The sequence below is a fragment of the Rhodovulum sp. BSW8 genome (assembly GCF_003314725.1).
In the GTDB taxonomy this organism is placed as follows: Bacteria; Pseudomonadota; Alphaproteobacteria; order Rhodobacterales; family Rhodobacteraceae; genus Rhodovulum; species Rhodovulum visakhapatnamense.
In genome coordinates this window covers 1-54,735 of sequence record NZ_QNVX01000050.1, presented here as the reverse complement: position 1 = coordinate 54,735, position 54,735 = coordinate 1, and the positions used below count along the sequence as shown (strand labels likewise).

55 protein-coding genes, 2 pseudogenes and 1 other annotated feature (1 of these 58 only partly in view) are annotated in these 54,735 nt (G+C 67.0%); of the genes and pseudogenes, 23 read left to right on the top strand and 34 right to left on the bottom strand.

Features of this window, described 5'->3' with window-relative positions:
* The 4 genes from bhcD to bhcA form a co-directional block, all read right to left on the bottom strand.
* Positions 1–803 carry the 5' portion of an iminosuccinate reductase BhcD gene (gene bhcD, locus DSD19_RS18080; RefSeq protein WP_113670621.1) on the bottom strand. Its footprint begins 163 nt before the window's first position, so only the first 803 of its 966 coding nucleotides appear in the window; it begins with the start codon at positions 801–803; the stop codon falls past the left edge of the window.
* Between the two features lie 58 nt (positions 804–861).
* Positions 862–2,025 (bottom strand): 3-hydroxy-D-aspartate aldolase BhcC, encoded by a 1,164-nt coding sequence (gene bhcC, locus DSD19_RS18075; RefSeq protein WP_113670620.1) that lies wholly within the window; start codon positions 2,023–2,025, stop codon positions 862–864.
* Between the two features lie 93 nt (positions 2,026–2,118).
* The gene (gene bhcB / locus DSD19_RS18070) at positions 2,119–3,087 is read right to left on the bottom strand and encodes a beta-hydroxyaspartate dehydratase BhcB (RefSeq protein WP_113670619.1); all 969 of its coding nucleotides are present in this window, start codon (positions 3,085–3,087) and stop codon (positions 2,119–2,121) included.
* Between the two features lie 7 nt (positions 3,088–3,094).
* The gene (gene bhcA, locus DSD19_RS18065; RefSeq protein WP_113670618.1) at positions 3,095–4,273 is read right to left on the bottom strand and encodes an L-aspartate--glyoxylate aminotransferase BhcA; all 1,179 of its coding nucleotides are present in this window, start codon (positions 4,271–4,273) and stop codon (positions 3,095–3,097) included.
* Between the two features lie 178 nt (positions 4,274–4,451).
* On the opposite strand from bhcA, the gene bhcR reads away from it, so the two are divergent.
* Positions 4,452–5,291, top strand: coding sequence for an HTH-type transcriptional regulator BhcR (gene bhcR / locus DSD19_RS18060; protein WP_113670617.1), 840 nt, complete (start codon positions 4,452–4,454; stop codon positions 5,289–5,291).
* 57 nt (positions 5,292–5,348) lie between these two features.
* Here bhcR and DSD19_RS18055 read toward each other — a convergent pair whose 3' ends face one another.
* Positions 5,349–8,933 (bottom strand): hydantoinase B/oxoprolinase family protein, encoded by a 3,585-nt coding sequence (locus tag DSD19_RS18055; protein ID WP_113670684.1) that lies wholly within the window; start codon positions 8,931–8,933, stop codon positions 5,349–5,351.
* A 181-nt stretch (positions 8,934–9,114) separates the two neighbouring features.
* Here DSD19_RS18055 and DSD19_RS18050 point away from each other — a divergent pair, with 181 nt between their 5' ends.
* Positions 9,115–9,591: an Lrp/AsnC family transcriptional regulator gene (locus tag DSD19_RS18050; protein ID WP_113670616.1), complete on the top strand. Its 477-nt coding sequence runs from the start codon at positions 9,115–9,117 to the stop codon at positions 9,589–9,591.
* 16 nt (positions 9,592–9,607) lie between these two features.
* On the opposite strand, the gene ugpC is transcribed toward DSD19_RS18050, so the two are convergent.
* The 4 genes from ugpC to ugpB all read right to left on the bottom strand — a co-directional run bounded on the left by ugpC (position 9,608) and on the right by ugpB (position 13,784).
* Positions 9,608–10,651: a sn-glycerol-3-phosphate ABC transporter ATP-binding protein UgpC gene (ugpC, locus tag DSD19_RS18045; protein ID WP_113670615.1), complete on the bottom strand. Its 1,044-nt coding sequence runs from the start codon at positions 10,649–10,651 to the stop codon at positions 9,608–9,610.
* Positions 10,652–10,654: 3 nt separating this feature from the next.
* Positions 10,655–11,503 (bottom strand): sn-glycerol-3-phosphate ABC transporter permease UgpE, encoded by an 849-nt coding sequence (gene ugpE / locus DSD19_RS18040; protein ID WP_113670614.1) that lies wholly within the window; start codon positions 11,501–11,503, stop codon positions 10,655–10,657.
* A 10-nt stretch (positions 11,504–11,513) separates the two neighbouring features.
* The gene (gene ugpA, locus DSD19_RS18035) at positions 11,514–12,398 is read right to left on the bottom strand and encodes a sn-glycerol-3-phosphate ABC transporter permease UgpA (protein ID WP_113670613.1); all 885 of its coding nucleotides are present in this window, start codon (positions 12,396–12,398) and stop codon (positions 11,514–11,516) included.
* A gap of 69 nt (positions 12,399–12,467) precedes the next feature.
* Positions 12,468–13,784: a sn-glycerol-3-phosphate ABC transporter substrate-binding protein UgpB gene (ugpB, locus tag DSD19_RS18030; protein WP_113670612.1), complete on the bottom strand. Its 1,317-nt coding sequence runs from the start codon at positions 13,782–13,784 to the stop codon at positions 12,468–12,470.
* 350 nt (positions 13,785–14,134) lie between these two features.
* On the opposite strand from ugpB, the gene DSD19_RS18025 reads away from it, so the two are divergent.
* On the top strand, positions 14,135–16,282 hold the full coding sequence (locus tag DSD19_RS18025; RefSeq protein WP_113670611.1) for a methyl-accepting chemotaxis protein: 2,148 nt from the start codon (positions 14,135–14,137) through the stop codon (positions 16,280–16,282).
* A 478-nt stretch (positions 16,283–16,760) separates the two neighbouring features.
* On the opposite strand, the gene DSD19_RS18020 is transcribed toward DSD19_RS18025, so the two are convergent.
* Entirely contained in the window at positions 16,761–17,024 is a 264-nt protein-coding gene (locus DSD19_RS18020; RefSeq protein ID WP_133260467.1) for a hypothetical protein, read from the bottom strand.
* Positions 17,025–17,132: 108 nt separating this feature from the next.
* Here DSD19_RS18020 and DSD19_RS18015 point away from each other — a divergent pair, with 108 nt between their 5' ends.
* The 3 genes from DSD19_RS18015 (at position 17,133) to pheS (ending at position 19,390) form a co-directional block, all read left to right on the top strand.
* Entirely contained in the window at positions 17,133–17,459 is a 327-nt protein-coding gene (locus DSD19_RS18015) for a DUF1491 family protein (protein WP_075787210.1), read from the top strand.
* 62 nt (positions 17,460–17,521) lie between these two features.
* Positions 17,522–18,247 carry a DNA repair protein RecO gene (gene recO / locus DSD19_RS18010; protein ID WP_075787692.1) on the top strand — a complete coding sequence of 242 codons (726 nt, stop codon included), beginning with the start codon at positions 17,522–17,524 and terminating at the stop codon, positions 18,245–18,247.
* Positions 18,248–18,316: 69 nt separating this feature from the next.
* Entirely contained in the window at positions 18,317–19,390 is a 1,074-nt protein-coding gene (gene pheS, locus DSD19_RS18005; protein ID WP_113670609.1) for a phenylalanine--tRNA ligase subunit alpha, read from the top strand.
* Positions 19,391–19,406: 16 nt separating this feature from the next.
* Here the strand turns inward: pheS and DSD19_RS18000 are convergent, their stop codons facing one another.
* The 3 genes from DSD19_RS18000 to DSD19_RS17990 form a co-directional block, all read right to left on the bottom strand.
* Positions 19,407–20,051 (bottom strand): phosphoribosyltransferase, encoded by a 645-nt coding sequence (locus DSD19_RS18000; RefSeq protein ID WP_113670608.1) that lies wholly within the window; start codon positions 20,049–20,051, stop codon positions 19,407–19,409.
* A 24-nt stretch (positions 20,052–20,075) separates the two neighbouring features.
* A complete protein-coding gene (gene pheT, locus DSD19_RS17995) occupies positions 20,076–22,475 on the bottom strand; it encodes a phenylalanine--tRNA ligase subunit beta (RefSeq protein ID WP_113670607.1) in 2,400 nt (799 codons plus the stop codon).
* Between the two features lie 116 nt (positions 22,476–22,591).
* Positions 22,592–22,885, bottom strand: coding sequence for a hypothetical protein (locus DSD19_RS17990; protein WP_113670606.1), 294 nt, complete (start codon positions 22,883–22,885; stop codon positions 22,592–22,594).
* Between the two features lie 159 nt (positions 22,886–23,044).
* Between DSD19_RS17990 and DSD19_RS17985 the strand changes: the two genes are divergently transcribed.
* A complete protein-coding gene (locus tag DSD19_RS17985) occupies positions 23,045–23,737 on the top strand; it encodes an aspartate/glutamate racemase family protein (protein ID WP_113670605.1) in 693 nt (230 codons plus the stop codon).
* 4 nt (positions 23,738–23,741) lie between these two features.
* Here DSD19_RS17985 and DSD19_RS17980 read toward each other — a convergent pair whose 3' ends face one another.
* Positions 23,742–25,412: a thiamine pyrophosphate-binding protein gene (locus DSD19_RS17980; RefSeq protein WP_113670604.1), complete on the bottom strand. Its 1,671-nt coding sequence runs from the start codon at positions 25,410–25,412 to the stop codon at positions 23,742–23,744.
* A 101-nt stretch (positions 25,413–25,513) separates the two neighbouring features.
* Here DSD19_RS17980 and DSD19_RS17975 point away from each other — a divergent pair, with 101 nt between their 5' ends.
* Together DSD19_RS17975 and DSD19_RS17970 are read left to right on the top strand one after the other, a co-directional pair.
* The gene (locus tag DSD19_RS17975) at positions 25,514–26,068 is read left to right on the top strand and encodes an NADPH-dependent FMN reductase (protein ID WP_075787217.1); all 555 of its coding nucleotides are present in this window, start codon (positions 25,514–25,516) and stop codon (positions 26,066–26,068) included.
* Positions 26,069–26,123: 55 nt separating this feature from the next.
* Positions 26,124–26,948 carry an acyl dehydratase gene (locus DSD19_RS17970; protein ID WP_113670603.1) on the top strand — a complete coding sequence of 275 codons (825 nt, stop codon included), beginning with the start codon at positions 26,124–26,126 and terminating at the stop codon, positions 26,946–26,948.
* 20 nt (positions 26,949–26,968) lie between these two features.
* Here DSD19_RS17970 and DSD19_RS17965 read toward each other — a convergent pair.
* The 8 genes and pseudogenes from DSD19_RS17965 to DSD19_RS17930 form a co-directional block, all read right to left on the bottom strand.
* Positions 26,969–27,781, bottom strand: a pseudogene (locus DSD19_RS17965) (IS5 family transposase).
* A gap of 77 nt (positions 27,782–27,858) precedes the next feature.
* A complete protein-coding gene (rnhA, locus tag DSD19_RS17960) occupies positions 27,859–28,311 on the bottom strand; it encodes a ribonuclease HI (protein WP_075787220.1) in 453 nt (150 codons plus the stop codon).
* Positions 28,312–28,388: 77 nt separating this feature from the next.
* The gene (locus DSD19_RS17955) at positions 28,389–28,985 is read right to left on the bottom strand and encodes a bifunctional 2-polyprenyl-6-hydroxyphenol methylase/3-demethylubiquinol 3-O-methyltransferase UbiG (RefSeq protein WP_113670602.1); all 597 of its coding nucleotides are present in this window, start codon (positions 28,983–28,985) and stop codon (positions 28,389–28,391) included.
* A complete protein-coding gene (locus DSD19_RS17950; protein WP_113670601.1) occupies positions 28,982–29,434 on the bottom strand; it encodes a DUF3429 domain-containing protein in 453 nt (150 codons plus the stop codon). Before DSD19_RS17950 ends, DSD19_RS17955 begins: the two co-directional genes overlap by 4 nt.
* A complete protein-coding gene (locus DSD19_RS17945; RefSeq protein ID WP_075787223.1) occupies positions 29,431–30,045 on the bottom strand; it encodes a LysE family translocator in 615 nt (204 codons plus the stop codon). Before DSD19_RS17945 ends, DSD19_RS17950 begins: the two co-directional genes overlap by 4 nt.
* On the bottom strand, positions 30,045–30,995 hold the full coding sequence (gene ispH, locus DSD19_RS17940) for a 4-hydroxy-3-methylbut-2-enyl diphosphate reductase (protein WP_113670600.1): 951 nt from the start codon (positions 30,993–30,995) through the stop codon (positions 30,045–30,047). The genes DSD19_RS17945 and ispH overlap by 1 nt, the downstream gene beginning before the upstream one ends.
* Positions 30,996–31,059: 64 nt before the next feature.
* A complete protein-coding gene (locus DSD19_RS17935; protein ID WP_113670599.1) occupies positions 31,060–31,506 on the bottom strand; it encodes a YqaA family protein in 447 nt (148 codons plus the stop codon).
* 104 nt (positions 31,507–31,610) lie between these two features.
* The gene (locus tag DSD19_RS17930) at positions 31,611–32,183 is read right to left on the bottom strand and encodes an NYN domain-containing protein (protein ID WP_113670598.1); all 573 of its coding nucleotides are present in this window, start codon (positions 32,181–32,183) and stop codon (positions 31,611–31,613) included.
* A 117-nt stretch (positions 32,184–32,300) separates the two neighbouring features.
* On the opposite strand from DSD19_RS17930, the gene folK reads away from it, so the two are divergent.
* From folK to DSD19_RS17905, 5 genes are all read left to right on the top strand, one after another.
* The gene (gene folK / locus DSD19_RS17925) at positions 32,301–32,939 is read left to right on the top strand and encodes a 2-amino-4-hydroxy-6-hydroxymethyldihydropteridine diphosphokinase (RefSeq protein WP_113670597.1); all 639 of its coding nucleotides are present in this window, start codon (positions 32,301–32,303) and stop codon (positions 32,937–32,939) included.
* Between the two features lie 37 nt (positions 32,940–32,976).
* Entirely contained in the window at positions 32,977–33,342 is a 366-nt protein-coding gene (rpoZ, locus tag DSD19_RS17920; RefSeq protein ID WP_075787228.1) for a DNA-directed RNA polymerase subunit omega, read from the top strand.
* A 61-nt stretch (positions 33,343–33,403) separates the two neighbouring features.
* Entirely contained in the window at positions 33,404–35,521 is a 2,118-nt protein-coding gene (locus DSD19_RS17915; protein WP_075787693.1) for a bifunctional (p)ppGpp synthetase/guanosine-3',5'-bis(diphosphate) 3'-pyrophosphohydrolase, read from the top strand.
* A gap of 29 nt (positions 35,522–35,550) precedes the next feature.
* On the top strand, positions 35,551–36,198 hold the full coding sequence (locus tag DSD19_RS17910) for a DUF2062 domain-containing protein (protein ID WP_075787229.1): 648 nt from the start codon (positions 35,551–35,553) through the stop codon (positions 36,196–36,198).
* Positions 36,199–36,251: 53 nt separating this feature from the next.
* On the top strand, positions 36,252–37,004 hold the full coding sequence (locus tag DSD19_RS17905) for a pyridoxine 5'-phosphate synthase (RefSeq protein WP_113670596.1): 753 nt from the start codon (positions 36,252–36,254) through the stop codon (positions 37,002–37,004).
* Positions 37,005–37,082: 78 nt separating this feature from the next.
* Here the strand turns inward: DSD19_RS17905 and rnc are convergent, their stop codons facing one another.
* The 3 genes from rnc to acpS all read right to left on the bottom strand — a co-directional run bounded on the left by rnc (position 37,083) and on the right by acpS (position 39,098).
* Positions 37,083–37,763 carry a ribonuclease III gene (gene rnc, locus DSD19_RS17900; protein WP_075787231.1) on the bottom strand — a complete coding sequence of 227 codons (681 nt, stop codon included), beginning with the start codon at positions 37,761–37,763 and terminating at the stop codon, positions 37,083–37,085.
* Positions 37,764–37,765: 2 nt separating this feature from the next.
* The gene (lepB, locus tag DSD19_RS17895; protein ID WP_113670595.1) at positions 37,766–38,557 is read right to left on the bottom strand and encodes a signal peptidase I; all 792 of its coding nucleotides are present in this window, start codon (positions 38,555–38,557) and stop codon (positions 37,766–37,768) included.
* A gap of 139 nt (positions 38,558–38,696) precedes the next feature.
* Positions 38,697–39,098 (bottom strand): holo-ACP synthase, encoded by a 402-nt coding sequence (gene acpS, locus DSD19_RS17890; RefSeq protein WP_113670594.1) that lies wholly within the window; start codon positions 39,096–39,098, stop codon positions 38,697–38,699.
* Between the two features lie 287 nt (positions 39,099–39,385).
* Between acpS and DSD19_RS17885 the strand changes: the two genes are divergently transcribed.
* From DSD19_RS17885 to rpsO, 5 genes are all read left to right on the top strand, one after another.
* Entirely contained in the window at positions 39,386–39,910 is a 525-nt protein-coding gene (locus tag DSD19_RS17885) for a hypothetical protein (RefSeq protein ID WP_113670593.1), read from the top strand.
* 88 nt (positions 39,911–39,998) lie between these two features.
* Positions 39,999–40,484, top strand: coding sequence for a bacterioferritin (locus DSD19_RS17880; protein WP_113670592.1), 486 nt, complete (start codon positions 39,999–40,001; stop codon positions 40,482–40,484).
* A 77-nt stretch (positions 40,485–40,561) separates the two neighbouring features.
* Positions 40,562–41,470, top strand: a complete 909-nt coding sequence (gene era, locus DSD19_RS17875; protein ID WP_113670591.1) for a GTPase Era — start codon at positions 40,562–40,564, stop codon at positions 41,468–41,470.
* A 258-nt stretch (positions 41,471–41,728) separates the two neighbouring features.
* A complete protein-coding gene (locus DSD19_RS17870) occupies positions 41,729–42,463 on the top strand; it encodes a hypothetical protein (RefSeq protein ID WP_113670590.1) in 735 nt (244 codons plus the stop codon).
* A 248-nt stretch (positions 42,464–42,711) separates the two neighbouring features.
* Positions 42,712–42,981: a 30S ribosomal protein S15 gene (gene rpsO, locus DSD19_RS17865; RefSeq protein ID WP_113670589.1), complete on the top strand. Its 270-nt coding sequence runs from the start codon at positions 42,712–42,714 to the stop codon at positions 42,979–42,981.
* A 120-nt stretch (positions 42,982–43,101) separates the two neighbouring features.
* Here rpsO and DSD19_RS17860 read toward each other — a convergent pair whose 3' ends face one another.
* On the bottom strand, positions 43,102–43,563 hold the full coding sequence (locus tag DSD19_RS17860; protein ID WP_113670588.1) for a hypothetical protein: 462 nt from the start codon (positions 43,561–43,563) through the stop codon (positions 43,102–43,104).
* Between the two features lie 334 nt (positions 43,564–43,897).
* On the opposite strand from DSD19_RS17860, the gene pnp reads away from it, so the two are divergent.
* Positions 43,898–46,039, top strand: a complete 2,142-nt coding sequence (pnp, locus tag DSD19_RS17855) for a polyribonucleotide nucleotidyltransferase (protein WP_075787240.1) — start codon at positions 43,898–43,900, stop codon at positions 46,037–46,039.
* 81 nt (positions 46,040–46,120) lie between these two features.
* Here pnp and DSD19_RS17850 read toward each other — a convergent pair whose 3' ends face one another.
* The 5 genes from DSD19_RS17850 to DSD19_RS17830 all read right to left on the bottom strand — a co-directional run bounded on the left by DSD19_RS17850 (position 46,121) and on the right by DSD19_RS17830 (position 49,533).
* The gene (locus DSD19_RS17850) at positions 46,121–46,942 is read right to left on the bottom strand and encodes a glycosyltransferase (RefSeq protein ID WP_113670587.1); all 822 of its coding nucleotides are present in this window, start codon (positions 46,940–46,942) and stop codon (positions 46,121–46,123) included.
* A 76-nt stretch (positions 46,943–47,018) separates the two neighbouring features.
* Positions 47,019–47,672 (bottom strand): peroxiredoxin, encoded by a 654-nt coding sequence (locus DSD19_RS17845; RefSeq protein ID WP_113670586.1) that lies wholly within the window; start codon positions 47,670–47,672, stop codon positions 47,019–47,021.
* 120 nt (positions 47,673–47,792) lie between these two features.
* Positions 47,793–48,437 (bottom strand): pseudouridine synthase, encoded by a 645-nt coding sequence (locus DSD19_RS17840; RefSeq protein ID WP_113670585.1) that lies wholly within the window; start codon positions 48,435–48,437, stop codon positions 47,793–47,795.
* Positions 48,438–48,475: 38 nt separating this feature from the next.
* On the bottom strand, positions 48,476–49,084 hold the full coding sequence (locus DSD19_RS17835) for a LysE family translocator (protein ID WP_075787244.1): 609 nt from the start codon (positions 49,082–49,084) through the stop codon (positions 48,476–48,478).
* A complete protein-coding gene (locus DSD19_RS17830; RefSeq protein ID WP_075787245.1) occupies positions 49,081–49,533 on the bottom strand; it encodes a GAF domain-containing protein in 453 nt (150 codons plus the stop codon). Before DSD19_RS17830 ends, DSD19_RS17835 begins: the two co-directional genes overlap by 4 nt.
* A gap of 198 nt (positions 49,534–49,731) precedes the next feature.
* On the opposite strand from DSD19_RS17830, the gene DSD19_RS17825 reads away from it, so the two are divergent.
* The gene (locus DSD19_RS17825; protein ID WP_113670584.1) at positions 49,732–50,661 is read left to right on the top strand and encodes an HNH endonuclease; all 930 of its coding nucleotides are present in this window, start codon (positions 49,732–49,734) and stop codon (positions 50,659–50,661) included.
* Between the two features lie 241 nt (positions 50,662–50,902).
* Here DSD19_RS17825 and DSD19_RS17820 read toward each other — a convergent pair whose 3' ends face one another.
* The 3 genes and pseudogenes from DSD19_RS17820 to DSD19_RS17810 all read right to left on the bottom strand — a co-directional run bounded on the left by DSD19_RS17820 (position 50,903) and on the right by DSD19_RS17810 (position 53,719).
* The gene (locus DSD19_RS17820; protein ID WP_113670583.1) at positions 50,903–51,178 is read right to left on the bottom strand and encodes a hypothetical protein; all 276 of its coding nucleotides are present in this window, start codon (positions 51,176–51,178) and stop codon (positions 50,903–50,905) included.
* A gap of 51 nt (positions 51,179–51,229) precedes the next feature.
* Positions 51,230–52,423, bottom strand: a pseudogene (locus DSD19_RS17815) (IS3 family transposase).
* Positions 52,059–52,175 (bottom strand) — a sequence feature (AL1L pseudoknot). It overlaps the preceding pseudogene by 117 nt.
* A 123-nt stretch (positions 52,424–52,546) precedes the next feature.
* The gene (locus DSD19_RS17810) at positions 52,547–53,719 is read right to left on the bottom strand and encodes an acetyl-CoA C-acyltransferase (RefSeq protein WP_113670582.1); all 1,173 of its coding nucleotides are present in this window, start codon (positions 53,717–53,719) and stop codon (positions 52,547–52,549) included.
* Between the two features lie 92 nt (positions 53,720–53,811).
* Here DSD19_RS17810 and DSD19_RS17805 point away from each other — a divergent pair, with 92 nt between their 5' ends.
* Both DSD19_RS17805 and DSD19_RS17800 read left to right on the top strand, forming a co-directional pair.
* A complete protein-coding gene (locus DSD19_RS17805; protein ID WP_075787248.1) occupies positions 53,812–54,156 on the top strand; it encodes an STAS domain-containing protein in 345 nt (114 codons plus the stop codon).
* Entirely contained in the window at positions 54,153–54,662 is a 510-nt protein-coding gene (locus DSD19_RS17800; protein ID WP_113670581.1) for an ATP-binding protein, read from the top strand. Before DSD19_RS17805 ends, DSD19_RS17800 begins: the two co-directional genes overlap by 4 nt.
* Positions 54,663–54,735 lie beyond the last annotated feature (73 nt).

Here is a 54,735-nt window from a genome sequence, read left to right as displayed (position 1 = left end):
ACGATGTCGCCCGCGCCGATCAGCCCGGCCGCGACTGCGTGCTGGGCCTCGCCGATCTCGACCGACTGCGCCACCTCGTCGGTGAAGACCCTGGCGCGGGCAAAGATCGCCGCATCGATTTCCTGCTTGCCCTTGGTGTCGGTGCCCATGCAGGCCAGATGCGTACCCGGCCGGACATGGGCATCCATGAGCTGGGCCGAGAAGGAAGACGAGATCGTGACGATGACATCGGCCTGCGCGCCGAGGCCTTCCAGCGAGACCGCCTCGAAGGGCAGGCCGAGCCCGGCCGCAGTCTCGGCCAGCCGGGGCAGCATCTCGGGATGATAGTTCCAGCCGACCACCTTCTCGAAGGGACGCTCGGCGACGGCGGCGCGCATCTGGAAGGCCGACTGGTGGCCCGCGCCCAGGAGGCCCAGCACGCGCGAGTCGCTGCGTGCCAGGTGGCGGATCGATACCGCCGAGGCCGCCGCCGTGCGCAGCGCGGTCAACAGGTTGCCGCCCACCAAAGCCGCGGGTCGCCCGGTGTCGGGGTCGAACAGTACCACGGTCGACTGATGGTTGGTCAGCCCCCTTTCAGCGTTGCCGGGCCAGTAGCCGCCCGACTTGAGCCCCAGCACCTTGCCGGCACGATCAAAGCCCGACTTGAAGCCGTAAAGCGCGTCGGCATGGCCGATCGCCTCGCGGATCACCGGGAAATTACAGGCCTCATTGCGGGCCATGGCAGAAAAGACGGCCTCGACCGCCTCGAAGCATTGAGCGGCTGACACGAGCCCCGCAATTTCGCTTTCCGGAACGACAAACATCTTACCCCTGCACGATTTTTCGCAGAAAAATCGGGGCCCGGAGGCCCCGAAACGCCAGTCAGTAGGCCTTGCCGCGCGCGGAAACCGGCCAGAGGCATTCGACCGTGCCGTTGCGCACCCCCACATACCAGTCATGGACATTGCAGGTCGGATCGCAATGGCCCGGCACCAGCCGCAGCTTGTCGCCGACCTTCAGAACGCCCTCGTGATCCGCGATCACCCCATGTTCGTCGGAGCATTTCACATAGCGCACATCCTCGCGCCCGAACACGACCGGCAGGCCGCTATCGACCGATTGCGCCTTGAGCCCGGCATCGCAGATCGCCTTGTCGGCCTTGGCATGGCTCATCACCGAGGTCAGCAGGAACAGCGCGTTCTCCCATTCGCCGCGGTCGATCCGGTTGCCCTCGGCATCGAGGATGCGGCCGTAATCGGCATCCATGAAGGCGTAGGAGCCGCATTGCAGCTCGTTATAGACGCCCGAGCTGCCCTCGAAATAATAGGAGCCGGTGCCGCCGCCACCGACGATGTCGCAGGCAAGTCCCTCGGCCTTCAAGGCCTCGACCGCCTCGCGTACCATGGCCACGGCGATCTCGATCTTGGCCTTCCGGTCCAAATAGGAATCGAGATGCTGCATCGCACCCTGATAGGCTTGCAGCCCGGCAAAGCGCAGGCCCGGCGCGGCGTCGATGGCCTTGGCGATGGCGACGACATCCGCAGTTTCCGTCACCCCGCAACGCCCGGCGCCGCAGTCGATCTCGACCAGGCATTCGATCTCGGTGCCGTGCCGCTCAGCCGCCTCGGACAGCTCGGCCACGTTCGCCGGGTCATCGACGCAGACGAGCGTCCGCGCCCCCAGCTTCGGCAGCCGTGCCAGCCGGTCGATCTTGGCCGGATCGCGCACCTGGTTCGAGACCAGCACGTCCTTGATCCCGCCCCGCGCAAACGCCTCGGCCTCCGACACCTTCTGGCAGCAGACCCCGCAAGCCCCTCCGAGCCGCTCCTGCAGCCTGGCGACGTCTACCGACTTGTGCATCTTGCCATGGACGCGGTGACGCATCCCGTGCGCCCTGGCCCAGTCGCCCATCTTCTGGATGTTACGCTCGAGCGCGTCGAGATCGAGCACCAGACAAGGCGTCTGGATCTCGGCCTCGGCCATGCCCGGCAGGGCCGGAATGTCATAGCCCACCTCGAGCCCGTCGAACTCGGTCACGTCCTTCATCGCATTTCTCCCAGCTTTCGAGACGCGCCGCGCGCGCCGTGTTTCCCGTTCCGCGCCCGAGGCGCGTCGTCACGTCCTGCCTTGCGGCGCGGCTCAGACCGTCCAGGGCAGACGGTCGAGATCGACATTGCCGCCGGTCACGATCACGCCCACGCGTTTGCCCGCGAAAACCTCGCGGTTCTTCAGCACCGCCGCCAAAGGCACCGCCGAGCTCGGCTCCATCACGATCTTCATCCGCTTCCAGATCAGCTTCATCGCCTCGACGATCTCGGCCTCCGAAACGGTCAGGATATCGGTCACGTTCGACGAAACGAAATGCCAGGTCAGATCCTTCAGCGGCACCTTCAGCCCGTCGGCCACCGTTTCGGGCGCGTCGTCGGCGACGATATGGCCCGCCCTGAAGCTGCGATAGGCGTCATCGGCCTGCTCGGGTTCGGCGGCATAGATTTCGATATGCGGCGCGAGGCTCGACAGGGTCAGGCAGGTCCCGGACACCATCCCGCCGCCGCCGATGGGCGCGATCACCGCATCGAGATCGCGGATCTGGTCGTTCAACTCGCGCGCGCAGGTGCCCTGCCCGGCGATCACCCGCCAGTCATTGTAGGGATGGACGAATTCGGCGCCGGTCCGGGCCTCGACCTCGGCAAAGACCGCCTCGCGCGAACTGGTCGAGGGGTCGCATTCGGTGATCTCGCCGCCATAGCCGCGCACCGCGTCCTTCTTGGCCTGCGGCGCCGTGCGCGGCATCACCACATGGCAGGGAATGCCCCGGCGGCCCGCCGCGTAAGACAGCGACAGTGCATGGTTGCCCGAGGAATGGGTGGCAACCCCCTTTGCCGCCCTCTCGTCATCGAGCCCGAAGACCGCGTTGCAGGCACCGCGCACCTTGAAGGCGCCGGCCTTCTGGAAATTCTCGCATTTGAAGAAGAGCGAGGCCCCCGCCATGCCGTCGATGCAGGACGAAGTCAGGACCGGCGTGCGGTGGATGTAGGGGGCGATCCGCTCATGGGCCCGGATCACGTCGTCATAGGTCGGGATATAGAGGGGTCCGTGATCCTTCATGGCATCCTCACGCCGCCGCCCGCACGGGCGCGGTCTTGCTGTTGCGATAATGCTCCTGGGCGGCGGCAACGCCGCTGCCAAGCCGAACGGGCAGGCCAAGATCGGTCATGGCCATTTCGGCGGTGGCGATGCCCGACAGCGCCATCACGTCGCTCATCAGACCCAGATGGCCGATCCGGAACACCTTGCCCGCGACCTCGCCCAAGCCCCCGCCGAAGGCCACGCCATAGGCCTCGGCCGCATGGCGCACGATCCGGCCCGCATCGACCCCGTCAGGCGTGACGATGGCCGTCACCGTGTCCGAGCAAAGCTCGGGCCGGGCCGCGCAGGTCGTCATGCCCCAGGCGGCGACCGCGCGGCGCACGCCCTCGGCGATGCGGTGATGGCGGGCGCGCACGGACTCCATGCCTTCCTCAATCAGCAGGCCGGTCGAGACCGCCAGCCCGTTGATCAGCCCGACCGGCGGCGTATAGGGATAGTTGCCGCCCAGCATGTCGCGGATATCGAAGAAACAGCGCGGCAGTCCGGCGGTTTCCATCGCCGCCAGGGCTTTCGGGCTGATCCCGACGATGGCCAGTCCCGCGGGCAGCATGAAGCCCTTCTGCGAGCCGGTCACCGCCAGATCGACGCCCCAGGCATCCATCCGGAAGTCGATCGACCCGATCGAGCTGACGCCATCGACCATCAATAGCGCAGGGTGCCTGGCCGCGGTCATGACCGCGCGCACGGCCGCGACATCCGAGGTCACGCCGGTCGCGGTCTCGTTATGGGTGACGAGAACGGCGCGGATCTCATGGGACTTGTCGGCCGCCAGTGCCGCGGCGAAAGCCTCGACCGGCACGCCCTCGCCCCAGGGGCGCTCGACGATCTCGACGTCGAGCCCGTGGCGCTGGCAGAGGTCGATCCATTTCCGCGAGAACATGCCATGGCGGGCGGCCAGAACCTTGTCGCCGGGCCGGAGCGTGTTGGTGATGGCGGCTTCCCAGCCTCCGGTCCCGGTCGCGGGAAAGATCGCGACCTCGCCTTCGGACAGGTGCAGCACCTGCTTCACTCCGGCCATGGCGGAGGCGAGGATCGGCCCGAAAGCGGCCGAGCGGTGATCCATCGTGGGAATGTCGCAGGCCCGGCGCAGGGACTCGGGCAGGTTGGTCGGGCCGGGCAGGAAGACGGGGTTCAAGGCGTGCATCGGGCGGTCCTTCATCTGGCTTCCCAACGGATAGCGCCCGGTTGCGCTGCGGCGCAATTTTTTCTGAAAAGCTTTTCCGCAAGGCGAAAAATGCGATAAAGTGTCGAATTATCAATGTGTTTATCGTGCCTCATATTTTGAAAAAACATTTCACTTTCAACGCGAAGGATCGATTCGGATGACCCAGCCCCGCCTGCGCGGCCGCCCGCGCGCCTTTCACGACAAGACCGAGCAGAACACGGTCCGCGCGCTCGACCGGGCGATGGGACTGCTGGCGGCGCTGAGCGAAACGAAGGGGCTGACGCTTTCGGAACTGGCCGCGCTGACCGACCAGAGCCCGGCCACTGTCTACCGGGTGCTGATCACGCTGCAGGGGCACGACATCGTGGAACTGGAAGACGAGGCGCAGCGCTGGCATGTCGGGCCCGGCGCATTCCGGATCGGGTCGGGCTTTCTGCGGCGCACCAATGTCACCGAGCGGTCCCGGGCGGCGATGCAGGCGCTGATGCGGGCCACCGGCGAGACCGCCAATCTGGGGGTCGAGGATCGTGACGAGGTGCTGTTCCTGACCCAGGTCGAAACCCATGAGGCGATCCGGGCCTTCTTTCCGCCGGGGACGCGCGGGCCGATGCATACCTCGGGGATCGGCAAGGCGCTGCTGGCGCATCTGCCGCCCGTCCGGGTCGCGGCGATCCTGAAATCGAAGGGACTGCCGGGCTTCACGCCGCTGTCGATCACCGACGAGGCGGCACTGGGCGAGGATCTGGCCCGGACCCGGGCACGCGGCTATGCCATCGACGATCAGGAACGCGCCGACGGCATGCGCTGCATCGCGGCACCGATCTTCAACGCCCATGGCGAGCCGGTGGCGGGGTTGTCGGTTTCGGGACCCGCGTTCCGGATCCCGCTGGAGGCCGCGGCGCGGATCGGGACCGATGTCCGCGCGGCTGCGGATCAGGTCACGGCCGCAATCGGCGGCACGGTGGGTTTTCCGACTGCGGGGGAAAAATCCGCGTAGCGGATTTTTCGGGCCCGGGAGAAAACGAGTTTTCTGCGAAAACTCGGGGCCGGGCGGTCAGGGACGTCCCCAGCCCCCGCCGCCGGGAGTGCGGATCTCGAAGAGCGTCCCGGCCTCGAGCGCGACCTCGTCATTGCCCGCCCGCCGCTCGCGCCGGCCATCTGCCCATTCGACCCAGTTCTCGCCGACCGCCCCATCGCCGCCCCCGGCCGCGCCAAAGGGCGGAATGCGGCGGTGGGAACAGAGCGTCGTCACCGTCACCGGCTCGAGAAATCTCAACCGCCGGATCGCGCCCTCACCGCCCGCCCAGCGGCCCGCACCGCCCGAGCCCTTGCGGATCGAGAAGGACTCGAGCCTTACCGGAAACCGCCGTTCCAGCACTTCGGGGTCGGTCATCCGGGTGTTCGTCATATGGCTCTGCACCGCATCGCATCCGGCAAAGCCCGGCCCCGCCCCGGTGCCGCCCGCGATGGTTTCATAATTCTGGAACCGGTCATTTCCCCAGACGAAATTGTTCATCGTCGCCTGGCTGCCCGCGACGACGCCCAGCGCACCGTAAAGCGCGTTGCAGGCGGCCTGGCTGACCTCGGTATTGCCCGCGATCACTGCGGCCGGATAGGCCGGGTTGAGCAGGCAGCCCTCGGGCGCGATGATCCGCAGCGGCTTGAGACAGCCTTCGTTCAGCGGGATGTCGGCGCCCACCATCGTCCGGAAGACGTAAAGCACCACCGCGCGGCAGACCGCGAAGGGGGCGTTGTAATTGCCCTCGTGCTGGGGGCTCGTCCCGGTGAAGTCGATCACCGCCTCGCGCGCCCCGCGGTCCACCCGCACCGCGACCTCGATCGCGGCGCCATGGTCCATCGGATAGCGGAACCGCCCGTCCTTCAGCGTGCCGATAACCCGCCGCACGCTTTCCTCGGCATTGTCCTGGACATGGCCCATATAGGCGACCACCACATCCCGGCCGTAGCGGTCGACCACCTCCAGCAGCGCGCGCCGCCCGGTTTCGTTGGCCGCGACCTGGGCCTTCAGATCGGCCATGTTCTGCCTGACGTTCCGGCAGGGCCAGGGTCCCGAACGCAACACCGCCTCGGCCTCGGCCTCCAGGAGCCGCCCGCCATCGACCAGACGCAGGTTGTCGATCAGCACGCCTTCTTCCTCGATCCGCCGCGAGTCGGGCGGCGAAGACCCCGGCGTGCGCCCGCCGATATCGGCATGATGCCCGCGCGACCCCAGCCAGAACAGGATCTCGCCCTCCAGAAAGACCGGCGTCACCACGGTCACGTCGGGCAGGTGGGTGCCGCCGTTATAGGGCGAGTTCAGCATGAACGCATCGCCCGGCCGGATCGCGCCCGCATGGCCGCGCATCACCGTGCGGATCGAGTCGGACATCGAGCCCAGATGCACCGGCACATGCGGCGCATTGGCAACAAGATCGCCCCGCGCATCGAAGATCGCGCAGGAAAAATCGAGCCGCTCCTTGATGTTGACCGACCAGGAGGTGTTGGCAAGCGTGGCCCCCATCTGATCGGCCACCGACATGAAGAGGTTCGACATCACCTCGAGCAGCACCGGATCGGCCTCGGTCCCCATGGCGGGGGCGCGCTGGGCTGTGGCGCTGCGGGTCAGGATCAGGTTGCCCAGGCCATCGACCTCGGCGGCCCAGCCCGGCTCGACCATGTCGGTGCCGGTCGGTTCCGAGATGATGGCTGGCCCCTCGATCCGGGTGCCCGCCCCCAGCGAGGCGCGGGCATAAAGCGGCACCTCGACGGTTTCGCCGCCCAGATGCACCGCCACCCGGTCGGCGATTTCCGCACGGGCCTCGGGCGCCATGGCGGCAGGCGCCGCCCCGGTCTCGCCGATGGCCTCGACATCCAGCATGTCGACGATCAGAGCGCGCTCGGGCGAGGCAAAGCCAAAGCGCGCCCGGTGGACCTCTTCGAAATCGGCCTGCATCGCGGCAGCGGGGCCGAAGGGCACCTCCAGCGTCTGGTGCGAGCCCTCATAGCGCAGATGCGCGCGGACCAGCCTGCGGATCGCCCGCCTGGCCACGCCCTGACATGCGACAGCCTCCTCGGCCCGTGCGGTCAGATCGGCCAGCGCCGCCTCGGCCCCGGCCGTGTCGGACAGCGGCAGGTCGAGCTGGCCTTCCTCCATCGCCCGGATCTCGGCCAGCCCCATGCCATAGGCCGACAGCACCCCGGCGAAGGGATGCAGGAAGACCCGGCGCATGCCCAGCGCATCGGCCACCAGACAGGCATGCTGCCCGCCCGCCCCGCCGAAGCACTGCAGCGTGTAGCCGGTTACGTCATGGCCGCGTTGCACGCTGATCTTGCGGATGGCGTTGGCCATGTTGTCGACGGCGATGCGCAGGAAGCCCTCGGCCATGTCCTCGGGGCTGCGTTCGGGCGTGCCGGTCTCGGCCGCGACCTCGCGGGCAAGGGCCGCGAACTTCTCGCGCACCGCCGCAACGTCGAGCGGCTGATCGCCCCCGGGACCGAAGACGGCCGGAAAATGCGCGGGCGTCAGCTTGCCCAGCATGACGTTGCAATCGGTCACGGTCAGCGGCCCGCCCCGGCGGTAGCAGGCCGGGCCGGGATCGGCACCGGCACTTTCGGGGCCGACCTGGAACCGGCCGTCCTCGAACTTGCAGATCGACCCGCCCCCGGCCGCCACGGTGTGGATGTCCATCATCGGCGCGCGCATCCGCACTCCCGCCACCTCGGTCTCGAAGCTGCGCTCGAAAGCGCCCGCGTAATGGCTGACATCGGTCGAGGTGCCGCCCATGTCGAAGCCGATCAGCCGGTCGAACCCCGCAGCTTCGGCGGTCCTGACCATGCCGACGATGCCGCCCGCGGGCCCCGACAGGATTGCATCCTTGCCCTGAAAGAGCGCGGCATCGGTCAGCCCGCCATTCGACTGCATGAACAAGAGCCGCTCGCAGCCCCCCTGCCCCAGATCGAGCGCCTCCGCCACCCGGTCGACATAGCGGCGCAGGATCGGCGAGAGATAGGCATCGACCACGGTCGTATCGCCCCGCCCCACCAGCTTGATCAGCCGCGAGGCGCGATGGCTGACGGAGACCTGGGTGAACCCGATGTCGCGGGCGATTTCAGCCAGACGATCCTCGTGGACCGGGTTCAGATAGCCGTGCATCAGCGCGATGGCGACGGCGCGGATGCCCTTGCCACGGGCCGCCTCCAGCGCCTTGCGGGCGGCCTCTTCGTCAAGCGGCACCAGCACTTCGCCCTCGGCATCAAGCCGCTCGCGGATTTCGGCCACTTCTTCATAAAGCAGCTCGGGACGGCGGATATCGAGATCGAAAAGCCGGGGCCGCGCCTGATAGCCGATCCTCAGAAGATCGCCGAAACCCTCGGTAATCAGCAGCAGCACCCGTTCGCCCTTGCGTTCCAGAAGCGCGTTTGTGGCGACCGTGGTGCCCATCCGGACCGCCCCGATGGCGCCTCGCGGCAGCGGCTCGTCCGGGCCAAGGCCCAGCAGGTCGCGGATGCCCTGCACCGCGGCATCGGCATAGCGTTCGGGGTTTTCCGATAAGAGCTTGTGGGTCAAGAGCCGCCCATCGGGCCTTTGCGCCACCAGATCGGTGAAGGTGCCGCCCCGGTCGATCCAGAAATCCCACATGCCGCCCGCCATACCGTCCCCCGCCTGCCCCGTTCCCCTGGTCGCGGCACCTTGTCCGGGCCGCCCGGCCGAGGTCAAGGCCACATCCTGCGGCGGACATTTTTCCTCAATAATCGGAAATTTACCTTGCGTTCCGGGGAAGATATTCCGATCCTTGATGTTCAGATCGCAGGAGGCCCCGATGGCGCAGGATCAGACCCGGCACAGGCTCGACGCGCTCGACCGGCGCATCCTGGGCGAGCTGCAAGCCGATTCCGGCCAGTCGCTGGACGAGATCGCCCGCAAGGTCGGGTCATCCAAGACGCCGGTCTGGAACCGCATCCGCAAGATGCGCGAGGCGGGCATCATCCGGCAGCAGACGGTCATCGTCGATCCGAAGGCGCTGGACCGGGGGACCTGCTTCTTCGTGCTGATCCGCACCTCGGAACACGAGGCCGACTGGCAAAGGCGGTTCCTGCAGGCGCTGCTGAAGCGCCCCGAGGTGCTGGAGGCGCACCGGCTGGCGGGCGAGATCGACTATATCCTGAAGGTCCGCGTGGCCGATGCCACCGCCTATGACGTGTTCTATCAGGCGCTGATCTCGGACGTGCGAATCTTCAACGTGACGGCCCTGCTGTCGATGGAAGAGATCAAGGCGACGACGGTGCTGCCGGTCTGAACCTCAGGTCTGAGCCTCAGCCCAGCCTGCGCCCGGAGGCCGGATCGAAGAGATGCAGATCGGCCGGGTCGGCTGCCAGCGCCATGCGGTCTGCGACCGGCGCCTCGACCGCGGTCTGGGCGACCGTCGCCTGCCCACCGATCCGGCCATGCAAGAGCCGCGCGCCCCCCAGTTCCTCGACATAGTCGAGATGGAACGCGCCGCCCGGATCGGGCGACAGCCGCAGCGCCTCGGGGCGAAGCCCCGCCGTCACCGCCCCCCCGGGATGCGCCACCGCAGGGGCCAGCACCGCGTCGCCGACCCGAAGCGCGCCCGCCTCGACCGTCGCGTCGAACAGGTTCATCGCCGGCGCGCCCAGAAACCCCGCCACGAAGGTCGTGGCCGGATGCCGGTACAGATCGAGCGGCGCCCCCTGCTGTTCGATCCGGCCGCCATTGACCACCACCAGCCGGTCGGCGAGCGTCATCGCCTCGAGCTGATCGTGGGTGACATAGACCGAGGTCGTGCCCAGCCGCCGGTGCAGCTGCTTGATCTCGCCGCGCATGTGGATGCGCAGCTTGGCGTCGAGGTTCGACAGCGGCTCGTCGAACAGGAACGCGGCCGGTTCGCGCACGATGGCCCGGCCCATGGCGACCCGCTGGCGCTGACCGCCCGACAGCGCGCGCGGCTTGCGGTCGAGCAGGTCCGACAGTTGCAGGATGCGGGCGGCGATCGCGATCCGGCGGGCGATCTCGGCCTTCGGCATCCGCCGGTTCCGGAGCCCGTAGGCCAGGTTCTGCCGCACGCTCATATGCGGGTAAAGCGCATAGGTCTGGAACACCATGGCGATGTCGCGCTCGGCCGGTTCGCGCTCGTTCACGCGGGCGCCGCCGATGCGGATCTCGCCATGGCTGACCCGCTCGAGCCCCGCGATCATCCGCAGGATCGTCGACTTTCCGCAGCCCGAGGGGCCGACCAGCACCACGAATTCGCCGTCGCCGATCGCCAGATCGACGCCTTTCACCGCCTCGACGCCGCCGGGATAGACCTTGCCGAGGGATTCAAGCTCGATGGCCGCCATGGTCTATTTCTCCTGCTCGATCAGGCCCTTCACGAAGAGCCGCTGCATCGCGACGACGACCAGCACCGGCGGCAGCATCGCCAGCGTCGCGGTCGCCATCACATAGTTCCATTGCGGTTCGGCATCGGCCACGTCGACCATGCGCTTGATGCCCATCACGACGGTGTAAAGGCTTTCATCCGTGGTCACGATCAGCGGCCAGATGTACTGGTTCCAGCCATAGATGAAGAGGATCACGAAAAGCGCCGCCATGTTGGTGCGCGAGAGCGGCAGCAGGATGTCGCGAAAGAACTTCAGCGGCCCCGCGCCGTCGATCCGGGCGGCCTCGACCAGCTCGTCGGGGATCGTCAGGAAGACCTGGCGAAACAGGAACGTGGCCGTCGCCGAGGCGATCAGCGGCACCACAAGCCCGGCATAGCTGTTCAGCATCCCCAGATCGGCCACCACCTTGAAGGTCGGCACGATCCGCACCTCGACCGGCAGCATCAGCGTCACGAAGATCAGCCAGAAGGCCAGATGCCGGAAGGGAAAGCGGAAGAAGACGATGGCGAAGGCCGACAGGATCGAGATCGCGATCTTTCCCAGCGCGATGGACAGCGCCATGATCAGGCTGTTGCCCATCATCAGCCCCAGGGGCGGCGCGCCCGAGGTCGACAGCCCCGCGCCGAACATCTGCCCGTAGGTTTCGCGCCAGTGATCGCCCGGCCAAAGCGGCACCAGCCCCGACAGGAAGGTGGTCGAGGCATGGGTCGAGGCGACGAAGGCCAGCCAGACCGGAAAGGCCACGACCAGCACGCCAAGGATCAGGACGGCATGGGCCAGCGCGGTCAGGACGGGACGGTTTTCGACCATGGCGGGCCTCTCAGTATTGCACGCGCCGCTCGATGAAGCGGAACTGGATGAAGGTCAGGACCATCACGATCCCCATCAGCACCACCGACTGCGCCGCCGAGGACCCGAGGTTCAGCCCGATGAACCCGTCCTGATAAACCTTGTAGACGAGGATATTGGTGGCCTGGGCCGGGCCGCCCCCGGTGGTGGCGTCGATCACCGCGAAGGTCTCGAACATGGTGTAGGTGATGTTCACGACCAGCAGGAAGAAGGTGGTCGGCGACAAGAGCGGAAAGACGATGGTGACGAAGCGCTTGACCGGCCCGGCCCCGTCGATGGCCGCGGCCTCGCGCAGGCTTTGCGGGATCGCCTGCAGGCCTGCGAGGAAGAAGAGGAAATTGTAGCTGATCTGCTTCCAGGCCGAGGCCAGCACCACGAGGATCATCGCGTCGCCGGGCTTCAGGCGGTCGTCCCAGGCATAGCCCAGCCCGCCCAACAGATAGGGCAGGATGCCGATGGTCGGGTTGAACATGAACCACCACAGCACCCCTGCCACGGCGGGCGCGACCGCATAGGGCCAGACCAGAAGCGTGGTATAGCCGCGATGGCCCCGGATCACCCGGTCGGCCGACACCGCCAGCAACAGCGCCAGCCCGATCGACAGCGCGGCGACCGAGACCGAGAAGACCAGCGTGACCTTGAAGGAATTCAGATAGCCCGGGTCGTGAAAGAGCCGGGTGTAATTGTCGAGCCCGACGAAGCGCGTGGAAAGCCCGAACGGGTCCTCGCGCAGGAAGGATTGCCGCACGGCCTGACCGGCGGGCCAGAGGAAGAAGACGAAGGTGATCAGAAGCTGAGGCGCAAGAAGGAGATAGGGCAGCCAGGGGCTGCGGTAGGTCGCGCGTCTGCTTTGCATTTTCCGTCCCTTCCCGGCGAAGGAAACGGGCCCGCGCCATCGAGGTCGCGAGCCCGTGGGTTCGTTTCGTCAGTTCACGGCGTCGGCGAAGTCTTCGATCAGCGCGTTTCCGCGCTCGACCACTGCGTCCAGCGCCTGTTGCGAGCTCTTCTTGCCCGCCAGCAGCGACTGGAATTCCTCGTCGATGACGGTACGGATCTGCACGTAGTTGCCGAAGCGCAGGCCCTTCGAATTCGGGGTCGGCGGATTCAGCGTGATCTCACGGATGCCCATGTCGGCGCCCGGGTTCTGGTCGTAATAGCCCTGCGCCTTGCCCAGATCATAGGCCGCCTGGGTGATCGGCAGATAGCCCGAGAACTGGTGCCAGTCGGCCTGCACCTCGGGCGAGGACAGATAGCTGAAGAAGTCGGCCACGCCCTTGTATTCTTCCTCGGAATGGCCCCGCAGCACCCACAGAGTTGCACCGCCGATGATCGAGTTCTGCGGCGCGCCCTCGACATCGTCGTAATAGGGCATCATGCCGAAGCCGACCGGGAATTGCGAATTGGCCATGACGCCCGCGCGCGAGGCCGACGAGTTCATGTACATCGCGCATTCGCCCGCATAGAAGGCCGGCGCCGCGTCGCTGCCGCCGCCCGGGCCGCCATACTTGAAGACGCCCTCTTTCTGCCAGCGGGCGAGGTTGTCCCAGTGGCGCACCTGCACCGGACCGTCGACGGTCAGCTTGGCCTCGACCGAGCCGAACCCGTTCTCGTCGGTGCCGATCGGCTGGTTGTGCCAGGCCGACAGGTTTTCCAGCTGGACCCAGCTGATCCAGCCGGTGGTAAAGCCGCATCTGGCCGCCCCGCTGGCCAGGATCGTCTTTGACATCGCCTCGACATCGGCCCAGGTCGCGGGCGCGGTTTCGGGGTCGAGCCCGGCGGCGGCGAAGATGTCCTTGTTGTAGTAAAGGATCGGGGTCGACGAGTTGAACGGCATCGACAGCATGTTGCCGTCGGTATCGGTGTAATAGCCCACGACGGCCGGCAGATAGGCCTTGGGATCGAAGCTGGCCCCGGCCTCCTGCATCAGTTGATAGACCGGGTAGATCGCGCCCTTGGCGGCCATCATCGTGCCGGTACCGACCTCGAAGACCTGCACGATATCGGGCTGCTCGCCCGCGCGGAAGGCGGCGATGGCCGCAGTCATGGTCTCGGTATAGTCGCCCTTGTAGACCGGCACGACCTCATAAGTCTCCTGGCTGGCATTGTAGCCCGCGACGATCTGTTCGAGCTTGCTGCCAAGCTCGCCGCCCATGGCGTGCCACCAGGTCACCTGGGTCTTGGCGGCAGCCGCTGTGGCGGTCAGGGCAAGCGCCGCGGCGCCGGTAAGAAGAATGCGCGTCATGGAGTGATCCTCCCGCTGTTCTGGTTGCGACCCGCGCAGCCCTAATCTCCAATTGTAACGGTTTCTCTTCATTCGCGCGCAAAGCTGTGCAAGCGGAGTGCCGCAGGGGTGCGCCGCAACCGCACCGCCTTAAGGACATGATCCCGATGTAAAAATGCCGCGCGCTCGTGACAGAAGGTCGGACAGCTTACGGGGACAGGTCCCGACGGCAACGGCCCGGGACCTGAGGCATTTCTTTTGAATGCAGGGAAAACCTCGCGGCATCGCCGCGAAACCAGCCGCGCCGCGTCACGAACAATTAAAGAACCTTGCCTTAGGTAAGGTGCACCCATGGAGCTTCCGGACCCATCATGCGATTCTCCACCTCGATCCGTACAGCCATACTGGCCATCGTCCTTCTCGCCTCGGCCGTCATGCTGGGCCTGATCGGCCTGGCCTTGCATGTCGACAGCCTGAGGGACGCCGCAGAGGAACAGATCTCGCTGATCGCCAAGGAAGACAGGACCCTTGCCGATGTGGAGATCGGCCTGCTTCAGGCGCGCCGCGCGGAAAAGGACTTTCTGCTGCGTCACGAGGACAGCTTCGTCGACAAGCAGACGGCAGCGCTGGACGGGATCGCCCGCAATACCGAAGCGGCCGAGGCCCTGGGCAAGCGCGTTGGCGGTCTTGAAGCGTCCGAGCGTGACTTCGTGGCCTTGACGTCCGCGATCCGGACCTACGGAGAGGAGTTCGGCCGGTTGGTCGAGATCCGTCGCCGCCTCGGTTACGACGAAGAGAGCGGGCTTCAGGGCCAGTTGCGGAACGCGGTGCATGGCATCGAGGCTCGGCTGGAAGAAATCGGCAACCCTGAGATGCAGGTCAAGATGCTGATGATGCGCCGCCACGAAAAGGATTTCATCCTGCGTGGCGATCCCAAGTATCTGGACCGTCTGAATGCGCGCGTCGACGAATTTCACGCCTTCCCCGACAGCCTTTTCGCCGACGCGGCGCAGCGCCAGGAAATCGACCAGCTTCTCGCGACCTATCAGGGAGCCTTCACCGCCTTTGTCGAGGAAAACCTGGCCGAACAGACGCTGCGCGCGTCCCTTTCTGCCCATTACGCCGAAGCCGAGCCGATCCTTGCGCGGCTGGTTGCTACGGTCCGCGGCCGCGCCGACGAGGTCAACGCAACCGCCGCGATCGCCAAGGCGCGGGCCGAACGGCTGTCAAACTGGATCGGGGCGAGTGGGCTTGTCGTCTTTGTGGTGCTTGCGATCTGGCTTTCGTTCGCCATTTCGCGGCCGCTTCGCCGGATCGATATCGCCCTTCGGCAGATGATGAAGGGCGACTATACCCCGCATATCGGCACGTCGCGCATTTCTGAAACGGCGGCCATCGCCGCGGCCGTCGACAGCTTCCGCCATGAGTTGGCACAGAAGGACCGCCTCGACCGCGACATCTCCGAAGTGATCGATGCCTGCGCCGCCGGCGATTTCTCCAAGCGGCTGCCCGATCCCGGCGAAGACAGCAATTCGGCGGTGCTGGTGCGTGGCGTCAATGCCATCGGCGATGCTGCCCAGAAGGGCCTTGGCGACGTGTTGATCGTGCTCGACACGCTCAGCAAGGGCGATCTCACGGTGCACATGCCGTCCGGACACCATGGCGTGTTCAGCGAAATCTCGGAGTCCATCGACACGCTGGTGTCCAGCCTCTCGAGCATCCTGCGCCAGCTGTCCGCCAGCAGCGATCTTCTGAACAGCACGGCCCGCAGGATTGCCTCGGCCTCGGACGAGGCCTCGCATCGCGGCCAGAACTCTGCCGCGTCGCTGGAAGAAACCGCCGCCGCCCTGCAAACGCTTGCCAACAACGTGCGCGGGGCGGCCGACAGCGCGAAGAGCGCCGAACAATTCGTGGAATCCGCCCGAGACCGCGCCGAAAACACGCGAACCGTGGCCGACAAGACAGTGGGCGCGATCCGCCGGATCGAGGAATCCTCAAGCGCCATCGGCCGGATTACCGGTATGATCGAGGATGTAGCCTTCCAGACCAACCTGCTGGCATTGAACGCGGGCGTCGAGGCGGCCCGGGCGGGCGAAGCCGGCCGCGGCTTCGCCGTGGTGGCCTCGGAGGTCCGCGCCCTGGCCCAGCGCGCGACCGAAGCGGCGCGCGAGATTACCGCGCTGATCCGCAGCAGCGAGACGCATGTGGCCGATGGGGTGAAGCTCGTTTCGGACACGGTGGCCGCGCTGGGGGCAATTCAGGACTCGGTAACCAGCGTTTGCGACAAGGTGGCAGCCATCGCCGCCAATACCATCGAACAGTCGACCAGCATCACCGAAATCAACACCGCGGTCGGCGCGCTCGACCGCGATGTCCAGCAGAACGCGGCGATCCTGGATGAAACGGCGACGGCGGGCCAGATGCTCCGCAGCGAGGCCGACTCTCTGGTCGACCTGGTCAAGCAGTTCCGTCTGCCCGACGAATCGGAGGCGCAGTCACACCGCTTCGCGGCCGAGTGAGCGGGAAACGCGATCCGGGATTCCAGCCTTTGCCTTAAATGGCCAAGACGCGTTCAGGCCGCAACGATCCGGCCCGCCGATGAGACGGATCCTCCGGCCATCCCCGAACGCCAAAGCGAACTTATGACCCAGCCGCAGGGCTTTATCGGCGTGCCTCTGGATATCCACGGGGCGCGCCGGGAACTGCCAACGCGAGTGAAGTCGGTGCCGTTCCAGAGCCGCATCGCCAGCCCCGCTCCGGTCTTCCGGATCGCACGCCCAGAATGACCGGCGGAAGAAAGCGGGTTTCGCTTTCTCGAACAGGGTCCTCACGACCCATGCCCGGTCAGTCGGCTCTGCTGCTCCAGGTTCGCACGACTCGCGGTATCTCCCGGCGCACGGAACCTTGAGACGCGCTCGCCTGCTCCGATCCTGGCCATGCCACCGGTCCGCCGCCTCCGGGGAATCGCCGCCGGTCCGTGCCAAAGGTACTGGAAAGCTAACGGGTCCCGCGCCCACCCAGATCGAGACCGGCCTCGCTCTCCACTTGGGTTTCGGACCCGCCGGAGTGTTTCGCGTCGGTTTCGGCCGCACCGGCGGACGGCGTCGCGCCGATCCGGGTCACGAAATGGCGGATGATCAGCGCGTAAAGCGCCGCACACATGGCCAGCGTCGCGAAAAGCTGCAAGATGACGAGGATGGCCGCATGCGAGAGCCCGGTCAGCACGATGAGGTTCAACAGGATGCCGACCCCGAAGATCATCAGGAAGAATGGCGGAATTTGGCGAAGGGCCTTCATGCGTCGCAAGACTTTTTATTCGGTCGTCTCGAAGTTTAGGGCGAAGGGCCGGGCGGGCCAAGGGGGCGTGGCATGCGCCTGACTGCGGCCTTCTGGGTGCAGGCCTATCTGGCGCGGCTGCGGCTGGAGGGCATTCCGGCCTTTGTTGTGGCGCATGGCGACGACACGGCGGGAGCTGTATTGGTCAAGCTCAACACGCTCGACGGGCACGCCTGCGCCTTCCAGCGCGCTTTCGACCTGACCTCGGGCGATCGGCGGTGGATGGTGCTGGCCGAAGGCGACGAGGCCGCGGTCGATGGCGCGGTCGGGCGGCAGCGCGGATTCGACCCGGATCTCTGGGTGATCGAGGTCGAGGATCGGGGCGGCCGCCACCTGCTGGACGCCCCCGGCCTGGCATGACGGCACCGTTGCGTCATGGGTATTTCTGCCAAGAAGAAGACCGGAGCGGAGGTACGGCGGTGATCGAGTGGCATGACGAGGGTGTGGTTCTGTCGGCGCGACCGCATGGCGAAAGTTCGGCCATTGTCGAGCTTTTCACCCCGGGTCACGGCCGCCATCTGGGAGTGGTGCGGGGCGGTACGGGCCGCAAGCTGGCGCCAGTGCTGCAGCCCGGAGCGCAGCTTTCGGCGGTGTGGAAGGCGCGGCTCGAGGATCATCTGGGCGCCTACACGGTCGAGCCGCTGCGAAGCCGCCTTGGCCATGTGCTGGGCGATGCCGCGGCCCTGGCCGGGCTGGATGCGGTGACCGCATTGCTGGCCTTCGCCTTGCCAGAACGAGCGCCGCATCCGGGGCTTTACGCTCGGTCGGTCGCGCTGCTCGATCTTCTGGGCGCCCCCGGACCCTGGCCTTTGGCTTATCTGCGCTGGGAACTGGCGCTGCTGGAGGAGACGGGGTTCGGGCTTGATCTGAGCCGCTGCGCGGTGACCGGAGATCGCGACGATCTGGTCTATGTCTCGCCCCGGACGGGGCGGGCGGTCAGCACGGCGGGCGCGGGCGACTGGGCCGACCGGCTGTTGCCCCTGCCGCCCTGCCTTTTGGGACAAGCGCCGGTCCGGGACGGGGATATTGCCGACGGCTTGCGGCTGACGGGCCATTTCCTTGGCACCTGGCTGGCGCCTGCGCTGGGTGACCGGCCGCTTCCGGGCGCGCGGGCGCGGCTGGTGCGGCTCATGGCCCGCGTCGGCTGAGCGCTGCATTTGCTTTCCCGAGGGCCTGTGCTATCGACGCCGCCGAACGGATGTGAAGGGGCGGCCCGCATGGACGATCTCAGGCAGAAATATATCGGCGCGATTGCGGATGCGGCGGACGAGTCGGCGCTGGAAGAGCTGCGGCTGCAGGCCGTCGGCAAGAAGGGCGAGGTCAGCCTGATGATGCGCGAGCTGGGCAGGATGACGCCCGACGAGCGTCAGCAGATGGGCCCGAAGCTGAACGCGCTGAAGGACGAAATCAATTCGGCGCTGGCGGCCAAGAAGGCGGCGCTGGCCGATGCCGCGCTGAACGAACGGCTTCAGGCCGAATGGCTGGACGTGACGCTGCCCGGGCGGCCGCGGCGGCAAGGCACGATCCATCCGGTCAGCCAGGTCACCGACGAGATCACCGCGATCTTCGCCGATATGGGCTTTTCGGTCGCCGAGGGGCCGCAGATCGAATCCGACTGGTTCAATTTCGACGCGCTGAACATCCCGCCCGAGCACCCCGCCCGGCAGGAGCATGACACCTTCTTCATGTCCCGCGCCGAAGGCGACAACCGTCCGCCGCATGTGCTGCGGACCCATACCTCGCCGGTGCAGATCCGCGCGATGCAGGAGACCGGCGCCCCGATCCGGGTGATCGCGCCGGGCCGGGTCTATCGCTGCGACTATGACCAGACCCATACGCCGATGTTTCATCAGGTCGAGGGGCTGGCGATCGGCCGCGACATCTCGATGGCCAACCTGAAATGGGTGCTGGAGGAATTCTGCCGCGCCTTCTTCGAGGTCGAGGGGGTCGAGCTGCGGTTCCGCGCCTCGCATTTCCCCTTCACCGAGCCGTCGGCCGAGGTCGATATCCGCTGTTCCTGGGCGGGCGGCAGCCTGAAGATCGGCGAGGGCAACGACTGGCTCGAGATCCTGGGCTCGGGGATGGTGCATCCCAAGGTCCTGAGCGCCGCGGGCGTCGACCCCGATCAGTGGCAGGGTTTTGCCTTCGGCATGGGGATCGACCGGCTGGCGATGCTGAAATACGGCATTCCCGATCTGCGCGCCTTCTTCGACAGCGACCTGCGCTGGCTGCGCCATTACGGCTTTTCGGCGCTCGACGTGCCGACGCTGCAGGGCGGGCTCAGCGTCTGAGCCGGGCGGCGCGGCCCTAGCGCCGCGCCCGGGCCTCCTGCAAAAGCCGGGTGACATCGGTTTCTTCGACCTGACCGAAATCGGCGTAATGGGCGCCCACGGCGACGAAATGGCGGGGGGCTTCCAGAAAGATCAGCCGGTCGGTCAGGCCGCGCATCTTCCAGACCGTCTCCTGCGGGCCGACCGGCACCGCCAGCCAGACCTCGAGCGGGCCGCGATTGTGGAGCGCCCGTAGCGCCGCACGCGCGGTAGCCCCGGTCGCAAGCCCGTCATCGACGACGATGGCCGTCCGGCCCGAGACCTTTTCGGGCGTGCGGCCGCCCAGAATGCGGCGGCGCGCCTCGGCGATGTCGGCAAGCCGGGCCTCGACCTCGGGCGCGACATCGGCCTGGGTGAGCCCCGCGGCGGCCAGAATCTCGGCATTGAAGACGACCTCGCGCGCGGCGCCGTCGACCACCGCGCCCGCAGCCAGTTCCGGATTGCCCGGCATCCCGATCTTGCGCACGAAAGTCAGATCGAGAGGACAGCCCAGCGCCTCGGCCACGGGGGCCGCGACCGGCACGCCGCCGCGCGGCAGGGCCAGCACCACGGGGTTTTCCGGGGCCGCCGCCAGAACCTTTTCTGCCAGCAGCCGTCCGGCCGCATCGCGGGACTGAAACATTGCCTCACCCTCCCCCTGCGCGGCTCAGCGCCGGAGCGTGCCGCCCGTCGCCTTTTCAACCTTGGCCACGATCTTCTGACCGACAGCCTCGATGTCCTTCTCGGTCAGGGTCTGGTCGGTCGGTTGCAGCCGCACCGTGATCGCCAGCGACTTCTTGCCCTCGCCCAGCGCGCCGCCGACGAATTCGTCGAAGACCCGGACCTCCTCGATCAGCGCCTTGTCGGCCCCGGCCGCGGCATTGACCACGTTGATCGCCTCGACGCCCGCATCCAGCACGAAGGCAAAGTCGCGTTCCACCGCCTGCAGGTCCGAAACCGTCAGCGCATCGCGGGTGGCCCCCTTGCGGCGCGGCGTCGGCGGTTCCTCGACGAAGACAGTGAAGGCGACTGCGGGGCCCTTCACGTTCATCTCGGCCAGAACCTTGGGGTGAAGCTCGCCGAACGTGGCCAGCACCTTCTTGGGTCCGAGGCAGATCCGGCCCGAGCGGCCCGGATGCCACCAGCCCGGTGCCTCGCGCAGGATCTGCGCCCTGGCGGGGGCGCCGATGGCGGCCAGCACCGCCTCGCAATCGGCCTTGGCGTCGTAAAGATCGACCGGGCGGCGCGAACCGTAGGGATCGCGCGGGGCCGAGGCGCCGACCAGAAGCCCCGCCGCCTGGATATGCTGTTCGCCCGGTTCGGCGCCCTGGAAGGCGGGACCGACCTCGAACAGCGCCAGATCGGCAAAGCCGCGCGCCTGGTTCCGCGCCGCAGCCTGCAACAGCCCCGGCAGCAGGTCGGGCCGCATATGGCTCATCTCGGAAGAGATCGGGTTTTCCAGCGCCATCGCGTCGCTGCCGCCGCCGAAGAGCGCGGCACTGGCGCGGTCGACGAAGGAATAGGTGACGCATTCGTTATAGCCCAGCGCCGCGCAGGTCCGCCGCGCGGCCGAGGACCGGCGCTGCATGGGCGTCAGGATCGCGGTCGGCACGCCAGGCTGCGGCCGCGCCATCGGCCTGCCCTCGAGCTTCGTCAGCGAGGCGACGCGGGCCACCTCCTCGACCAGATCGGCCTCGCCCAGCACATCCGGGCGCCAGGAGGGCACATGAGCCATGTCGCCCTCCATCCGGAAGCCAAGGGCCGTCAGCGTGGCGCGCTGGGTCTCGGCCGGGATCTCCATGCCGACCAGGCTTTCGACCCGGTCGGTATCCAGCCGGTAGGCCCGCGCCACGTCCGGCACGGCGCCCGCGACCACCAGCTCGGAGGCCTCGCCGCCGCAGAGATCGAGGATCATCCGGGTCGCGGCCTCGATGCCCAGGGGCGTCCAGGCCGGGTCGATGCCGCGTTCGAAGCGGTAGCGCGCATCCGAGTTGATCTTCAGCGCGCGGCCGGTCATGGCGGTGCGGATCGGGTCGAAATAGGCCGCCTCGAGGAAGACATCGACGGTCTCTTCGGTGCAGCCGGTCGCCTCGCCGCCCATCACGCCGCCCAGGCTCTCGACGCCGGTTGCGTCCGAGATCACGGTCATGCCGGGGTCCATGACATAGGTCTTGCCGTCGAGCGCGAGGAACTCCTCGCCGCCCTCTGCGGCATGGACCCTGAGCCCTCCGGCGAGCTTGGCGATGTCGAAGACATGCAGCGGGCGGTTCATGTCATAGGTGAAGTAGTTGGTGATATCGACCAGCGCCGAGATCGGCCGGAGCCCGATCGCCTTCAGCCGCTGTTGCAGCCATTTCGGCGAGGGGCCGTTCTTCACGCCGCGGATCGCACGGCCGTAGAAGACCGGGCAGGCGCGTTCCCGGGTCTCGGGGTCGATGGTGACGTCGACCGGACAGGGGAAGCTGCCTGCGACGGGCGCCACCTCGACCGGTTTCAGCCGCCCGACGCCGCGCGCGGCCAGATCGCGGGCGACGCCATGGATGCCCAGCGCATCGGGCCGGTTCGGCGTGATCGCGATCTCGATCACCGGATCGACCTTGGCCGGATCGTTCGCCGCCAGCCAGTCGACAAAGCCCTGCCCGACCTCGCCCGAAGGCAGCTCGATGATGCCGTCATGTTCGTCCGACAGCTCCATCTCGCGTTCCGAACACATCATGCCATGGCTTTCGACGCCACGGATCTTGCCGACCTGGATGGTGGTGTCGATGCCCGGGATATACATGCCCGGATGGGCGATCACGACGGTGATGCCCTCGCGCGCATTGGGCGCGCCGCAGACGATCTGTTTCTCGCCCTGCCCGGTCGCGACCTGACAGACCCGAAGCCGGTCGGCATCCGGATGCTGTTCGGCCTTCAGGACCTTGCCGATGGTGAAGTCCTGCAATGCCCTGGCCGGGTTCTCGACGCCCTCGACCTCGAGCCCGAGGTCGGTCAGCGCATAGAGGATCTCGTCGAGCGTGGCCTCGGTCTCGAGGTGCTCCTTCAGCCAGGACAGGGTGAATTTCATCGTGGATGAGCCTTCTGGGGTCGCGGGTCGGGCCTGTCTCTAGCCCAAAGGACCGTGCGGCGAAAGGGGCTAGGCCCGGCGACCGGCGTGGCGGGCCGGGCGGTGCCGCCGCGCGGTCAGGCCCCGGGGCAGGTCAGCCTGGCATAGGCCACCGCCGGATCGCCCCTGAGCGTATCGGGCCGGATCGCGCAGCCGGAGCCGGTCTCGATCGCGCGGAACGCCCGGGCCATCGTGCCCGCGCGGTATTCACGGTTGAGCCGAATCGCCTGCGCCTCGCCCCCCTTGCGGCGCACGGCGAAGCGCGAGCCGTCGATTTCGACCATGACCGGGGGAATGCCGGCATAGTCCATGCCCGGCGAGTCGCAGGCCGAAACGACGAGAATCAGGGCAATGCACAGAATGCGGACCATCCTCCAAGCTCCTCCGAACATGGTTTACGTTAAGTAAACGTGCGGTTGGCGCCACAGTCGGCAGGAGTCCTGCAGGGTATGCCCGCCCGCGCCCGCAGCCGTCTTGCGCGGACCGGGACCCGGCGCGAGCATGGTGAAAAAAGACCAAGGAGCAGGCAAATGAAAACCATCGGCATACTGGGCGGCATGTCGGCCGCCTCGACGGCACTATATTACGACGTGCTGAACCGGGGCGCGCGGGCGCGGCTGGGCGGATTGCACTCGGCGGATCTGCTGATCCGCTCGCTCGACTTTGCCCTGGTCGAGGAAATGCAGGCGGCGGGCGACTGGGACGCGGCGGGTCTGATGCTGAACCGCGAGGCCCGGGCGTTGGAAGCGGGCGGCGCCGATTTCCTGATGCTGGCGACCAACACCATGCACAAGCTGGTCGAGTCGATGCTGGACGGCGTGTCGATCCCGTTCCTGCATATCGCCGACGCGACCGCGCATCAGATCAGCGCGGCGGGGCTGAAACGGCCGGGACTGATGGCGACCGCCTATACGATGGAGCAGAGCTTCTACACCGACCGGCTGCGCACCGCCGGGCTGGACCCGATGTTGCCCGGCCCCGAGGACCGGGCCGAGACCCACCGCATCATCTATGACGAGCTGTGCGTCGGCATGGTGCGCGAGGAAAGCCGCCAGAGCTATGTCGAGATCGCCGGGCGGCTGGCCAAGCGCGGCGCCGATTGCGTGATCCTTGGCTGCACCGAGGTGGGCCTGCTGCTGAACGCCGCGAACGCGCCGCTGCCGGTCTTCGACACGACCGAAATTCACTGCGCCGCCGCGCTGGAACTGGCTTTGGCGGCCTGACCGCTCAGCCAGTTTTCGCCGCCTCGCCCAGCGCCCGCGCCTCGGACAGGGTCAGCCCGGTGGCCAGGGCCTCGGGGTCCAGCCGCAGCTCGATCACGAAGGGGCGGTCGGCCCCCAGCGCCTGCGCCAGCGCCTCGGGGAAGGCCGCCTGATCGGTCACCGTCACCCCGTCGCCGCCATAGGCCCGGGCCAGCGCCGGGAAGTCGGGATTGGCCAGATCGGTGCCGCTGACCCGGCCGGGATATTTCCGTTCCTGATGCATGCGGATGGTGCCGTAGCGGCCGTTATTGGCGACGATCACCACGATATTCGCGCCGTGCTGCACCGCCGTCGACATTTCGTTCAGGGTCATCTGGAAACACCCGTCGCCCGCGAGGCAGACCACCGGAACGTCGGGCCGCGCCAGCTTGGCCGCGATTGCCGCAGGGAAGCCGTAGCCCATCGATCCCGAGGTCGGCGCCAGCTGGGTGCCGGGCCCGCGATAGCGGAAATAGCGGTGCAGGAAGGCCGCGTAATTGCCCGCGCCATTGGTCAGCACCGCCGTTTCCGGCAAGGTCTCCGACAGGTGGGTCACGACCTCTTCCATCCGCACCGCGCCCGGCGTCGGCTTCGGCGCGGTCCAGGCCTCGTAATCCGCGCGGGCGGCGCGGGTCCAGGCCGACCAGCGCGGCGGCGTGGACGGCCCGTCCGCCCGCGCCAGCGCCGCGACCACATCCGGCGCGGTCAGCGCGATGCCCGGATCGGGGCGCCAGACCCGGCCAAGCTCGTCGGGGTCGGGATGGACATGCACGACGCGCTTGTCCTGCATGGCCGGGTCCATCAGCGAATAGCCCGCCGTCGCGGTATCGCCCAGCCGGGTGCCCAGCGCGATCACCAGATCGGCATCCCGCAGACGCTGGCCCAGCACCGGGTTCATGCCAACGCCAAGATCGCCGACATAGTTCGGGTGGCGGTTGTCGAGCCGGTCCTGACGGCGGAAGCTGACCGCGACCGGCAGGTCACGGCGTTCGGCGAAGATCGCCAGATCGGCCGCCGCCTGCGCCGACCAGTGCGGCCCGCCGACAACGACCAGCGGCCGCTCGGCCTCGTCCAGGGCGGCGAGAACCGCAGCCACCTGCGCCGGGGTCGGGTCGGGCTCGGGCCAGACCCGGGCCGGAATGTCGGGCACCTCGGCAAAGCCGCTCAGCATGTCCTCGGGCAGGGCCAGCACGACCGGCCCCGGGCGCCCCGATTGTGCCGCATGGAAGGCGCGCGAGATGTATTCGGGCAGCCGCCGCGTCTCGTCGACCTCGGCCACCCACTTGACCAGCGGCCCGAAGAAGCGCCGGTAGTCGAGTTCCTGGAATGCCTCGCGGTCGCGGTCGCTGCGCGCGATCTGGCCGACGAAGACCACCATCGGCGTCGAATCCTGCCGCGCCACATGCAGCCCGCTGGCGGCGTTGCAGGACCCCGGACCACGGGTGACGAAAAGCACCCCGGGCCGGCCGGTCAGCTTGGCATGGGCCTCGGCCATCATCGCCGCGCCACCCTCGTGGCGACAGACCACATTGGGAATGCCCACATCGTAAAGCCCGTCGAGGGCCGCGAGAAAGCTTTCGCCAGGGACCGAGAACACCCGCTCCACTCCCTGGATCGCCAGCTGATCGGCCAGGATCTTTCCGCCATGACGCCGCATGTTTTTCCCTTTCCTCCGCTCCCCATCGGGCGCAGCCTGCGCCAAGCCTGCGGCAGGAGCAAGGCGCGCCGCTGCGGACGGCAACCGAATGGAGAGGACAGATGTCGGACCACAAGCTGCTGGGAATTGCCGGAGCGCTGCGCAAGGCGTCGTATAACCGGATGCTGCTGCGCGAGGCGGCGCGGATCTTCGATCCGGCCGAGTTCGTCGAGGCCGACCTTCGGCTGCCCCTCTTCGATCAGGATCTGCAGGACGAGGCGGGCATTCCGCCCGAGGTCCAGCGCCTCGCCGATCAGATCGCCGCGGCCGATGCCGTGGTGATCGCGGGCCCCGAATACAACAAGAGCATCAGCGGCGTCCTGAAGAACGCGCTCGACTGGGTCAGCCGGACCGAGGGCAATCCCTGGGCCGACAAGCCGGTGGCCATCGTTTCGGCGGCGGGCGGCCGGGCCGGGGGCGAGCGGACGCAATTCGCACTCAGGCTGTGCCTGGTGCCGTTCCGGGCGCGGGTGCTGGCCGGACCCGAGGTTCTGGTGGGGCAGGCTCCCGGCCAGTTCGACGCCCAGGGGCGGTTGACGAACGAAATCAACCTCAAGGCTCTCGAGACCCTGATGCAGGCGTTGAAAACCGAAATTTCACCAGCTGTCGGGCATTAATCACGGGCGCGCATGCGCGTTGCGCGAAAACTGTTGAAAAGCTAGGGTCCCGCTTATGGAAGACGCCGTTGGAAAGTCGCAGGTCGCCACGGATGTGCTCGATCCGACCCGGATCGTGGCACTGTTCCTTGCCCTCGGCCTCGACGGCAAGCCACCGGGACATTACGACCCGCTGCCGCCCTATTTCCACCAGGTCTATTTCTGGGACGTGCACCGCCCCGAAGACCTTGGGCGCGACGGCCATCCGCATATCGGCGGCGACGGGTTCATTCCCGATCTGGGCCTTCCGCGGCGGATGTGGGCCGGCGGACGGCTGACCTTCTTCGGCCCGCTGCGCCAGGGGCTGCCGGCGCAGAAGACCTCGACCATCGAGAAGGTCCAGATCAAGACCGGCCGGTCGGGGCCACTGGCCTTCGTCACGCTGCGCCACGACATCGTCGAGGGGGGCATGCTGCGGGTCACCGAATACGAGGATCTGGTCTATCTGCCCGATCCCGACCCTGCCCGCCCGCGCCCGCCCGCCCCCGCGGCGCCCGAAGTCTGGGACGACGCGATCGACCTGACCTTCACGCCCACGCTCCTGTTCCGCTATTCGGCGCTGACTCTGAACGGTCACCGCATCCATTACGACCGTGACTATTGCCAGCGGGTCGAAGGCTATCCGGGTCTTGTGGTTCATGGCCAGCTTCTGGCGCAGTTCCTGATGCTGCGGGCCAATGCCCATGGCACGATCCGGCATTTCAGCCTGCGCGCCTATGCGCCGGTCTTCGATTTCGAGACGGTGCAGCTCTGCCGCGCGGGCGATCGCTACTGGATCCGCGGCGAGGACGGGCGGCTGGCGGTGATGGGCGAGGCCGTCTTCGCGCCCAGTTCGCTGTGACCCGGCCCTGGGGTCAGGATTCATAACCAGCAGATGACGACCGCTGCGAGGGCGCTGGCGGAGAGGAACACCTTGGGACAGCGATCGTAGCGTGTCGCCACGCGCCGCCAGTCCTTGGCCTGCCGAACATGATCTCGATGCGGTTGCGCCGCTTGTATCGGCGCCTGTCGTATTTGACCGGGGTCTTGCGTTGCTTTCTGCCGGGGGTGACGGGCGACAGGATTTGATCCAGTGGATCAAATCTGCCCCGAACGGCGCGTATCCCTTTGTCTTTCAACGCGTCTGTGAACCAGTCGGCGTCATGGCCGCGATCCCCGAGCAACCAGCCGACCTTTGGCAGGGGGCCGAGCAGTGCCCGCGCGCCGATGTCGTCGCTCACCGGTCCTGCCGTTACGAACAGGTTGAACGGCCGTCCCTTGCTGTCGCAGATGGCGTGCAACTTGGTGTTCATGCCGCCAGTTCTCAGGAAAACGATCCCCCGGATCGTTTTCCTGAGAACTCCGCCTGATCGGGCGGCCCCCCTCTTTCGCGGCCATGCCGGTCGCTGTGCGGGGCGCCTTCAGATAGGTCGCATCGATCATTACGGTCTTCTGCTCGCCGTGTTCGGCCGCCAACCCGGCCATCATCCTGGCGAAGATGCCTTTCTCGCTCCAACGCTTCCACCGGCTGTACAGCGTCTTGTGCGGTCCGTAGGCTTCGGGCGCGTCGCGCCAGCGCAAGCCATTGCGATTGAGGAGGATAATCCCGCTCAAGACCCGTCTGTCATCGACCCGAGGCTTGCCGTGGGACTTGGGGAAGAAAGGGGCAAGCTTGGCCATCCGCTCGTCGGCCAGTACAGGTCGCGCATGTCACCGCTCCGTTGTACAGGCCGTGAATCACGCAGCGCGTCGAAAATCAATGCATCCTGACCCTAGCGCTTGTAGGGAGCCATGCCCGCCCGGGCCAGTTCGTCGGCGCGTTCGTTCTCGGGATGACCGGCATGACCCTTGACCCAGGTCCAGATCACCTTGTGGCGGGCCTGCGCCGCATCGAGCCTTTGCCAAAGCTCGACATTCTTCACGGGCTTTTTCGCTGCGGTCTTCCAGCCGTTCTTCTTCCAGCCGTGAATCCAGCCGGTGACACCATTCTTCACATAGGCGCTGTCGGTGACGACGGTGATTTCGGACGGGCGGCTCAGGCTTTCCAGCGCGCTTATCGCGGCCAGAAGCTCCATCCGGTTGTTGGTGGTCGCCGCCTCGCCGCCCGAAAGCTCGCGCTGCTTGACCACGGCATCGCCCTCGCGCGCCAGCAAAAGAACGCCCCAGCCGCCCGGTCCCGGGTTTCCGCTGCAGGCACCGTCGGTATAGGCGAAAAGCTCGGCCATGATCCTGTCCTTCCTGGTCCGGAGGGTGTAGGGTGCGGCGCGCGCGGGGTCAATCGGCGCCCGTCGCTGACCCGGGATCAGGCGGCGCGGCGGGCCAGCAGATAGAGGCTGGCAAAAGGGCTGCCGTCGAAACCCGTGCCGGGCTCGGTCTCTTCGGCCTCGACGCTCAGGCCCGCCTGCTCCAGCGCGCAGCGGAATTCGACCGGAGCGACATAGGTGTAAAGCCGCCCGATCCGGTCGCGCGCCTCGCCCTGCCCCTGTTTCATCGCGACCGCGAAGATCCCGCCCGGACGCAGCGCGCGGGCAATGGCGGCCAGATGCGCGGGCAACGCCGCGCGCGGCGCGTGCAGCAGGCTGAAATGGGCCCAGATCCCGTCGAAGGCGGCCTCGGCCGCGAGGTCTGCAAAGCCCGCGACCTCGACCTCGATCCCGTAGCGGGCACGGGCGGCGGCGGCCATTTCGGGGCAGGCGTCAAGGGCGGTGACGCAAAGCCCCGCCGCCGCCATCTCGGCCGCCGCCCAGCCCGGCCCGCAGCCCAGATCGAGCGCGGTGCCGCCCTTGGGCAGGCGCGCGATGAAGGCCGCCAGCCGGTCCTGCGCGACCTGACCGTGATGGATCGCGGAATAGGCTTCGGCCCGGGCCGCGTAGACGGCCAGCGTCTTCGCGTCGCTCACAGCAGCAGCGGCAGCGCGAGGCAGCCCACAGCGACCGCGACCAGCGGCAGGCGCAGCCGCAGCCACCAGGCGGGCGCCAGCCCGATCTTCCAGAAGAAGCCGTCGAGCAAGAGAAGCCCCAGATAGCCCCCGATCAGCGCGACAAGGCTGCTTTCGGGGCCGCCGCCCACCATCAGGAAGGCCCAGATCGCGGGCAGGGCCGAAAGCCCGTAGGCCGGGCCAGCCACGGGACCGTCAGCGCGGCTGGCAAAGCCCCAGAGGATGCCCGACATGAAGACCAGCAACACCGTGCCGTAGAAGTTCAGCAGGTAGATCCCCATGAAGCGGGGGCCGACGGTCTGGATGCCGATATCGAAAAGGCCCGGCACGGTCGCGCTGAGCGTGCCCCACAGAAGCGGCGCGAGCCCGGCCAGGCCCAGCAGACGCGGCGCGCGGGGAATGCCGGTCATGCTTTCTCGAAGGCCAGTTTCAGGCCGAGCCCGGCGAAGACGGCGGCAAAGCCCCGGTTCATCCAGGCCATGACCCGGGCACTGGCCAGCAGCCGGTCGCGGGCGGCGGCGGCGAACAGCCCGTAGCCCAGAAAGACCGCCAGCGTCAGGCCCATGAAGATCCCGCCCAGCGCCAGCATCTCGGCGGTAGCCGTGGCCGGATTGCCCGACAGGAAGGGCGGCAAGAGCGCCAGGAAGAAGATCGAGAGCTTGGGATTGAGAATGTTGATCAGCGCGCCGCGCAGGGCGATGCGGAAAAAGCCGTCGCGCCCGGCCCGTTCGCCGATCTGCAGCGCGCCGCCCTGCCGCACGGCCTGCCAGGCCAGATACAGCAGATAGGCGACGCCCGCGAACTTGACGATCTGAAAGAGAACCGCCGAGGAATGCAGAAGCGCCGCCAGCCCCAGCATGGCGGCGGCCAGATGCGGCACGATGCCGAGGGTGCAGCCCAGCGCGGCAGGCAGCGCGGCCCGGCGCCCCTGACCCAACGACATCATCAGCGTGTAGACGACGCCCGTGCCCGGGGCCAGAACCACCACCAGCGCGGTCAGCAGGAACTGCGCCGAGAGCATCAGGCCAGCTCGCGCACGATGCGCGGCAGGCGGAACTCGATGGTCTCGTCGGCGGTCACGACCTCTTCGACACTCAGGTCGAACCGGTCGCGGAACGCCTGTACCACTTCCTCGATCAGCACGTCGGGGGCCGAGGCCCCGGCGGTCAGTCCGATGGCCGAGACGCCCTCGAGCGCGCGCCAGTCGATATCGGCGGCGCGCTGCACCAGTTGCGCGTAGTCGCAACCCGCATTGGCGGCGACCTCGACCAGACGGCGCGAATTCGACGAGTTCGGCGCGCCGACCACCAGCAGCGCCTGCACCCTGGGCGCCACCGTCTTGACCGCGCCCTGGCGGTTGGTGGTGGCGTAGCAGATGTCTTCCTTGTGCGGCCCCTCGATATTCGGGAACCGCGCCTTCAGCGCCGCGACCACGCCCACGGTGTCGTCGATCGACAGCGTGGTCTGGGTGATGTAGGCCAGCTGGTCGGGATCGCGCACCTCGAGCCCCGCAACCTCGTCGGCGGTCTCGATCAGCAGCACCTCGCCCTCGGGCAGCTGGCCCATGGTGCCGATGGTCTCGGGGTGGGCGCGATGGCCGATCATCACCATCTGCTTGCCGTTCTCGTGATGGCGCTGAGCCTCGAGATGGACCTTGGACACAAGCGGGCAGGTCGCGTCGACATAGACCATCGCGCGGCGCTCGGCCTCGGCCGGCACCGCCTTCGGCACGCCATGGGCCGAGAAGATCACCGGCCGGTCGGGCGGGCAGTCGTCCAGGTCCTCGACGAAGACGGCACCCATGTCGCGCAGCCGGTCGACCACGAACTTGTTGTGGACGATCTCGTGACGGACATAGACCGGGGCGCCCCATTTCCCGAGAGCGGCCTCGACGATCTTGATCGCGCGATCGACACCGGCACAGAAGCCCCGGGGGGCGGCAAGATAGAGAGTCAGCGGGGGCTTGGTCATGGGCTCTGTCTCCTGTTCGACTGTCAGAGGTAAACCCGGCCGGGCCGCAGGTAAAGTCCGGGGCTCAGCCAGAGGCCGCCGCGGTGGCCCAGGCAAGCGCGGCATATCGCCCGGTCTTGGCCAGCGTGACCAGCAGCACGAACAGCCAGACCGGCGTGCGCATCATGCCCGCGACCACCGTGAAGGCATCGCCAAAGGGCGCCCAGCTCAGCAGAAGCGACCAGACGCCCCAGCGCCCGTACCAGCGTTGCGCCCGGGCAAGCTGCGCCTCGCTGGCAGGAAACCAGCGGCGGTGGCGGAACCTCTCGATGCCGCGGCCGAGCACGTAGTTCACCACGGCCCCCAGCACATTGCCGATGCTGGCCACCAGGATCAGCCAGCCGATGCCGATCTGCCCGGCCAGTTGCAGCCCGACGAAAACCACCTCGGACTGGAATGGCAGGATCGTCGCGGCCCCGAAGGCCGCGGCGAAAAGCGAGACAAGCTGAAGGGTGACGGCGGTGACGGGCATCGCCTCATCAAATGAGATGCGACGCCCGTCTTTCAAGCACGCTGCGAGCACGGAACCGGGTCACGAAAAGGGGACGAGACAGGGGCCCCGCGGGCGGTCAGGGGTCAGTCGTTCTGGGCCAGCTCCGACCGGGGCTCGGCGCGGGGTTCGCGCGGCGGACGGCCGATCACCTCTTTCAGTTCGTCCAGCTCGATGAAATTGTCCGCCTGGCGACGCAATTCGTCGGCGATCATCGGAGGCTGGCTGCGGATGGTCGACACGACCGAGACCCGGACTCCCTGGCGTTGCAGGCTCTCGATCAGGGGCTTGAAGTCGCCATCGCCCGAAAACAGGACGATGTGATCGACCCGGGGGGCCAGCTCCATGGCATCGACGGTCAGTTCGATATCCATGTTGCCCTTGACCTTCCGGCGGCCCTGGCTGTCGGTGTATTCCTTCGCGGGCTTCGTCACCATGGTGAAGCCGTTGTAGTTCAGCCAGTCGACAAGCGGCCGGATCGGAGAGTAATCGTCGTTCTCGAGCAGGGCGGTGTAGTAGAACGCCCGCAGCAATTTGCCGCGGCGCATGAATTCCTGTCTCAGGAGCTTGTAGTCGATGTCGAAGCCAAGTGCCTTTGCGGCCGCATAAAGGTTCGATCCATCAATGAACAGCGCCAAGCGCTCGTCTCTGTAAAACATCGTTGGTCCTTCTGGTCAGCGCCCGCCGGACGAACGCCGAGAGTGGAACGTGGTAAGGCGCGTGCTTGAAAAACGAAGTCCTGCGGGCTGCCGATGAACATGTAAGGATAGCACCCTATGCCGCAACCAGAAAAATCAACCCCGTCCCGGCCAAAAGGACTGGTTGCCCTCGGCGGCAATGTCGCTTTCGGCGGAGGTTCGCCTGAATCGACCCTGGCCGCGGGCCTCGTCGCGCTGGACAGCGAATCGGTGCACGTCGCAAGGATCAGCCGATTTTACCACACGCCCAGCGTGCCCGAAGGGTCCGGCCCCGATTTCGTGAACGCAGTTGTAGAGATCGCGACCGACCTTGAGGCCCCGGCCCTGCTGGCCCGGCTGCACGCGATCGAGGCCCGGTTCGGCCGCGAACGCCATACCCGCTGGGCGCCGCGGACGCTCGATCTCGATCTGCTCGATCTCGGCGGCGCGGTGCTGCCCGATGCCGCCACCCAGGCGCACTGGATGGCGCTGTCGCCCGAGACGCAGGCACGCGAGGCGCCGGACCGGGCCATCCTGCCCCATCCGAGGATTCAGGATCGGGGGTTCGTGCTGGTGCCGCTCGCCGAAATCGCGCCGGACTGGCGTCACCCGGTGCTGGACCGGACCGCGGCAGAGCTGCTGACCGCCCTGCCAGAGGCCGAAATCGGACGGATTTCCCCGGTTTCCGGCCCTTGGACAGGTGTATCCGCTCTTGTCAAGACCTATCCAACCCAATAGATAGGGGCTTCAACTTTCCAATGGAGCGGAGAGACCCATGGCCCGCGTGACGGTCGAAGATTGTGTCGACAAGGTACCGAACCGGTTCGAGCTGGTGATGCTTGCCGCCCATCGCGCCCGCGAAGTCGCTTCGGGTGCGAGCCTCACCGTGGACCGCGACAACGACAAGAACCCGGTGGTGGCGCTGCGCGAAATCGCCGAGGAAACCCAGTCGGCCGACGATCTGCGCGAGCGGATGATCGAGGCGCACCAGACCCAGATCGAGGTCGACGAACCCGAAGAGGATTCGATGGCGCTTTTGATGGGCAGCGGCGCGGTCAGCGAACCCGACCGCCCGTCGGACGACGACATGTCGGAAGAAAAGCTCCTGCGCGCGCTGATGGAAGCACAGGGTCAAAAGTAGGACGGCCGGGGCGCGGACGGATTTGGCGATCCGGCGCGCCCCCCTTCAAGATGGCGACCAGATGATCGACGTCGAAGACCTGATCTCGCTGGTCCACAACTACAACCCCCGCACGGACGAAGACCTGATCCGCCGCGCCTATGCCTATGGGCGCGAGATGCATGCCGGCCAGCTGCGCCGGTCGGGCGAGGAATATTTCATGCATCCGGTCGCGGTCGCCGCGATCCTGACCGAACAGCGGCTGGACGATGCGGCCATCGTCACTGCGTTGCTGCATGACACCATCGAGGATACCAAGTCGACCTTCTCGGAGATCGAGCGCCTGTTCGGCCGCGAGGTGGCCGAGCTGGTCGACGGGGTGACCAAGCTGACCAACCTGCAGCTTGCCTCGAACGAGACCAAGCAGGCCGAGAACTTCCGCAAGCTCTTCATGGCGATGTCGAAGGACCTGCGGGTCATCCTCGTCAAGCTGGCGGACCGGCTGCACAACATGCGCACGATCAAGTCGCTGCCGCCCGAAAAGCAGGTCCGCAAGAGCCACGAGACCATGGACATCTATGCGCCGCTTGCCGGCCGGATGGGCATGCAGTGGATGCGCGAGGAGCTGGAGGACCTGGCCTTCCGGGTGCTGAACCCCGAGGCGCGCAACTCGATCATCCGCCGTTTCATCACGCTGCAGCGCGAATCCGGCGATGTGATCCAGCAGATCACCCAGGACATCCGCAAGGAACTGGACCGCGAGGGGATCGAGGCCGATGTCTTCGGCCGGGCCAAGAAGCCCTATTCGATCTGGCGCAAGATGGAAGAGAAGGGCCAGGGCTTCTCGCGGCTGTCGGACATCTACGGCTTTCGCGTGATCACCCAGACCGAAGGCGACTGCTACCGTGTGCTGGGGGCGATCCACCAGCGCTGGCGCGCGGTGCCGGGGCGGTTCAAGGACTATATCAGCCAGCCCAAGTCGAACGGCTACCGCTCGATCCAGACCACCGTGTCGGGGCGCGACGGCAAGCGGGTCGAGGTGCAGATCCGCACCCGGCAAATGCACGAGGTGGCGGAATCGGGCGTGGCCGCGCACTGGTCCTATCGAGATGGCGTCAGGGCCTCGAACCCCTTCGCGGTCGATCCGGCCAAATGGCTCGCCTCGCTGACCGAGCGGTTCGAGACCGAGGACCATGACGAGTTTCTCGAGCATGTGAAGCTCGAGATGTATTCCGATCAGGTGTTCTGCTTCTCGCCCAAGGGCGATGTGGTCAAGCTGCCCCGGGGCGCCACGCCGCTGGATTACGCCTATGCGATCCACACCCGGATCGGCGACAGCTGCGTCGGCGCCAAGGTCGATGGCATCCGCGTGCCGCTGTGGACCCGGCTGAAGAACGGCCAGTCGGTCGAGATCATCACCGCCGAGGGCCAGCGCCCGCAGGCGACCTGGATCGATATCGTGGTCACCGGCCGCGCCAAGGCCGCGATCCGCAAGTCGCTGCGCGAGGAAGACCGCGAGCGGTATATCAAGCTGGGGCGCGAACTGGCGCGGGTCGCCTTCGAACATCTGGGCAAGAAGGCCACCGACAAGGCGCTTCGGACGGCGGCCAAGACCTTCGGGCTTTCCAGTTCGGCCGAGCTGCTGGCCCGGCTCGGCTCGGCCGAGCTGCGCGCCCAGGACGTGGTCGAGGCGCTGTACCCCGAGCTTGCCAACACCACCGGCGACGAGATCGACGCGACCCGCGCGGTGATCGGCCTCAGCCCGGACGAATCCTTCACCCGTGCGCCCTGCTGCCAGCCGGTCCCGGGCGAACGGATCGTCGGCATCACCTATCGCGGCCGGGGGGTGATCGTGCATGCGATCGACTGCCCGGTGCTGGAGAAATTCGAGGAACAGCCCGACCGCTGGGTCGATCTGCACTGGCATTCGGGCAAGCACCCGGCGGTGCATAACGTGGGCTTCCTGCTGACAATCCGCAACGATGCCGGCGTGCTCGGCCGGATCTGCACCCTGATCGGCGAACAGAAGGCCAATATCTCGGATCTCGAATTCGTCGACAAGAAGCCCGATTTTTACCGCTTGCTTGTTCAAGTGGATCTGCGGGACGTCGAACATCTTCACACCGTGATGACCGCCCTTGAGGCCGAAAGCGACGTGGCCGAGATAGAGAGATACCGAAACCCCGAGCGCGCGATGTAAGGGGCCACCCGCCGGAAAGGACCCAAGGCTTGGTATTCAAGCGCCGCGACAGACGAAGCGTCGGCAAGATCCTGCTCGACAGCGTGTATCCGCGCGGCGGATGGGGACGGGCGGCCTATTACATCTCGCACCGCCTGCGCCGCCTGCCCGACACGCCGAACAAGATCGGCCGCGGCATCTTTGCGGGCGTCTTCGCGACCTTCACCCCGTTCTACGGCCTGCATTTCGTGATCGCCGCGGTGCTGGCCAAGGCGATGCGGGGCAACATCCTGGCCAGCCTTCTGTCGACGCTGGTCGGCAATCCGCTGACCTATGTGCCGATCGGGGTGGCGTCGCTGAAGCTGGGGCACTTCCTCCTGGGCACCCGCTTCGACGAGAATGTCGACGAGACGCTCGTGGCCAAGTTCACCGGCGCCGCGCTCGATCTCAAAAGCAACCTGATCGCGCTTTTCACCGATGCGGTGCCGCACTGGGCGCGGCTGTCGACCTTCTATCACGAGGTGTTCCTGCCCTACATGGTGGGCGGCTGCATCCTCGGTGTGGTCGCCGGGCTGATCTCGTACTATGTCAGCGTTCCGGTGCTGACTGCGTATCAGAACCGCCGCCGCGGGCGGCTGAAGAAGAAACTGAGCGAGCTGCGCGCGGCCGCCGCGGTCAAGGCGGAAGACCGGGGCTGACGCCCCTGCCCCACCTGACGCAGGCCAGGCGCGCCCCAGAGGAGAGAAACGATATGGCAGCGACCGGCAACGCGCTTCGGCTCGGCGTCAACATCGACCATGTGGCCACGGTGCGAAACGCCCGCGGGTCGGCCTATCCCGACCCGGTCCGGGCGGCGCAACTGGCCGAGGCGGCCGGGGCCGACGGCATCACCGCGCATCTGCGCGAGGATCGGCGGCATATCTCTGACGCCGATATCGACGGTCTGATGGCGGCGCTGCGGGTGCCCCTGAATCTCGAGATGGCGGCCACCGACGAGATGCAGGCGATTGCGCTCCGGCACCGCCCGCATGCGGTCTGCCTGGTGCCCGAACGGCGCGAGGAACGCACCACCGAAGGCGGGCTCGACGTCGCCGGAGACGAGACGCGGCTGGCCCGGTTCATTGCGCCGCTGGCCGAGGCGGGCTGCCGGGTGTCGCTGTTCATCGGCGCCGATGCCGCCCAGGTCGAGGCCGCGGCGCGGGTCGGCGCGGCGGTGGTCGAGCTGCATACCGGCGCCTATTGCGACCTGCACCACGAGGGCCGGTTCGAGGCCCGCGACGCCGAACTGGCGCGTCTCGCCGCCATGGCGACGCATGCGCAGGGTCTGGGGCTCGAGGTCCATGCGGGTCACGGGCTGACCTACGACACCGTGGCGCCGATTGCCGTCCTGCCCGAGATCCGCGAACTGAACATCGGACATTTCCTGATCGGCGAGGCAATCTTCCTCGGCCTCGAGGCCTCGATTGCCGGAATGCGTTCGCGGATGCAGGCCGCTCGGGGCTAGACGCTCGCGCCCGGCTGCGCAGGTCGGGCGGCCCTGTCGCTTTCGCGTCGGTTCGGACGCCGACAGGCCCGCGCCGCGCTAGGTTCCCAGGGCCTTCAGCAAGGCCGCCGCCGCAGCCTGTTCGGCCTGGCGCTTGGCACCGGCGGTGGCCCGGGCCTCTTCGCCGGTTTCAAGCCGGGCCGCAATGGTGAAGACCGGCGCGTGGTCGGGGCCTTCGCGGGCGATCTCGACATAAAGCGGCGGCTGCAGCCCGCGCGCCTGCGCCCATTCCTGCAGCGCGGTCTTGGCATCGCGCGCATCCGGCTTGACCTTGTCGATCCGCGCGCCCCAGAGCCGCAGCACCATGTCGCGCGCGATCTCGAACCCGGCGTCGCGATAGACCGCTGCGATCACCGCCTCCATCGCATCCGCCAGCAGCGCCTCCTTGCGGCGCCCGCCCGACATCATCTCGGACCGGCCGAGCTTCAGCACATCGCCCAGCCCGATCTCCCGGGCGACATCGGCGCAGGTCTCGCGGCGCACCAGTGCGTTGAAGCGCGGCGCAAGCTGGCCCTCCGAGGCGGCCCGGTCGGCCTTCAGCAGCGCCTCGGCCATCACCAGCCCCAGCACCCGGTCGCCCAGGAATTCCAGCCGCTGATTGTCGGGGCGGGTCGGGCTCGACAGCGAGGAATGGGTGACGGCGCGCAGCAAAAGCTCGGGCCGGGCGAAGTCATGGCCCAGCCGCTTCGAGAAGGCGACCAGATCGGCGGCGAGTTTCACGGTCAGTCGATTGCCTTGAAGAACCGGTCGGGGCGCCAGGTCCAGATGAAGAACAGCGACCGCCCGGCCGACGAGAACATGATCCGGTCGGCCCGGCCGATCAGGTTTTCGGCGGGCACGAAGCCGACGCCGCCATTGGCCTGAGCATAGCGGCTGTCGCGGCTGTTGTCGCGGTTGTCGCCGAGGACGAAATATTCGCCTTCGGGGACGGTAAAGACCGGCGTCGTGTCGCGCGCGCCGTTAGCGGTGATGTTCAGCACAGCGTGGCTCACGCCATTGGGCAGCGTCTCGATCGAGCGGCCCTTCATGCAGGTGCCGCCGATGCCGACCGGCGCGTTCTCGCATTCCGGGTAATAGCCCATCGGCCCCTGCTTTTCGTAGGGCTCCTTGAAGATCCCGGCGGGTTCGACCTTGACCGCCTCGCCGTTGATGTAAAGCACGCCGTCGCGCATCTGCACGGTATCGCCCGGCAGGCCGATCAGCCGCTTGATGTAATCCGAATTGCTGACCGGGTGGCGGAAGACGACCACGTCGCCGCGCTCGGGTTCCGAGCCCATGATGCGGCCCGAGAAGGGGCAAAGCCCGAACGGGCAGGAATAGCGCGAATAGCCATAGGCCATCTTGTTGACGAAGAGGAAATCGCCGATCAGCAGCGTGTCCTTCATGCTGCCCGACGGGATCCAGAACGGCTGAAAGAACAGCGTGCGGAAGATGCCCGCGATCAGCAGCGCCCAGAAGATCGTCTTGACCGTCTCCCAGAGACCGCCGCCCGCCTTTTCGTCCGTCTTCGCCATTCGCCCGGTCCTGCCTTGTAGCCGCGCCGAGAGACGGCGCCGGAAATGCCCCCGCTTCATGGGCGCGCCCGCCCGGCCTGTCAAGGCGACCGACACCCTGCCCCCCGATCCGGGGGCCGGCGACGGCCACGCGGCCCGACTAGCCCTTGGGCCGCGCCTCGATCACCACGAAGGCCTGCGCCCAGGGGTGGTCGTCGGTCAGCGAGACATGGACGATGACCTCATGCCCGGGCGGCGTCATCTCGGCCAGCCGCTCGGCCGCCCAGCCGGTCAGCCGCATCACCGGCTGTCCGGTCGGCAGGTTGGTGACCGCCATGTCCTTCCAGGAAATCCCCATTCTCAGCCCGGAGCCCAGCGCCTTCGAACAGGCCTCCTTGGCGGCCCAGCGCTTGGCATAGGTGCCCGCGGCATCGGCCCGGCGCTCGGCCTTGGCCTGCTCGGCCTCGGTAAAGACGCGGGTCCGGAACCGGTCGCCGAATCGCTCCAGCGTCGCGGCGATGCGTTCGATATTGGCCAGATCGGTGCCGATACCCAGGATCATGCGCAAGGCCTCCGTCCGGCGCGGGCGCAGCGCGGCGGCACGCCGCGCTGCCGGGCCCAGCGGGAGGCGACGCGGCAGCGGCGCCGACGGGCGGGAGCGCCCCCGTCCCCGGCGGGACGGAAAATCGGAACGGGCAAAACGCTGCGCATCGGGGTCTCCGGATCGGTCGGTTCGCCCGGCTTTACGCCACCCTGTGCGGTCAGGCAAATCCCCAGCCGCCGCGACGGTTGCGTTTCGGCGCCAATGGCGCTTGGCTCGAACCGGACGAACCCGCAGAGGAGAGCGTCATGCGGCTGGAAGACCGGGCAAGCGAGGCCTTCGCCCATCTCGCCAATGCCCCCGGGGCCAGATCCGACCCGAAGGGCACCGCCCGGGCAGTCGCGGCGGCGCTGGAGGCGGCGCCCGACGATCTCGACATCCGGCTCGGGGCCTACCGGTTCTATTTCTACACCCACCGCTTCGCCGAGGCCGTCCCCCAGGCCGAGGCGATCCTGGCCCAGACCGCCCGACGGCTGAACATCCCCGCCGACTGGCGCGCGGTCGGCCCCGCCGACGCGGCCTTCAGCGCGCCCGAGACCGCGCCCGGGCTCTATCTGCAGGCGCTGATCGCGCTGGCCTATTGCCATATGCGGCTCGGCGACATGACGCTGGGATGGGCCTATCTCGACAAGGCGCTGAGCCTCGATCCGACCGACCGCTTCGCGGCATACCGGCTGGTCCGCGCCGCCGATCCCCCCACCGAGGAAGACGAGGACGACCCGGCGGGAGCTTCGGGCCGACGCGCCTCCGGCTGCGACAACCCGCGCAAATGAAATCTCTCCGATGCTTCTTACATCAGCCCCATGGCGGGACCCGGAACCGGCAGCCCGCTTCGGAAAAATCCACAACAGGAGAGCCCCCATGTCCAATGACCAGACCATCAAGGACCTTCAGACCGCGCTCGAAATGGAAATGACCGCGGGCCATCAGTACCAGTTGCATGCGCAGGTGCTCGACGACTGGGGTCTCGACCTGCTCGCCGCGAAGATGCGCGAAGAGATGCTCGAGGAAATCGGCCATTCCGACCTCTTCATGGAACGGATCATCTTCCTTGGCGGCACGCCCGAGATCCGCTTCCAGAAACAGCCGGTGCGCGCGGAAAGCCTCGAACAGATGTTCGAGATGGATGCCGCCGACGAACAGGAAGCGATCGACGTCTACAGCAAGGCCGCGCAACGCGCCGCCGAGGTGGGCGATATTGGCAGCCGGGCGCTTTTCGAGAAGATCGTGCTGGACGAGGAAGGCCACAAGGGCTGGCTCGACACCCAGCTGGCGCTGCTCAAGCGTCTCGGCGAACAGGCCTACAGCGCCAAGCAGGTCTCGGGACCGGGCGCCGGCGAGGACTGAGGCTCCCTGCCCGCATCCGGCTGGCGCCGGGGTCGCTTATCGCGTAAAGCCCGGGGCTGAACCGGAGGTCTACGCGCATGAGCACACGCAGCGGATTCGTCGCCCTGATCGGAGAGCCGAATGCGGGCAAGTCCACCCTGCTGAACCGGATGGTCGGGGCCAAGGTCTCGATCGTCACCCACAAGGTCCAGACCACCCGCGCCCGGATCCGGGGCGTGGCGATGGAAGGCGACGCACAGATCGTCTTCGTCGACACGCCCGGGCTGTTCCGGCCCAGACGTCGGCTCGACCGGGCGATGGTGGCTGCCGCCTGGGGCGGGGCCGCCGATGCCGATATCGTCGTGCTGCTGATCGAGGCCCATCGCGGCCGGACCGACGGCGTCGACGGAATTCTGGAGGCGCTGCGCGAGCGGGCCGCCGGGGGCCAGACGGTGGCCCTGGCCATCAACAAGATCGACCGGGTCAAGGCCGAGGCGTTGCTGGCACTTTCGGCCGATCTGAACGAGGCCTATCCCTTCGCCCGCACCTTCATGATCTCGGCCGAACGGGGCCACGGGGTCGAGGACCTGCGCGCCTGGCTGGGCGAAACCCTGCCCGACGGCCCCTGGCTTTACCCCGAGGACCAGATCGCCGACCTGCCGATGCGGATGATCGCGGCCGAGATGACCCGCGAGAAGCTGACGCTGCGGCTGCATCAGGAGCTTCCCTACGAGCTGACCGTCGAGACCGAGAAATGGGAAGACCGCAAGGACGGCTCGACCCGAATCGACCAGGTGATCTATGTCGCGCGCGACGGCCACAAGGGGATCGTGCTGGGCCACAAGGGCGAGACCGCGAAGGCCATCGGTCAGGCCGCCCGGGCCGAGATTGCCGAATTCCTCGGCCGTCCCGTGCATCTGTTTCTGCATGTGAAAGTGCGCCCGAACTGGCTCGAGGACTCGGAGCGCTATTCCGAGATGGGCCTCGACTTCCGCGACGGAGACTGACCCGGCGCCTCTTCCGCGCATCCTGCGCCGGGCGCCCGCCCCCCCCGTGCCCGGTACGCAACGTCGTCTTTTGCGCGACGAGGTCCCCGGGGGGCTGTTCAGCGAACGGTAACCACTTAACCTGATTGAGATAGTCGCGCGCCCGTCGGACGCGTAGGATGATCTTGGCGCAGACCGTCAAACGCGTGGCGGACGGCCGGTTGCGACCGCAATCTGCGGACGTCTCCTTTCGACGGAACTCTTGCGACGGAGTTGACGATGATAACGACGGTGAGTCTCCTGGGCCTGATGGCGGCCGGCGCAACGGCCGATCTGGACGACAGCGTCGGATCTCACGCCCAGGGCGATGACGATAGGGACGGCGCTCTGCCGGACGACGCCGCGCGAGACCCCGCGCCCGACAGCCTGATCGCCTTGCAGGATCTCGACGCCGCATTGCTCGGCGCGCCGCAGGATACCGCCCCGGCTGGCGGCACCGAAGACCTGTCGCGCCCCGACGAGCTTCTGTTTTCCTGGCTGTCCGGCGATGCCGATAGCGAGGATGCGGACGACGCCCATTTCTCGGATGCCGATCTTTCGCCGCAGGACGGCGAAGACCTGCTGGCCGAACTCGACCGGGCCGCCAGTGCCGAAATGGCCGCCGCGGCACCTGACGGCGTCCTGGACGACAGGCTTCTGGCCGATGACGGCCTGGCCGACGGAGAGGACGGCTTTTCCATCGGGGACCTTTTCGATGACGGCGAAGCCCTGCCCACGCTGATCGAGGATTACGACCAGACCGCTGACGCGCTGTTCGTGGTCTATGACAGCGCCGCCCATCCCGACCCGGTGCTGTCGATCGGTGCCGCGGACAGCGGAGCGGAAGACGCGCTGATCTCGATCGACGGCATGCCGCTTGCCATCGTCGCGGGAGCTGCGGCCACCCTGCGGCCCAGCCATCTGAGCCTGGTGCCCGACACGCTGCTATCCGACGCGCTGGCCGCCGGGGCCTGACCGACCGGCCTTGCGTCCCGTGCCAGACCGGCCGACCCGGGACCCGGTGGCTTCCGCCATCCGGTCTGTCCCGTCGTCGCACTGTCTCGGCCACTGCGACGGACCGGATGGCGGCAAGTTCCGCTTTCAAAATGCCCGCGAATCCCCTATACGCCCGCATCCGCCCCGCACTGGGGCGGCACTCTCTCCAAGGGCCTCGCTGGACGACATCCCGGCTTGTGCCATCACCCTCAGACAAGGAGACCCCGATGTCGATCACTGCCGAAGAAAAGACCCGCCTGATCAAGGAATTCGGCGCCAAGGACGGCGATACCGGTTCGCCGGAAGTCCAGGTCGCGATCCTGACCAGCCGGATCAACACGCTGACCGAGCACTTCAAGACCCACAAGAAGGACAACCACTCCCGCCGGGGTCTGCTGAAGCTCGTCGCCCAGCGCCGGAAGCTTCTGGACTATCTCAAGGGCAACAGCGAGGACCGCTATCAGGACCTCATCAAGCGCCTCGGCATCCGCCGCTGAGCCAGGCCGCAGCGCCCGACACGAAAACCGCGTCCCGAGGGGCGCGGTTTTTTCTTGTGCGGCGCGCGTCTTGTCCGCTGTCCCGGCCGGGCCTGATGCCCGGCGGGGATCAAGCCACGGTCAGCTGGCCAGCCCCATCTGGGTCAGCGTGCCGTCCAGCCGGAATTCGGCGGCGAAGGCATGGGGCATCGCCGTGTCGCGAAAGCCCAGATCCAGCACGACGGCGGTTCGGTCGCGGGTCCAGATCGAATTGACATCGAGCGCCAACCACAACGTCTCGGCATCGACGGCGGCGGCATCGGGCGCGGCCGGGAACATCGCCGCGAAAATCTCGGGCTCGTTCTCGTAAAGCCAGGCCGGCACATCGGCGGCGACCCGGTCGTAATTGTCCAGAAAATGCTCGCGCGCCGTTTCGATATGGCGCGGCAGCCGGTCCAGGAACTCGGACAGCGCGGCCATGGTCTCGCGATCCTGCACCGTCGCCAGAACGTCGAGCCCGGCCGGACGGACGATGCCCGGTCCGACCGGCAACGTCGCCTGGCCATCTTCCAGCGGGATCGTCCCGAATGCGGTCGTTTCCATAAGGTTAACTCCTTTGAACCCGTTAAGGTGAGTCGACGCCCCCTGATTACCCGCAAACATCCAAGAAAATTTTACACTCACCAGACCGAACTGGGCATATCCGGTTTTCGGTCAGTGCAATTGCCGCGCATTGGCAGGGATACGCGCCACGACGCGGGGCATTAACGACTTCGTCCTTTCCAAACGGCGCGATTTTCCTTATGTCGCACGCATCTGAGACGTTGTGCCCGGACCCCGGCACTCGAGAGGATAGGAGGGGTCGGCGGCAATGGGGCCGCCATTTCAACGGGAGACCCGGGAACGCCCGGGAGGGCTCCCTTACAGGATACGCTGAATGTTCAACGTGACGACCAAATCGATGCAGTGGGGGGAAGAGACCCTCACGCTGGAGACGGGCAAGGTTGCCCGTCAGGCCGACGGGTCCGTGATCGCCACCCTGGGCGAAACCTCGGTCATGGCCAACGTGACCTTCGCCAAGGAACAGAAGGAAGGGCAGGATTTCTTCCCGCTCACCGTCCACTACCAGGAAAAATACTATGCCGCGGGCAAGGTGCCCGGCGGCTTCTTCAAGCGCGAGGCGCGGCCGTCCGAAAAAGAGACGCTGACCGCCCGCCTGATCGACCGTCCGATCCGTCCGCTGTTCGTGCCGGGCTTCAAGAACGAAGTTCTGGTCATGTGCACCGTGCTGAGCCACGATCTTGTCAACGATCCCGACGTGGTGGCGATGATCGCCGCCTCGGCCGCGCTGACGATCTCTGGCGTGCCGTTCATGGGGCCGATCGCCGGCTGCCGCGTCGGCTTCGTCGATGGCGAATACGTGCTGAACCCCGATGTCGAGGACATGCAGGGGCTGCGCAGCAATCCCGACCAGCGCCTGGACCTCGTGGTCGCGGGGACCCGCGACGCGGTGATGATGGTCGAATCCGAGGCCTATGAGCTGACCGAGGAAGAGATGCTGGGCGCGGTGACCTTCGCCCATGACAACATCAAGCCGGTCTGCGACCTGATCGTCAGCCTGGCCGAAGCCGCCGCGAAGGAACCCTTCGACTTCACCCCGCCCGACTATTCCGAGCTTTACGCCGCGGTGAAATCGGTCGGCGAAGAGAAGATGCGCGCCGCCTACGGCCATACCGACAAGATGGAACGCATCGCCGCCGTCTCGGCCGCCAAGACCGAGATCAAGGCCGCGCTGAGCGAAGAGCAACTGGCCGACCCGAACCTCGGTTCGGCGATCAAGAAGCTGGAATCGACCGTGCTGCGGTCGGACGTCGTCAAGAACGGGCGCCGGGTCGATGGCCGCTCGCTGACCCAGGTTCGCCCGATCGTCAGCGAAGTGGGCCTGCTGCCGCGGACCCATGGTTCGTCGCTGTTCACCCGCGGCGAAACCCAGGCGCTGGTCGTGACCACGCTGGGCACCGGCGATGACGAGCAGATCATCGACGCGCTGCACGGGAACTATCGGTCGAACTTCCTGCTGCACTACAACTTCCCGCCCTATTCGGTCGGCGAAGTTGGCCGTGTCGGCAGCCCGGGCCGTCGCGAGATCGGCCATGGCAAGCTGGCCTGGCGCGCGCTGCAGGCGGTTCTGCCGGCGCCGACCGACTTCCCCTACACCATCCGCGTGGTGTCCGAGATCACCGAATCGAACGGCTCGTCCTCGATGGCAACCGTCTGCGGCGGCTCGCTGTCGATGATGGATGCGGGCGTGCCGCTGAAAGCCCCGGTGGCCGGTGTGGCCATGGGTCTGGTGCTGGAAGAGGACGGCTCCTTCGCGGTGCTGACCGACATTCTTGGCGACGAGGATCACCTCGGCGACATGGACTTCAAGGTCGCGGGCACCGAGAAGGGCATCACCTCGCTGCAGATGGACATCAAGGTGGCGGGCATCACGCCCGCGATCATGGAAAAAGCCCTGGCCCAGGCCAAGGACGGCCGGATGCATATCCTGGGCGAGATGTCCAAGGCGCTGACCGAAGCTGGCGAATTCTCGGCCTATGCGCCGCGGATCGAGACCATGACCATCCCCACCGACAAGATCCGCGAAGTGATCGGCTCGGGCGGCAAGGTCATCCGCGAGATCGTGGAAGTGTCGGGCGCCAAGGTCGACATCAACGATGACGGCGTGATCAAGATCGCGTCGGCCAATGGCGATGCGATCAAGAAGGCCTATGACATGATCTATTCGATCGTGGCCGAGCCGGAAGAAGGCAAGATCTACAAGGGCACCGTCGTCAAGATCGTCGATTTCGGCGCCTTCGTGAACTTCTTCGGCAAGCGCGACGGCCTGGTCCATGTCAGCCAGATCGAGAACCGCCGCCTGAACCATCCGTCGGATGTTCTGAAGGAAGGTCAGGAAGTCTGGGTCAAGCTTCTGGGCTTCGACGATCGCGGCAAGGTGCGCCTGTCGATGAAGAGCATCGACCAGACGACCGGCGAAGAAGCTCCGAAGGAAAAGGATGCCGAAGCCGAGGAATAAGGCTTCGGGACTGTCCGGACAGGGAGGCGCGGGCCGCGAGGGCCGCGCCTCTTTCCGTTTCCGGGAAAGACGGTTAGCCGGCTAGCCCTTCGCGATGCCGTCCGGGGTCCAGAACGCGCCGTTCTTGCGCGCGGCCCGGATCAGCGCCTTGTGGCGGCGCATCTTCTCGGGGTCGGCATAGGCGCGCGGGTGATCGAGATGCACCAGAGGTGCCGAATAGCGCAGATGCACGCCCTTCACCCCGGCATTGTTCAGCCGCACGCCCAGATGCTTGTCCTGCCCGCCATATTTGATCGTCTCGTCATAGCCGTTGATCTTCAGCAGATCTTCGCGCCAGACCGAGGCATTGGCGCCGCAAAGCGCCCGCGTCACCGGCGAGAGCCGGTCGAAGAGCGCCATGACCGGCACCGGAAACGGCCGGGTCTTGAGCCAGATCGACAGCTTGCGGATCGCGCGGTGTTCCGCCAGCCAGCGGCGGTCGAAGACGGTGCCGTCCCGCACCAGTTCGGGAGTGACAGCGGCGGTCGCCTCGGCGTCCAGCCGGATCAGGCTGCCGGTCGCGAACCGCCCCGGCCGGGTCAGCGCCAGATGCCGCCCGACGAAATCGGGATGGATCAGCACATCGCCGTCGATGAAGACGATGACCTCGGCCTCGGAGCTGGCAATGGCCTTGTTCAGGATCGCGCCCTTCTCGAAGCCGCGATCCTGGTGCCAAAGATGGCGGACCGCCAGGTCGGGATGGGCGGCGGCGAAGTCCTCGATCGCCGCCTTCGTCTCGGGGCCCGAGCCGTCATCGGCGATGCAGATGCTGCCCGGCCGCACCCGCTGGCAAGCCACCGACTCGAGGCAGAGCGCCAGCGAGCGCGGGTTGTTGTAGGTCGAAAGGATCAGTTCGGATCGCATCGCTGGCCCCCGGGGACATGACGTTCCCCAGATAGGCGCTCCTCCCGGCAAAGCCAAGCGGGAGGAGCGGCCGGGCTTAGCTGGCGCGTTTGACCTTGCGCAGATAGGGGAAGATCTCGTCGACCTCGCCGAACTGCGCCCGCGCGTCCTCGGTCGAAACCGACAGGCCGACGATCACGTCCTCGCCGGGACGCCAGTTGGCGGGGGTGGCGAAGGGGCCGGTCTTGTTGCCCTGGATCGCGTCCAGCACGCGCAGGATCTCGTCGAAATTGCGGCCCACGGTCATCGGATAGATCAGCATCAGCTCGATCTTCTTGTCGGGATTGATGATGAAGGTGGTCCGCACAGTGGCAGAATCGTTCGGGGTGCGGCCGTCGGGCAGATAGGCCTCGGCGGGCAGCATGTCGTACAGCTTGGCGACCTTCAGCCCGTCATCGGCGATGATCGGGAAGGACGCATCGCAACCGGCATAGGTCTCGATATCGGCCTTCCATTTCAGGTGCTCTTCGACCGGGTCGACCGACAGGCCGATGATCTTGGCGTTGCGTTTCGCGAACTCGCCCGAGAGCCGGGCGGCGGCGGCGAATTCGGTGGTGCAGACCGGGGTGAAGTCCTTGGGATGCGAGAACAACACCGCATAGCTGTCGCCGATCCAGTCATGGAAGTCGATCTGACCTTCGGTCGTGTCGGCGGTGAAATTCGGGGCAATATCGTTGATGCGGAGAGCCACGGGAGAAGTCCTTTTCGGCCAATGAAGCGCGTTCCAGTCCTTAGATAGGTTCCAGTTTCTGCACTTGCATCCCCTTTCTTGCTGCAACCGCAAATTGGGCAGGATCAGGGGCGTGGCGGTTCAGAACGGCGCTTTCGCGGCGAAATTCATGCCCGCGCCGCCATCGGGATGGCGCAACCGCAGCGCCTCGGCATGCAGCATCAGCCGGGGCGCCTCGCGGGCCGGGCCCTCGGCATAGAACGGGTCGCCGAGGATCGGATGGCCCAATGCCAGCATGTGGACCCGCAGCTGGTGGCTGCGCCCGGTCTTCGGGAACAGCCGGACCCGGGTCGCGGTCTCTTCATAGCGCACGACGCGCCAGTCGGTGACCGCCGGGCGGCCGTTCTGATGGTCGACCATCTGCCGCGGCCGGTTCGGCCAGTCGACGATCAGCGGCAGATCGACGGTCCCGGTCTTGGGCTCGAGCCGTCCCCAGACCCGGGCGACATAGGTCTTCCTGGTCTGCCTCTTCTCGAATTGCAGGCCCAGATGGCGCTGGGCATGGGGCGTCAGCGCAAAGACCATGACCCCCGAGGTGTCGCGGTCGAGCCGGTGCACCAGCAGCGTTTCGGGAAAGACCGCCTGCAGCCGCGCCAGCAGGCAATCGGCCAGATCCGCGCCCTTGCCCGGCACCGACAGAAGCCCCGGCGGCTTGTTCGCCACGAGGATCTCGTGATCGTGGTGCAGGATCTCGAGCGGCGTGTCGGGAGGCGCGTAGCTGTCCATGGGCCGCGCGGTAGCGGGTTCGGAGGGACGGTGCAAGCTCAGAGCGCCGAGGCGCCCAGCAGGACGCCGTACAGGATGAAGCAGGCTGCCAGGACCTGCCGCAGCCGGGTATTCATCACCGCCCCAAGCGCAAGCCCGCCCAGCCAGGCGCCCAGCGCGGTATAGGTGCTGTAGGACAGCGCCGTCAGCGTCAGCGCGGTCGGCACGATGGCGGTCATCTGATTGGCAATGGGCACGCCCGGCTCGACGAATTGCGAGAAGGCGGCGAGGTACCCGGCCACGCTTTTCGCGTTCACCGTCGCGATCAGCAAGGCACGGGTATAGATCGAGGCGCCGGTCGCAGGCCGGGGCGCCACCGCGATGGCCGCATTGCGCCAGCCCCGCACGCCCAGCCAGATGAGCACCGCAGCCCCCGCCAGCTTGGCCCAGGCAAAGACCGTGGGGCTGGCCGCGATCAGCGCGGTGATGCCCGCCGCCGACAGCGTCAGGAACAGCGCCGCCTGGGTCAGGATGCCCGCCACCCCCCAAAGCGCACGCGGCAGGCCATGGCTCATGCCGTTGGTGATGCAGTTGACCGCGTTCGGCCCGGGCGTGGTGACAAAAAGCGCCCAGAAAACCGCAAAGACCGCCCAGGCCCCGAGGCTCATCGGGCGAAGGTCTGGGCCAGCAGCCGCGCCAGCCCCTCGGCATCGGTGGCATCGAAGGCGGCAGGCCGGTCGCTGTCGATATCGAGCACGCCCAGAAGCGCCCCCGACGCGTCATGGACGGGCAGCACGATTTCCGAGCGAGTGGTCGAGGAACAGGCGATATGCCCGGGGAAGGCCTCGACATCCTCGACGATCTGGGTCTTTCCGGTCCGGGCCGCCGCGCCGCAGACGCCCCGCGAGAACGGGATCGTCAGGCAGCCATGGCCGCCCTGATAGGGACCGATCTTGAGCGTCTCATCCCCCACATGACGATAAAAGCCGGTCCAGTCGAAGCGGTCGTCGGCATGGTGCAGTTCGCAGGCCATGGTCGCCATCAGCGCAACCGGATCGGTCTCGCCCTCGGTGAGGGCCGCCAGCGTTTTCGAGAGGGCGTCATAGTCGATGCGCAAGAGAGGGTCCTTTCGTCGGAAGCGCCACGTTGCGACAGACCCTCGCCGATCCGCGCGGCTCTGTCACGCGCCCGCGTGCTGCGCGTCGTCACGTGCGGGTGTTCCCCCCCGCCTCGCCCCCTTCTTGCCTGCGCCCCCGGACAGTCCGCCGCGTCCGCGCCCTCTTGCGTTTTGCCGCAGCGGTGCTTTCCTGGCCCCATGGCCAGGCTCGTTCTTCTCCACAAGGCGGACTCGATCTACGAGGACGAACCGGACGTCGTCTACGATTTCCCGCGCCCCTATCTGAAGGCGATGCAGGCGGCGGTCGGCGACTGGATCGTCTATTACGAGCCCGTCAGGGCCGGGCCTCGCGGGTATTTCGCGGTGGCGAAGATCGAGCGGGTGATCCCGAAGCCCGGCGCCGAGGGGCGGTTTCTGGCGCTGATCGCCCCGGGCAGCTTTCTGGAGTTCGACCGCGCGGTGCCGCGCCTTCTGGACGGGCGGCCGCTTGAATCGGCACTGGCCGGACCGGACGGGCGGCCCAAGCCGGGCGGCGCCACGCAACTGGCGGTGCGCCGCCTGCCCGAGGCCGAGTTCGCCCGGATCGTGGATCTGGGCCTGCCGCAAGATCTGGAGCGGCTCGAAGAGACCCGCTACGATCCGCCGGGATCGGGGGACGGGCTGGCCGAGCCCGCCGCCGCCTTTGCGCGCCCGGTGTTGGAGCGCCTGACCCGCCGCCCCTATCGGGACGTGGCCTTCCGGCGCAAGGTCCGCGACGCCTATGATTACCGCTGTGCGATGTCGGGGCTTCGCCTGCGCAATGGTGGCGGACGGCCCGAAGTCCAGGCGGCGCATATCCGGCCGGTCGAGCGGCAGGGCAGCGACTGGGTGCGCAACGGGCTCGCGCTGTCGGGCACGCTGCACTGGATGTTCGACCGCGGGCTGGTTTCGGTCGCCGAGGATGGCGAGACGATCCTGGTGTCGCGCAACAAGGTTCCGGGCGATGTGGTCGCGCGGCTGATCCGCCCCGAGGGCCGGCTGATCCGCCCGGCCGACCCGCGGAACCTGCCCCATCCCGCCAATCTGCGCTGGCATCGGGAGAACGTTTTCGGCCAGGTTCTGGCGGACGGCCCGGCGCCCTGGGACTGAGGTTTTTTGAGGGGGCGCTGGTTTTTTGAGGGGGCGCTGCCCCGGCCGCTGACGCGGTTCAGATCATCTGATCGCCGGGCGGAAAAATAGCAATCTTTTTCAGTAGGTTGCAATGGGATTGGTTCACACGGCTCGATACCGATTGGGCCGATTTGGGCCGGAAACGCCGCAAAACACCCAAAGGTTCAGTAAAAAATCCAATGATATCAATGGGAGCTTGCAGGGATCGTCAAGCTGAGACTTAACGCTTGATGGTCGTTGTCGCGGGCAAAATGCGGAAGTGCCGCCCAACGAATTGCCGGTGGACGTCGTCGGCTCGGTCAAGCGCAACGCGCATAGTGAAGTCCGAGAGCGCATCGGAACCGGGCTCGAGTTCGGCAAAGGTTCTTGAAAGCTCCGGGTCCGACTTGAGGCCGCGTGGAAGCTTGATGACCCCGTCAACGGCGGCTCTGTGCGCGGCCTTCTCCGTCATCTCATAGAACTCGCCGAATACCAGGGCATCCGTGCTGATATTCAACGCTCTCGCAAGCGAACCGCTCCGGGTTTGGCGGAGGCTGATTGACGTTGGTTACGCGGTCATGGCTTCGGTTTCCAGAGCTGCATAGAAGTTGGCCTCGGCTTCTGCGGGCGGGATGTTCCCGATGGGCTCGAGAAGACGGCGGTTGTTGAACCAGTCCACCCATTTGAGCGTCGCGTATTCCACGGCTTCTCAGCTGCGCCATGGGCCGCGGCGGCGGATGACCTCAGCCTTGAACAGGCCATTGACCGTCTCGGCCAAGGCGTTGTCGTACCTGTCGCCGACGCTGCCCACCGAGGGGTCGATACCGGCCTCCGCCAAGCGCTCAGTGTAGCGAATAGACAGGTATTGGAGCCCCTGTCGCTGTGGTGAACCACCCCCATGCCCTTTCCGGGGCGGCGATCATGCACCGCCTGTTCCAGGGCATCGAGAACGAACCCCGCATGCGCCGATCTGCCGACGCGCCAGCCAACGATCTTGCGAGCATAGGCATCGATGACGAAGGCGACATAGACGAAACCCTTCCAAGTGGCGACATATGTGAAATCCGACACCAACGGCATGTTCGGTGCCGGAACACGGAACTGGCGGTTCACCTTGTCCAGCGGACACGGCGCCTTCTTGTCGGGGATCGTCGTTCGATGCGGCTTGCCCCTGATAATGCCTTGAATACCCATGCTCTTCATCAGCCGCGCGACCGTGCAGCGGGCGGCATCGAAGCCCTCGCGGCGCAGCTGGTGCCAGATCTCGCGCCCGCCGTAGACGCGCCAGTTCTCTTCAAGAACACTGCGGATCTCGGGCGCAGGGCTTCATCGAGGCGGGCGCGGTCCGACAGGCGAGCTGGATCAACCCGCGTCGCCAGATGATCATCGCAGGTGGATGGGGCGATCGGCAGCACGTCGCAGATCGGCTCGACCCCGTGCGCATCCCGGTGCGCGTCGATGAAGCCCACCATCCCTTCGACCAGCGGTCGAGTTCCGCCATCGCAAAATACGCTGACGCCTTGCGCAGGATCTCGTTCGCCTGACGCAGATCGCGGTTCTCCCGTTCCAGGGCCCTCATCCGCTCAGCCATCTCGCTGGAGACGCCCGACCGCTTGCCGCCATCAACCTCGGCCGTCTTGACCCAATCGTTCAGGGTCTGCGGCGCACAGCCGATCTTCGCCGAAATTGACATGACCGCCTGCCGCCGCGATCCATGCTGACCCTCATTGTCCAGGGCCAACCGCACCGCACGTTCACGCATTTCCGGAGAAAACTCGTTCGTCGTCTAGCTCATGATGCTCCACCTTGCTCTGGAGTTGGAGCCTCCGGCAAAACCGGAGCGGTTCAAGACGGCTCCACGGGGTATTTCGGCCAAGAAGAAGGGTCAGGCGCGCTCAATGGCCATCGCCGTGCCTTCGCCGCCGCCGATGCAGATCGCAGCGACGCCGCGCCGGAGCCCGCGCGTTTCGAGCGCGTTCAGCAAGGTGACGAGGATGCGCGCCCCCGAGGCGCCGATCGGATGGCCGAGCGCGCAGGCGCCGCCATTGACGTTCATCCGCTCGCGCGGGATGTCGAGTTCGCGCATGAAGGCCATCGGCACCACGGCAAAGGCCTCGTTCACCTCCCAGAGATCGACATCACCGACCGACCAGCCGATGCGGTCCAGCAGCTTGCGGGCGGCGGGCACCGGGGCAGTCGTGAACCAGCCCGGCGCCTGGGCATGGCTGGCATGGCCGAGGATCCTGGCCCGGACCGGCAGGCCGCGGGCCTCGGCCTCGACACGGGTCGCGAGGATCAGCGCGGCCGCGCCGTCCGAGATCGAGGAGGCGTTGGCCGGGGTGACGGTGCCGTCCTTGCGGAAGGCGGGTTTCAGCTGCGGGATCCTTTCGGGGCGGGCAAGGCCGGGCTGTTCGTCCTCGCGCACCACCGTCTCGCCCTTGCGCCCGGCGACCGTGACCGGAACGATCTCGGCCGCGAAGGCGCCCGAGGCCTGTGCCGCCAGCGCGTTCGAAAGCGAGCCCAGAGCATAGTCGTCCTGCGCCTCGCGGGTGAACTGGAAAGCCTCGGCGCAGTCCTCGGCGAAGGTGCCCATCAGGCGGCCCTTGTCATAGGCATCCTCGAGCCCGTCGAGGAACATGTGATCGACCGCGCGGCCATGGCCGATCCGGGCGCCGCCGCGCATCGCGGGCAACAGATAGGGGGCGTTGGTCATGCTTTCCATGCCGCCCGCGCAGAGGATGCGGGCCGCCCCCAGCGCCAGCCGGTCATGGGCGATCATCGCCGTCATCATGCCCGAGCCGCACATCTTGTTGAGTGTGGTCGCGGGCACCTCCTCGCCCAGCCCGGCCCGGAACCCCGCCTGCCGCGCCGGAGCCTGGCCCTGGCCCGCCGGGAGCACGCAGCCCATCAGCAGCTCGTCCACCGTGTCGACCCCGGCGCCGTCAAGTGCCCCGCGGATCGCGGCACCGCCCAGACCAGGCGCATCGAGCGCCGCGAAGGCGCCCTGGAAGCCGCCCATCGGGGTGCGCGCGGCCCCGCAGATTACCACCTCGTCCATGCCATCCTCCCGTCCATTTCCCAACGTACACTTACCGAATGGTAAGGAATGGCGTCTAGCCTCGACGAGGTGTAAGCAGGAGTCAGGACGGCATGAAACTGCAATCCCAGCTGCGCGGCGACGCTGTTCATGTTGTCGTCGACGAGGAAAGGATCGATTCCGCGGTCGCCATCCGCTTCAAGGAGGCGGTCCGCGAACAGGCGGCGGACGGACCCGCACGGGTCGTGCTGGACCTGCGCAATGTCGAATTCCTGGACAGTAGCGGCCTTGGCGCCGTCGTCGCGGTGATGAAGCTGATCGGCGCGGGCCGCCAGCTGGAGCTGTGCAATCTCACGCCCAATGTCGACAAGGTGTTCCGGCTGACGCGGATGGACCGCGTCTTCACCATTCACGACACCCACGAAAGCGCCTTCCCCGAAAGGCAAACGATCGCATGACCCTGTCGCGCGCGCCCGATGGGGAAGCGGATGGATCCGACTCCGCTGAGGATGCGTCGGTCGGCGCCCCCGTCGAGACCCGCCCCCCGCTGATCATAGAGGCGACTCCGCTGGGCGTGCGGGCGGCCCTGAAAGAGATGCGCGCGCGGTTCGGATCGTCAATCACCGCAGACGGGACGCTCGGCATGGCCGAAACCGTGCTGGCGGAGGTCCTGAACAATATCGTCGAACATGCCTATGCCCGCGACCGGGACGGCCCGATTGAATTGCGGCTTGCCCGCGAAGGGGTCTGGTTGCAGGTCGACGTGCGCGATTACGGCCGCCCGATGCCCGGCGAAAGCCTGCCCGATGGCAGCATGCCGGGACCGGATATTCTGGCCGACGACGCCCCTGAAGGCGGATTCGGCTGGTTCCTGATCCGGGCCTTTGCCCGGAACCTTGACTATACACGACAGGCGAACCAGAACCGGCTGACCTTTTCGGTGCCGCTCTGCGAAGAGCCCTAGGCTCCAGACTCATTGATCGTCAAAGCCAGAAGATGACGGTTGCGGCGAGGGCTATGGCGGAGAGGAAGGTCTT

Excerpts from the sequence above, each read along its gene's own strand:
- pheT (WP_113670607.1), bottom strand. The coding sequence starts at position 22,475 with ATGAAATTCACCCTGTCCTGGCTGAAGGAGCACCTCGAGACCGAGGCC.
- pnp (WP_075787240.1), top strand. The coding sequence starts at position 43,898 with ATGTTCAACGTGACGACCAAATCGATGCAGTGGGGGGAAGAGACCCTC.
- DSD19_RS17905 (WP_113670596.1), top strand. The coding sequence starts at position 36,252 with ATGGCAGCGACCGGCAACGCGCTTCGGCTCGGCGTCAACATCGACCAT.
- acpS (WP_113670594.1), bottom strand. The coding sequence starts at position 39,098 with ATGATCCTGGGTATCGGCACCGATCTGGCCAATATCGAACGCATCGCC.
- rnhA (WP_075787220.1), bottom strand. The coding sequence starts at position 28,311 with ATGGCCGAGCTTTTCGCCTATACCGACGGTGCCTGCAGCGGAAACCCG.
- DSD19_RS17970 (WP_113670603.1), top strand. The coding sequence starts at position 26,124 with ATGGAAGACGCCGTTGGAAAGTCGCAGGTCGCCACGGATGTGCTCGAT.
- DSD19_RS17885 (WP_113670593.1), top strand. The coding sequence starts at position 39,386 with ATGCGGCTGGAAGACCGGGCAAGCGAGGCCTTCGCCCATCTCGCCAAT.
- DSD19_RS17825 (WP_113670584.1), top strand. The coding sequence starts at position 49,732 with ATGGCCAGGCTCGTTCTTCTCCACAAGGCGGACTCGATCTACGAGGAC.
- bhcB (WP_113670619.1), bottom strand. The coding sequence starts at position 3,087 with ATGAAGGATCACGGACCCCTCTATATCCCGACCTATGACGACGTGATC.
- DSD19_RS17990 (WP_113670606.1), bottom strand. The coding sequence starts at position 22,885 with ATGGTCCGCATTCTGTGCATTGCCCTGATTCTCGTCGTTTCGGCCTGC.
- DSD19_RS18015 (WP_075787210.1), top strand. The coding sequence starts at position 17,133 with ATGCGCCTGACTGCGGCCTTCTGGGTGCAGGCCTATCTGGCGCGGCTG.
- DSD19_RS17915 (WP_075787693.1), top strand. The coding sequence starts at position 33,404 with ATGATCGACGTCGAAGACCTGATCTCGCTGGTCCACAACTACAACCCC.
- bhcC (WP_113670620.1), bottom strand. The coding sequence starts at position 2,025 with ATGAAGGACGTGACCGAGTTCGACGGGCTCGAGGTGGGCTATGACATT.
- DSD19_RS17980 (WP_113670604.1), bottom strand. The coding sequence starts at position 25,412 with ATGCGGCGTCATGGCGGAAAGATCCTGGCCGATCAGCTGGCGATCCAG.
- ugpC (WP_113670615.1), bottom strand. The coding sequence starts at position 10,651 with ATGGCGGCCATCGAGCTTGAATCCCTCGGCAAGGTCTATCCCGGCGGC.
- DSD19_RS17935 (WP_113670599.1), bottom strand. The coding sequence starts at position 31,506 with ATGCCCGTCACCGCCGTCACCCTTCAGCTTGTCTCGCTTTTCGCCGCG.
- ugpA (WP_113670613.1), bottom strand. The coding sequence starts at position 12,398 with ATGCAAAGCAGACGCGCGACCTACCGCAGCCCCTGGCTGCCCTATCTC.
- bhcR (WP_113670617.1), top strand. The coding sequence starts at position 4,452 with ATGACCCAGCCCCGCCTGCGCGGCCGCCCGCGCGCCTTTCACGACAAG.
- DSD19_RS17880 (WP_113670592.1), top strand. The coding sequence starts at position 39,999 with ATGTCCAATGACCAGACCATCAAGGACCTTCAGACCGCGCTCGAAATG.
- DSD19_RS18000 (WP_113670608.1), bottom strand. The coding sequence starts at position 20,051 with ATGTTTCAGTCCCGCGATGCGGCCGGACGGCTGCTGGCAGAAAAGGTT.
- DSD19_RS17835 (WP_075787244.1), bottom strand. The coding sequence starts at position 49,084 with ATGAGCCTCGGGGCCTGGGCGGTCTTTGCGGTTTTCTGGGCGCTTTTT.
- DSD19_RS17985 (WP_113670605.1), top strand. The coding sequence starts at position 23,045 with ATGAAAACCATCGGCATACTGGGCGGCATGTCGGCCGCCTCGACGGCA.
- DSD19_RS17860 (WP_113670588.1), bottom strand. The coding sequence starts at position 43,563 with ATGGAAACGACCGCATTCGGGACGATCCCGCTGGAAGATGGCCAGGCG.
- DSD19_RS17850 (WP_113670587.1), bottom strand. The coding sequence starts at position 46,942 with ATGCGATCCGAACTGATCCTTTCGACCTACAACAACCCGCGCTCGCTG.
- ugpB (WP_113670612.1), bottom strand. The coding sequence starts at position 13,784 with ATGACGCGCATTCTTCTTACCGGCGCCGCGGCGCTTGCCCTGACCGCC.
- pheS (WP_113670609.1), top strand. The coding sequence starts at position 18,317 with ATGGACGATCTCAGGCAGAAATATATCGGCGCGATTGCGGATGCGGCG.
- era (WP_113670591.1), top strand. The coding sequence starts at position 40,562 with ATGAGCACACGCAGCGGATTCGTCGCCCTGATCGGAGAGCCGAATGCG.
- DSD19_RS18050 (WP_113670616.1), top strand. The coding sequence starts at position 9,115 with ATGGCGCAGGATCAGACCCGGCACAGGCTCGACGCGCTCGACCGGCGC.
- DSD19_RS18020 (WP_133260467.1), bottom strand. The coding sequence starts at position 17,024 with ATGATCTTCGGGGTCGGCATCCTGTTGAACCTCATCGTGCTGACCGGG.
- ugpE (WP_113670614.1), bottom strand. The coding sequence starts at position 11,503 with ATGGTCGAAAACCGTCCCGTCCTGACCGCGCTGGCCCATGCCGTCCTG.
- DSD19_RS18025 (WP_113670611.1), top strand. The coding sequence starts at position 14,135 with ATGCGATTCTCCACCTCGATCCGTACAGCCATACTGGCCATCGTCCTT.
- DSD19_RS17975 (WP_075787217.1), top strand. The coding sequence starts at position 25,514 with ATGTCGGACCACAAGCTGCTGGGAATTGCCGGAGCGCTGCGCAAGGCG.
- DSD19_RS17945 (WP_075787223.1), bottom strand. The coding sequence starts at position 30,045 with ATGCTCTCGGCGCAGTTCCTGCTGACCGCGCTGGTGGTGGTTCTGGCC.
- DSD19_RS17930 (WP_113670598.1), bottom strand. The coding sequence starts at position 32,183 with ATGTTTTACAGAGACGAGCGCTTGGCGCTGTTCATTGATGGATCGAAC.
- lepB (WP_113670595.1), bottom strand. The coding sequence starts at position 38,557 with ATGGCGAAGACGGACGAAAAGGCGGGCGGCGGTCTCTGGGAGACGGTC.
- DSD19_RS18055 (WP_113670684.1), bottom strand. The coding sequence starts at position 8,933 with ATGTGGGATTTCTGGATCGACCGGGGCGGCACCTTCACCGATCTGGTG.
- bhcA (WP_113670618.1), bottom strand. The coding sequence starts at position 4,273 with ATGCACGCCTTGAACCCCGTCTTCCTGCCCGGCCCGACCAACCTGCCC.
- ispH (WP_113670600.1), bottom strand. The coding sequence starts at position 30,995 with ATGACCAAGCCCCCGCTGACTCTCTATCTTGCCGCCCCCCGGGGCTTC.
- rpoZ (WP_075787228.1), top strand. The coding sequence starts at position 32,977 with ATGGCCCGCGTGACGGTCGAAGATTGTGTCGACAAGGTACCGAACCGG.
- DSD19_RS17800 (WP_113670581.1), top strand. The coding sequence starts at position 54,153 with ATGACCCTGTCGCGCGCGCCCGATGGGGAAGCGGATGGATCCGACTCC.
- DSD19_RS17870 (WP_113670590.1), top strand. The coding sequence starts at position 41,729 with ATGATAACGACGGTGAGTCTCCTGGGCCTGATGGCGGCCGGCGCAACG.
- DSD19_RS17840 (WP_113670585.1), bottom strand. The coding sequence starts at position 48,437 with ATGGACAGCTACGCGCCTCCCGACACGCCGCTCGAGATCCTGCACCAC.
- folK (WP_113670597.1), top strand. The coding sequence starts at position 32,301 with ATGCCGCAACCAGAAAAATCAACCCCGTCCCGGCCAAAAGGACTGGTT.
- DSD19_RS17810 (WP_113670582.1), bottom strand. The coding sequence starts at position 53,719 with ATGGACGAGGTGGTAATCTGCGGGGCCGCGCGCACCCCGATGGGCGGC.
- rpsO (WP_113670589.1), top strand. The coding sequence starts at position 42,712 with ATGTCGATCACTGCCGAAGAAAAGACCCGCCTGATCAAGGAATTCGGC.
- DSD19_RS17950 (WP_113670601.1), bottom strand. The coding sequence starts at position 29,434 with ATGACCGGCATTCCCCGCGCGCCGCGTCTGCTGGGCCTGGCCGGGCTC.
- DSD19_RS17805 (WP_075787248.1), top strand. The coding sequence starts at position 53,812 with ATGAAACTGCAATCCCAGCTGCGCGGCGACGCTGTTCATGTTGTCGTC.